At 60.3% G+C, this 57671-nt stretch carries 49 protein-coding genes, 1 tRNA gene and 2 pseudogenes (2 of these 52 running past the window's edge); 21 read left to right on the top strand and 31 right to left on the bottom strand.

Annotated elements, in window-relative coordinates; translation table 11 throughout:
• Together QRN10_RS09625 and QRN10_RS09620 are read left to right on the top strand one after the other, a co-directional pair.
• Positions 1 to 611: the 3' portion of a FecR domain-containing protein gene (locus QRN10_RS09625; RefSeq protein WP_285428284.1), read on the top strand. Its footprint begins 316 nt before the window's first position; only the last 611 of its 927 coding nucleotides appear in the window; the start codon falls outside the window, past its left edge; it ends in the stop codon at positions 609 to 611.
• 139 nt (positions 612 to 750) lie between these two features.
• On the top strand, positions 751 to 966 hold the full coding sequence (locus tag QRN10_RS09620; protein ID WP_003173733.1) for a TOBE domain-containing protein: 216 nt from the start codon (positions 751 to 753) through the stop codon (positions 964 to 966).
• A gap of 40 nt (positions 967 to 1006) precedes the next feature.
• On the opposite strand, the gene QRN10_RS09615 is transcribed toward QRN10_RS09620, so the two are convergent.
• Positions 1007 to 2152 (bottom strand): MalY/PatB family protein, encoded by a 1146-nt coding sequence (locus QRN10_RS09615; protein WP_285428283.1) that lies wholly within the window; start codon positions 2150 to 2152, stop codon positions 1007 to 1009.
• A 205-nt stretch (positions 2153 to 2357) separates the two neighbouring features.
• Between QRN10_RS09615 and ggt the strand changes: the two genes are divergently transcribed.
• Positions 2358 to 4082 (top strand): gamma-glutamyltransferase, encoded by a 1725-nt coding sequence (gene ggt, locus QRN10_RS09610; RefSeq protein WP_285428282.1) that lies wholly within the window; start codon positions 2358 to 2360, stop codon positions 4080 to 4082.
• Positions 4083 to 4114: 32 nt separating this feature from the next.
• On the opposite strand, the gene QRN10_RS09605 is transcribed toward ggt, so the two are convergent.
• The 4 genes and pseudogenes from QRN10_RS09605 to QRN10_RS25280 form a co-directional block, all read right to left on the bottom strand.
• Positions 4115 to 4645 (bottom strand): AAA family ATPase, encoded by a 531-nt coding sequence (locus tag QRN10_RS09605; RefSeq protein ID WP_285428281.1) that lies wholly within the window; start codon positions 4643 to 4645, stop codon positions 4115 to 4117.
• Positions 4642 to 5205, bottom strand: a complete 564-nt coding sequence (gene pnuC / locus QRN10_RS09600; RefSeq protein ID WP_253507179.1) for a nicotinamide riboside transporter PnuC — start codon at positions 5203 to 5205, stop codon at positions 4642 to 4644. Before pnuC ends, QRN10_RS09605 begins: the two co-directional genes overlap by 4 nt.
• Before the next feature lie 112 nt (positions 5206 to 5317).
• Positions 5318 to 5905: pseudogene (locus QRN10_RS25285) on the bottom strand (methyl-accepting chemotaxis protein); the annotation flags it as partial.
• A gap of 267 nt (positions 5906 to 6172) precedes the next feature.
• Positions 6173 to 6862, bottom strand: a pseudogene (locus QRN10_RS25280) (cache domain-containing protein); the annotation flags it as partial.
• A gap of 319 nt (positions 6863 to 7181) precedes the next feature.
• Here QRN10_RS25280 and QRN10_RS09590 point away from each other — a divergent pair.
• Positions 7182 to 8012, top strand: a complete 831-nt coding sequence (locus QRN10_RS09590; protein ID WP_181079685.1) for an undecaprenyl-diphosphate phosphatase — start codon at positions 7182 to 7184, stop codon at positions 8010 to 8012.
• Positions 8009 to 8392, top strand: a complete 384-nt coding sequence (locus QRN10_RS09585; RefSeq protein ID WP_253507185.1) for a DUF1294 domain-containing protein — start codon at positions 8009 to 8011, stop codon at positions 8390 to 8392. The genes QRN10_RS09590 and QRN10_RS09585 overlap by 4 nt, the downstream gene beginning before the upstream one ends.
• Here the strand turns inward: QRN10_RS09585 and QRN10_RS09580 are convergent.
• Both QRN10_RS09580 and QRN10_RS09575 read right to left on the bottom strand, forming a co-directional pair.
• Positions 8381 to 8737, bottom strand: a complete 357-nt coding sequence (locus tag QRN10_RS09580; RefSeq protein ID WP_181079687.1) for an MmcQ/YjbR family DNA-binding protein — start codon at positions 8735 to 8737, stop codon at positions 8381 to 8383. The genes QRN10_RS09585 and QRN10_RS09580 overlap by 12 nt on opposite strands.
• A complete protein-coding gene (locus tag QRN10_RS09575; protein WP_253507188.1) occupies positions 8734 to 9642 on the bottom strand; it encodes a LysR substrate-binding domain-containing protein in 909 nt (302 codons plus the stop codon). The genes QRN10_RS09580 and QRN10_RS09575 overlap by 4 nt, the downstream gene beginning before the upstream one ends.
• Positions 9643 to 9766: 124 nt before the next feature.
• Here QRN10_RS09575 and QRN10_RS09570 point away from each other — a divergent pair, with 124 nt between their 5' ends.
• Positions 9767 to 10378 (top strand): FMN-dependent NADH-azoreductase, encoded by a 612-nt coding sequence (locus tag QRN10_RS09570; RefSeq protein WP_266249110.1) that lies wholly within the window; start codon positions 9767 to 9769, stop codon positions 10376 to 10378.
• Positions 10379 to 10586: 208 nt separating this feature from the next.
• The gene (locus QRN10_RS09565; RefSeq protein WP_181079690.1) at positions 10587 to 11624 is read left to right on the top strand and encodes an alpha/beta hydrolase family protein; all 1038 of its coding nucleotides are present in this window, start codon (positions 10587 to 10589) and stop codon (positions 11622 to 11624) included.
• Here QRN10_RS09565 and QRN10_RS09560 read toward each other — a convergent pair.
• The 4 genes from QRN10_RS09560 to QRN10_RS09545 all read right to left on the bottom strand — a co-directional run bounded on the left by QRN10_RS09560 (position 11618) and on the right by QRN10_RS09545 (position 16401).
• Entirely contained in the window at positions 11618 to 12793 is a 1176-nt protein-coding gene (locus QRN10_RS09560) for an MFS transporter (protein ID WP_285428280.1), read from the bottom strand. The two genes, QRN10_RS09565 and QRN10_RS09560, sit on opposite strands and share 7 nt — an antisense overlap.
• A 163-nt stretch (positions 12794 to 12956) precedes the next feature.
• Complete coding sequence (locus QRN10_RS09555; protein WP_285428278.1) at positions 12957 to 14543, bottom strand: ABC-F family ATPase; 1587 nt, start codon at positions 14541 to 14543, stop codon at positions 12957 to 12959.
• Positions 14544 to 14685: 142 nt separating this feature from the next.
• Positions 14686 to 15924: an MFS transporter gene (locus tag QRN10_RS09550; protein WP_181079693.1), complete on the bottom strand. Its 1239-nt coding sequence runs from the start codon at positions 15922 to 15924 to the stop codon at positions 14686 to 14688.
• Between the two features lie 90 nt (positions 15925 to 16014).
• Positions 16015 to 16401, bottom strand: coding sequence for a TIGR03067 domain-containing protein (locus QRN10_RS09545; protein WP_285428277.1), 387 nt, complete (start codon positions 16399 to 16401; stop codon positions 16015 to 16017).
• 381 nt (positions 16402 to 16782) lie between these two features.
• Here QRN10_RS09545 and QRN10_RS09540 point away from each other — a divergent pair, with 381 nt between their 5' ends.
• Complete coding sequence (locus tag QRN10_RS09540) at positions 16783 to 18126, top strand: Wzz/FepE/Etk N-terminal domain-containing protein (protein WP_285428276.1); 1344 nt, start codon at positions 16783 to 16785, stop codon at positions 18124 to 18126.
• 253 nt (positions 18127 to 18379) lie between these two features.
• Entirely contained in the window at positions 18380 to 19279 is a 900-nt protein-coding gene (lpxO, locus tag QRN10_RS09535; RefSeq protein WP_181079696.1) for a lipid A hydroxylase LpxO, read from the top strand.
• Positions 19280 to 19297: 18 nt separating this feature from the next.
• On the opposite strand, the gene ligD is transcribed toward lpxO, so the two are convergent.
• Entirely contained in the window at positions 19298 to 21802 is a 2505-nt protein-coding gene (gene ligD / locus QRN10_RS09530; RefSeq protein ID WP_285428275.1) for a DNA ligase D, read from the bottom strand.
• Positions 21803 to 21826: 24 nt separating this feature from the next.
• Positions 21827 to 22666, bottom strand: a complete 840-nt coding sequence (ku, locus tag QRN10_RS09525; RefSeq protein WP_181079698.1) for a non-homologous end joining protein Ku — start codon at positions 22664 to 22666, stop codon at positions 21827 to 21829.
• Between the two features lie 184 nt (positions 22667 to 22850).
• Between ku and QRN10_RS09520 the strand changes: the two genes are divergently transcribed.
• Positions 22851 to 23165, top strand: coding sequence for a hypothetical protein (locus QRN10_RS09520; RefSeq protein ID WP_181079699.1), 315 nt, complete (start codon positions 22851 to 22853; stop codon positions 23163 to 23165).
• Positions 23166 to 23176: 11 nt separating this feature from the next.
• Positions 23177 to 24334, top strand: a complete 1158-nt coding sequence (locus QRN10_RS09515) for a PQQ-dependent sugar dehydrogenase (protein ID WP_181079700.1) — start codon at positions 23177 to 23179, stop codon at positions 24332 to 24334.
• A gap of 66 nt (positions 24335 to 24400) precedes the next feature.
• Here QRN10_RS09515 and QRN10_RS09510 read toward each other — a convergent pair whose 3' ends face one another.
• Together QRN10_RS09510 and QRN10_RS09505 are read right to left on the bottom strand one after the other, a co-directional pair.
• Positions 24401 to 24880 carry a nuclear transport factor 2 family protein gene (locus QRN10_RS09510; protein WP_181079701.1) on the bottom strand — a complete coding sequence of 160 codons (480 nt, stop codon included), beginning with the start codon at positions 24878 to 24880 and terminating at the stop codon, positions 24401 to 24403.
• A 51-nt stretch (positions 24881 to 24931) separates the two neighbouring features.
• Entirely contained in the window at positions 24932 to 25495 is a 564-nt protein-coding gene (locus tag QRN10_RS09505) for a TetR/AcrR family transcriptional regulator (protein ID WP_181079778.1), read from the bottom strand.
• Positions 25496 to 25618: 123 nt separating this feature from the next.
• On the opposite strand from QRN10_RS09505, the gene pssA reads away from it, so the two are divergent.
• Together pssA and QRN10_RS09495 are read left to right on the top strand one after the other, a co-directional pair.
• On the top strand, positions 25619 to 26962 hold the full coding sequence (gene pssA, locus QRN10_RS09500) for a CDP-diacylglycerol--serine O-phosphatidyltransferase (protein ID WP_285428274.1): 1344 nt from the start codon (positions 25619 to 25621) through the stop codon (positions 26960 to 26962).
• Between the two features lie 147 nt (positions 26963 to 27109).
• Positions 27110 to 30274 (top strand): hypothetical protein, encoded by a 3165-nt coding sequence (locus QRN10_RS09495; protein ID WP_285428273.1) that lies wholly within the window; start codon positions 27110 to 27112, stop codon positions 30272 to 30274.
• A gap of 5 nt (positions 30275 to 30279) precedes the next feature.
• Here QRN10_RS09495 and efeO (QRN10_RS09490) read toward each other — a convergent pair whose 3' ends face one another.
• From efeO (QRN10_RS09490) to efeU, 4 genes are read right to left on the bottom strand one after another with little or no spacing between them, the layout of a single operon-like run.
• Entirely contained in the window at positions 30280 to 31098 is an 819-nt protein-coding gene (gene efeO / locus QRN10_RS09490) for an iron uptake system protein EfeO (RefSeq protein WP_266249123.1), read from the bottom strand.
• A 24-nt stretch (positions 31099 to 31122) separates the two neighbouring features.
• Positions 31123 to 32427, bottom strand: a complete 1305-nt coding sequence (gene efeB, locus QRN10_RS09485) for an iron uptake transporter deferrochelatase/peroxidase subunit (protein ID WP_285428272.1) — start codon at positions 32425 to 32427, stop codon at positions 31123 to 31125.
• A gap of 14 nt (positions 32428 to 32441) precedes the next feature.
• Complete coding sequence (gene efeO, locus QRN10_RS09480) at positions 32442 to 33644, bottom strand: iron uptake system protein EfeO (protein ID WP_285428271.1); 1203 nt, start codon at positions 33642 to 33644, stop codon at positions 32442 to 32444.
• Positions 33645 to 33654: 10 nt separating this feature from the next.
• On the bottom strand, positions 33655 to 34500 hold the full coding sequence (efeU, locus tag QRN10_RS09475) for an iron uptake transporter permease EfeU (protein WP_253507217.1): 846 nt from the start codon (positions 34498 to 34500) through the stop codon (positions 33655 to 33657).
• Positions 34501 to 34667: 167 nt separating this feature from the next.
• Here efeU and QRN10_RS09470 point away from each other — a divergent pair, with 167 nt between their 5' ends.
• Together QRN10_RS09470 and QRN10_RS09465 are read left to right on the top strand one after the other, a co-directional pair.
• Complete coding sequence (locus QRN10_RS09470) at positions 34668 to 35684, top strand: AraC family transcriptional regulator (protein ID WP_266249129.1); 1017 nt, start codon at positions 34668 to 34670, stop codon at positions 35682 to 35684.
• Between the two features lie 26 nt (positions 35685 to 35710).
• On the top strand, positions 35711 to 36235 hold the full coding sequence (locus tag QRN10_RS09465) for a hypothetical protein (RefSeq protein ID WP_034138185.1): 525 nt from the start codon (positions 35711 to 35713) through the stop codon (positions 36233 to 36235).
• A gap of 114 nt (positions 36236 to 36349) precedes the next feature.
• On the opposite strand, the gene QRN10_RS09460 is transcribed toward QRN10_RS09465, so the two are convergent.
• The 6 genes from QRN10_RS09460 to QRN10_RS09435 all read right to left on the bottom strand — a co-directional run bounded on the left by QRN10_RS09460 (position 36350) and on the right by QRN10_RS09435 (position 46181).
• Positions 36350 to 37558, bottom strand: a complete 1209-nt coding sequence (locus QRN10_RS09460; RefSeq protein WP_285428270.1) for an MFS transporter — start codon at positions 37556 to 37558, stop codon at positions 36350 to 36352.
• Between the two features lie 940 nt (positions 37559 to 38498).
• Positions 38499 to 39023, bottom strand: a complete 525-nt coding sequence (locus tag QRN10_RS09455) for a hypothetical protein (protein ID WP_253507224.1) — start codon at positions 39021 to 39023, stop codon at positions 38499 to 38501.
• Between the two features lie 212 nt (positions 39024 to 39235).
• On the bottom strand, positions 39236 to 40651 hold the full coding sequence (locus QRN10_RS09450; protein WP_181079710.1) for an efflux transporter outer membrane subunit: 1416 nt from the start codon (positions 40649 to 40651) through the stop codon (positions 39236 to 39238).
• Positions 40648 to 43827, bottom strand: a complete 3180-nt coding sequence (locus tag QRN10_RS09445) for an efflux RND transporter permease subunit (RefSeq protein WP_253507232.1) — start codon at positions 43825 to 43827, stop codon at positions 40648 to 40650. Before QRN10_RS09445 ends, QRN10_RS09450 begins: the two co-directional genes overlap by 4 nt.
• Before the next feature lie 15 nt (positions 43828 to 43842).
• Positions 43843 to 45084: a multidrug efflux RND transporter periplasmic adaptor subunit MexE gene (gene mexE, locus QRN10_RS09440; RefSeq protein ID WP_285428269.1), complete on the bottom strand. Its 1242-nt coding sequence runs from the start codon at positions 45082 to 45084 to the stop codon at positions 43843 to 43845.
• A gap of 200 nt (positions 45085 to 45284) precedes the next feature.
• A complete protein-coding gene (locus tag QRN10_RS09435; RefSeq protein WP_181079713.1) occupies positions 45285 to 46181 on the bottom strand; it encodes a LysR family transcriptional regulator in 897 nt (298 codons plus the stop codon).
• Between the two features lie 101 nt (positions 46182 to 46282).
• On the opposite strand from QRN10_RS09435, the gene QRN10_RS09430 reads away from it, so the two are divergent.
• Both QRN10_RS09430 and QRN10_RS09425 read left to right on the top strand, forming a co-directional pair.
• On the top strand, positions 46283 to 47293 hold the full coding sequence (locus QRN10_RS09430) for a polysaccharide deacetylase family protein (RefSeq protein WP_285428267.1): 1011 nt from the start codon (positions 46283 to 46285) through the stop codon (positions 47291 to 47293).
• Positions 47294 to 47326: 33 nt separating this feature from the next.
• Entirely contained in the window at positions 47327 to 47863 is a 537-nt protein-coding gene (locus QRN10_RS09425) for an ester cyclase (RefSeq protein WP_181079715.1), read from the top strand.
• Here the strand turns inward: QRN10_RS09425 and QRN10_RS09420 are convergent.
• Complete coding sequence (locus QRN10_RS09420) at positions 47860 to 48381, bottom strand: sterol desaturase family protein (RefSeq protein ID WP_285428265.1); 522 nt, start codon at positions 48379 to 48381, stop codon at positions 47860 to 47862. The genes QRN10_RS09425 and QRN10_RS09420 overlap by 4 nt on opposite strands.
• Positions 48382 to 48737: 356 nt before the next feature.
• Between QRN10_RS09420 and QRN10_RS09415 the strand changes: the two genes are divergently transcribed.
• Positions 48738 to 48824 (top strand) — tRNA-Leu (locus QRN10_RS09415).
• A 231-nt stretch (positions 48825 to 49055) separates the two neighbouring features.
• Here the strand turns inward: QRN10_RS09415 and QRN10_RS09410 are convergent.
• Positions 49056 to 49949 (bottom strand): NAD(P)/FAD-dependent oxidoreductase, encoded by an 894-nt coding sequence (locus QRN10_RS09410; RefSeq protein WP_253507451.1) that lies wholly within the window; start codon positions 49947 to 49949, stop codon positions 49056 to 49058.
• 106 nt (positions 49950 to 50055) lie between these two features.
• On the opposite strand from QRN10_RS09410, the gene QRN10_RS09405 reads away from it, so the two are divergent.
• Positions 50056 to 50685, top strand: a complete 630-nt coding sequence (locus QRN10_RS09405) for a TetR/AcrR family transcriptional regulator (RefSeq protein ID WP_181079536.1) — start codon at positions 50056 to 50058, stop codon at positions 50683 to 50685.
• A 901-nt stretch (positions 50686 to 51586) separates the two neighbouring features.
• Positions 51587 to 51859 (top strand): hypothetical protein, encoded by a 273-nt coding sequence (locus tag QRN10_RS09400; RefSeq protein ID WP_266249272.1) that lies wholly within the window; start codon positions 51587 to 51589, stop codon positions 51857 to 51859.
• Positions 51860 to 51907: 48 nt separating this feature from the next.
• Here QRN10_RS09400 and QRN10_RS09395 read toward each other — a convergent pair whose 3' ends face one another.
• From QRN10_RS09395 to QRN10_RS09380, 4 genes are all read right to left on the bottom strand, one after another.
• Positions 51908 to 54508, bottom strand: coding sequence for a GAF domain-containing protein (locus QRN10_RS09395; RefSeq protein ID WP_285428263.1), 2601 nt, complete (start codon positions 54506 to 54508; stop codon positions 51908 to 51910).
• Positions 54509 to 54697: 189 nt separating this feature from the next.
• Complete coding sequence (locus tag QRN10_RS09390; RefSeq protein WP_285428262.1) at positions 54698 to 54958, bottom strand: DUF6555 family protein; 261 nt, start codon at positions 54956 to 54958, stop codon at positions 54698 to 54700.
• 278 nt (positions 54959 to 55236) lie between these two features.
• Entirely contained in the window at positions 55237 to 55929 is a 693-nt protein-coding gene (locus QRN10_RS09385) for a DUF421 domain-containing protein (RefSeq protein ID WP_285428261.1), read from the bottom strand.
• Positions 55930 to 56041: 112 nt separating this feature from the next.
• On the bottom strand, positions 56042 to 56293 hold the full coding sequence (locus QRN10_RS09380; protein WP_181079532.1) for a hypothetical protein: 252 nt from the start codon (positions 56291 to 56293) through the stop codon (positions 56042 to 56044).
• 296 nt (positions 56294 to 56589) lie between these two features.
• Here QRN10_RS09380 and gabP point away from each other — a divergent pair, with 296 nt between their 5' ends.
• Positions 56590 to 57671 carry the 5' portion of a GABA permease gene (gabP, locus tag QRN10_RS09375; protein WP_285428259.1) on the top strand. The gene runs 328 nt beyond the window's last position, so 1082 of the gene's 1410 nt are visible here — the first part of the coding sequence; it begins with the start codon at positions 56590 to 56592; its stop codon lies off the right edge, out of view.

Raw genomic sequence — 57671 nt, 5'->3', positions numbered from 1 at the left:
GCACCGCCACCGGCGAACGCCAACGCCTGCCATTGGCTGATGGCGCCAGCCTGCAACTCAATACCGCCACGGCAGTGGATGTGGACCTGGCACAGCGACACGTCACCCTGGTTGACGGCGAGCTGGCGCTGAACGTGCCTGGTGCGGCTGCAATGACGGTTTACACCCGTTACGGGCAACTGCGGGTCAGCCAGGCCGACGTCTGCGTGCGGCAACTGGCCGCCGGCTGCCGCGTCTCGGTGCTCAAAGGCGCGGTGCAGGTGCGTGATGCGAACGGGCAGGTATCCACGCTGCGGGGTGGCCAGCAAGGGCCATTGAATGCCACCGGTCTGGGCGCATCGCTGCCGTTCGACGTATTGCAACTGGGCTGGCGCGACGGCGTGCTGACTGCGCAGAACCAAGCCCTGGGAGATTTTTTGCGCGAGCTTGAACGCTACCGTCCCGGCGTGCTGCGCTGGGACCCCAGCCTTGAAACGCTGCGCGTTACCGGGAGTTTTCGGTTGGACGACACTGACAGCGTCCTGGGTTTGCTGGCCTCGACCTTGGGTTTTGAGGTGCACGCGCGCACGCGCTATTGGGTAACGCTGACAGCTGCCGGGGCAAACGCGTAAGCCTTGATGCCTGGAAGGCGTATATTTCCTAAAGGAATAAATAAATAGTTATTTATTCCTTTTCATATATCAAGGCGTGGCGCATGTTGGGACCCTGCGCATTCGTGCGGATTACCCAACAGCCATCAGGAAAGCCGACATGACCATCAAAGCGATCAACGTGCGCAACCAGTTCAAGGGTGTGATCAAGGAAATCCTGCTAGGGGAGGTCGTATCGGAAATCGACGTGCAGACCGCGTCCGGTATTGTCACCTCGGTCATCACCACCCGCTCGGTGCGCGACCTAGAATTGAAAGTGGGCAGTGAAGTGATTGCCTTTGTGAAGTCCACCGAAGTGTCCATCGCCAAACTCTAGTCGGCCCGACTGTGGGAGCGGCGCTCCCACGGTTCGTTTCTCAGCGTTCGCGCAGCGCCCGCTCCATGCGTTGCAGGCCTTCTTCCAGTATCGCCCGTGGGCAGCCGAAATTCAGGCGCACGAATTGTTGGCTGTCATCACCAAACTCAATGCCTGCGCTCAAACCGACCTTAGCCTGTTCCAGGAAGAATTGCTGCGGATCTTCCAGGCCCAGAGCGCTGCAATCCAGCCAGGCCAGGAAGGTACCTTGCGGCGCATGCATCACCACGCCGGGTAAGCGGCTGCGCACCGCCGTCATCAGATAGTCGCGGTTGGCCTGCAGGTACGCGAGCAGCGCGTCGAGCCACTCGCCGCATTGGCTGTAAGCGGCGCGGGTCGCTTCCAGGCCCAAGGGGCTGACGCTGTCGACCATGCCGCAGCGCGCGTTGTTGAAACGCTCGCGGATCTCGGCGTTCTGGATCACCGCAAAGCAGGTTTTCAGGCCCGCGACGTTATAGGCCTTGCTCGCCGACATCAGCGTAATCGTGCGCTGTGCGATGGCCGGGCTCAAGCTGGCGGTAGGGATGTGGCGGCGGCCATCGAAGCACAGTTCGGCGTGGATTTCGTCGCTGATGATCAATGCACCGTTGTCCAGGCAGGCGTTCGCCACGGCCAGCAGTTCTTCGCGTGGGAATACTTTGCCGATGGGGTTGTGCGGGTTGCTCAGCAGCAGCGCTCCTGCGCCATTCAGTGCCTGACGCATCGCGGGCAACGGGGTCAGGTATTCACCGTTTTCGAATGCAAACGGCACTTCGACGCGTGGCAGGTTCCAGTGGCCCGGCGCCAGACGAATCGGCCGGTAGTTGGGGGTTTGCAACACCACCGGTTGGCCGGGCTGCACAAAGGCGTGCAGCGCCATATTGAAGCCAGGTTCGACGCCGGGCAGGAACAGCAGTTCTTCGGGCAGCACGCGCCAGGCGTACTTGGCCCACAAGTCGTCGACGATGGCCTGGCGCACCTGCGGGCCGGCCACGCTGTAGCCGAGGATCTGCTGGTCGAGACGTTCGCGCAGGGCTTGCAGCACCGCCGGCGGCGCGGCGATGTCCATGTCGGCGATCCACATCGGCAACACGTCTTCCGGGTAACGGCTCCACTTGGTGCTGCCGGTGCCGAGGCGGGAGTGGATCGTGTCGAAATCAAAGCTCATGGGCGGCTCGTCTCAAAGGGCAGGGGAGCTGATTCTAACGGGATAACCGCCAGATGCCAGCAGCGGGGCAGCGCTTTGCAAGATGCAGGCATATTGATGGCTTCGTCCCGTGACCGACAAGTTCTGTAATAAAAACGCCATTGCGCTGGGGCTGGGATCTGAGTCGGGCTATTTTGGTGCATCTCAATCACCCGAGTAGCCATGGATGAAATACCAACCCTTCAGCCGCACATTGATTGCCACTGCCCTGGTGTTGACGGTCAGCGGCGTGCACGCCGCGTCCCAGGCCCCGGTGGCCGGTGAAAACGGCATGGTGGTCACGGCCCAGCATCTGGCCACCCACGTGGGCGTGGATGTGCTTAAAGCTGGCGGTAACGCAGTGGATGCGGCGGTGGCCGTGGGCTATGCGCTGGCGGTGGTGTACCCGGCCGCCGGCAACCTGGGCGGCGGCGGTTTCATGACCGTGCAACTGGCCGACGGCCGCAAGACCTTCCTCGATTTCCGCGAAAAAGCGCCCTTGGCGGCCACCGCCGACATGTACCTGGACAAGGACGGCAATGTCGTGGAGGGCCTGAGCGCCAAAGGCCATCTGGCGGTCGGCGTGCCTGGTACGGTCTCCGGCATGGAGTTGGCCTTGAGCAAATACGGCACCCTCAAGCGTGCCCAGGTCATTGCCCCGGCGATCAAACTGGCGGAAAACGGCTTCGCCCTGGAGCAAGGCGATATTGACCTGCTGCACACCGCCACCGGCGAGTTCGCAAAAGACAAAGACCTGCGCGGGATCTTCCTGCATAACGGCCAGCCGCTGCAGGTCGGTCAGAAACTGGTGCAGAAAGACCTGGCCAGGACCCTCAAGGAAATCTCCGCCAAAGGCAACGACGGTTTCTATAAAGGCTGGGTCGCCAAGGCATTGGTGGATTCCAGCCAGGCCGGCAAGGGCATCATCACCCAGGCCGACCTGGACAAGTACAAGACCCGCGAACTGGCGCCCATCGAATGCGACTATCGCGGCTACCACGTGGTCTCGGCGCCGCCACCCAGCTCCGGTGGGGTGGTGATCTGCCAGATCATGAACATCCTCGAAGGCTACCCGATGGCCGACCTGGGCTACCACTCGGCCCAGGGCCTGCACTACCAGATCGAAGCGATGCGTCACGCCTACGTGGACCGCAACAGCTACCTGGGCGATCCGGATTTCGTACAAAACCCCATCTACCATCTGCTGGACAAGGACTACGCCGCCAAGCTGCGCGCCGCCATCGAGCCGCAAAAGGCTGGCGACTCCCAGGCGATCAAGCCCGGTGTGGCGCCCCATGAAGGCAATAACACCACCCACTATTCCATCGTCGACAAGTGGGGCAATGCGGTTTCGGTCACTTACACCCTTAACGACTGGTTCGGTGCCGGCGTGATGGCAAGCAAGACCGGTGTCATTCTCAATGACGAAATGGACGATTTCACCGTCAAGGTCGGCGTGCCGAACATGTACGGCCTGGTGCAGGGCGAAGCCAATGCGATCGCACCGGGCAAGGCGCCGCTGTCATCCATGAGCCCGACCATCGTGACCAAGGATGGCAAGGCCGTGATGGTGGTGGGCACGCCGGGCGGCAGCCGCATCATCACCGCGACGTTGCTGACGATCCTCAACGTGATCGACTACAAAATGAATATCCAGGAAGCGGTGGACGCGCCGCGCTTCCACCAACAGTGGATGCCCGAGACGACCAACCTGGAGACGTTTGCGGTGAGCCCGGATACCCAGAAAATCCTCGAGAGCTGGGGCCATAAGTTCGCAGGTCCGCAGGACGCCAACCACTTGGCGGCGATCCTGGTGGGCGCGCCTTCGCTGGGCGGCAAGCCGGTGGGCAACAACCGGTTTTATGGGGCCAATGACCCGCGTCGTAATACCGGTTTGTCCTTGGGCTACTGATCCACGCCCAGCCTCTGTCGGCGTGTTCGCTGTTATAGAGGCTGGTTGAGCAGTTTTCCCACCGCCGCGAACGCCGCTTGCCGGCGTTCCTCCCAATCGCCTCCGATCACCACGGTGGGCTGTTGATGCCGGTGCAGCCAGTCCAGGCCCGCCTGGAAAAACGCCTGGCGGTCCGCCAGGCAAGGCTGGCAGCGCTGGCCGTCGGCGGTCCATTCCACATCGTCGGGCGACAGCAACAGATGCAGGTCGTAGTGACGGGCCAGCAGCTCATCTTCAAGCCAGGCGGGACAGTCGCCGAACAAGGTCTGGCTCCATAGCCGGTTGGTCAGCAGGTGGGTGTCGAGGATCAGCAGGTCCGGGCGCTCGGCGCGGGCGGCGTCTTCCCAGGCCAATTGGCCGCGGGCAATGGCCGGGATGTCTGCCAGGCAGGTATCGCGTTGGTGATGGTCGATGAAATACCGCACGTACTCGCCGACCATCAACCCGCCGAACTGCGCCTGCAATTGCGCCGCCAGCCAGCTTTTGCCGCTGGATTCCGGGCCGGCCAATACCACCACCTTCATGTGCGCAACGCCGGATCGGCGCGCCACTCGCGCCAGCCTTGCACGGCGATCACGGTGAACAGCGCATACAGCGCGGCAATGAGGTGCATGCCTTTGTAGAGGAACAGCCCGACAAAGATCACATCCACGCAAATCCACAACGGCCAGCATTGCACGCGTTTCTGCGCCATCCATACCTGCGCCACCAGGCTAAAACCGGTGAGCGCGGCGTCGAGCCAGGGTTGCGCGGCGTCGGTCCAGTGCGCCATTGCCGCGCCGAGCAACAGGCTGCCAACCGCGCCCAGCGCCAGGCTGGCCAGGACGGCCGGCACGCCCAGGCGAGTCACCTGCCGGCCTTGCTTGACTTCGCCGGCGCGGGTCCATTGCCACCAGCCATACACTTGCAGCGCGGCGTAGACCACCTGCAGCAGCATGTCGGAATACAGCTTCACCTCGTAGAACAGCCAGGTGGAGAGCAGCACCATCACCAGCCCGATGGGCCAGCACCAGGGGTTCTGCTTGACCGTCAGCCAGACGGCGATCACCCCCAGCGCAAAGGCGAATAGTTCAAGCCCGGACATGGCGGTTCCTTGGGAGAGTAAAAGAGGCGGGGATTGTAACCAGAGGGAGGGAATCTACAAAACACTCAGAGGCCGCCGGGGAGGGCGCGCGTCCCTCCCGCAGCGGGTAGCGCTAGACCTTGAACTGACGCAGCAGCCCGTCGAGTTGTTCACTCAGACCGCGCAATTGGGCACTGGCCACACTCGACTGTTCCGCCGCCAGGGCGGTGCTATGGGACAGACTGGCCGCCTGGGTGACGTTCTGGTTGATGTCCTCCACGACATGGGATTGTTGCAAGGTCGCACTGGCGATAGATGCATTAAGACCGTTGAGGTTGCGCAGCGCCTGGCCGATCGCGTTCAGGCTTTCACCCGCCAGACCGGCCTGTTCGATGGTCAGTTGCGAGGCGCTGTGGCTGTCGCTGATGACCTTCACCGCCGCTTCGGAATGACCTTGCAGGCGTTCGATCATCACCTGGATCTCGGCGGTGGATTTTTGTGTGCGCTGGGCCAGCAGGCGCACTTCATCGGCCACCACGGCGAAGCCACGGCCTTGCTCGCCGGCGCGCGCGGCTTCAATCGCGGCGTTGAGCGCCAGCAGGTTGGTCTGGTCGGCAATGGAGCGGATCACTTCCAATACGCCGCCGATCTGCGTGCTTTCACTGGACAAGGTGCGGATCACGTCCACGGCCTGGCTGATGGTGGTGGAGAGCTGATCGATGCGTTGCAGGCTGCCATCGATATTGACCTGGCCCTGCTGCGCCTGGGCCTGGGCGTCGCGCATTTCGCTGGCGGCGTGTTCGGCATTCTTGGCCACGTCCTGCACGCCATAGGTGACTTCATTGATGGCGGTGGCCACCAGTTCCATCTGCTGGGACTGCTGCTGGCTGCGGTCATGGGCCTGGCTGGCGTTATTGCCCAACTCCTGGGAGGACTGGCCCAAGGCATTGGCGCACGCCTGCAACTGGCTGACCACCTGGCGCAGCTTGGCGGTAAAGCTGTTGAAGTGCTGGGACAGTTGAGTGACTTCGTCGCGCCCGTGGGTGTCGAGGCTGCGGGTCAGGTCGCTTTCGCCGCTGGCGATATTGCCCATGGCGTTCACCGCAGCCTGCAGCGGCTGCACGATGCTGCGGGCGATCAGTGTCACCAGCAGGGCCATGACCAGCGCGATCACCAGGCCGATCATCGAGGCTTTCCATACCTGCCCGTTGAACTCGGCCTGCACGTCGTCCACATACACACCGGAGCCGATAATCCAGCCCCAGGGTTCGAACAATTGGATATACGAAGTCTTGGCCACCGGCGCTTCGGCCCCAGGCTTGGGCCAACGATAGTTGACGATACCGGCGCCCTTGGCCTTGGCCAGGGCCACGAATTCGTTGAACACGGCAAAACCGTCGGGGTCGCGGATGGCCGAGAGGTTCTGGCCGTCGAGCTTGGGGTTGGCCGGGTGCATCACCATCACGGGCGTGAGGTCGTTGATCCAGAAATAGTCGTCGTGGTCGTAGCGCAGCCCCCGTACGGCGCTGAGGGCCTGTTTCTGCGCGGCTTCGCGGGTCATCGCGCCGGTGGTTTCCAGGCCGTGATAAAACGCCAGGATCCCACTGGCGGTCTGTACCACGTGCTGGGTCTGCAGGCGCTTGGCCTGGTAAAGGTCGTCATGAATCTGCTTGAGCATCAGCAAACCCAAAGCCAACAGCATCAGCACGGCGACTATCAGGATCAGCCAGAGCCGCCGGCTGATCGACATATTGCGCAAACTGTTCATCGTCCTGTCACTCCGGCTTTTTTATAATTGTGGCGTTTCATCGACTTTTACGCCTTGTCTGATAGGCTTTCGGCCTGAAATCGAAAAACCTGAGTACTGCCTGATTTTTCACAGAATTTTTGCAGACCGGCATTGACCATGGTCAACGCCGGGCCTTCAGCGCGCTCGTCGTCAGTGAACCATTAAAAGACTAACCGGGCATGCGCCAAGCATGACCTTTGGGGGAAGCATGGATTTTTGGACCGCCATACAGGCACTTATTCTGGGCGTCGTCGAGGGGCTCACCGAGTTCCTGCCGATCTCCAGCACCGGCCACCAGATCATCGTGGCCGATTTGCTGGATTTCACCGGCGACCGTTTCAACGCTTTCAATATCATCATCCAGCTGGGCGCCATTCTCGCGGTGGTGTGGGAGTTTCGCGGCAAGATTTTCGATGTGGTTACCGGCCTTCCAACCCAACCCAAGGCCCGGCGTTTCACCGCCAACCTGCTGATCGCGTTTTTGCCGGCGGTGGTGCTGGGGGTGATTTTCGCCGATGCCATTCACCATTACCTGTTCAACCCGATCACTGTCGCCGCCGCGTTGGTAGTGGGTGGTTTGATCATGCTGTGGGCCGAGCGCCGCCAGCATGAAGTGCACGCCGAAACAGTGGATGACATCACCTGGAAGGATGCACTGAAGGTGGGATTTGCCCAATGCCTGGCGATGATTCCCGGCACCTCGCGCTCCGGCGCAACCATTATCGGCGGCCTGTTGTTCGGCCTGTCGCGCAAGACCGCCACCGAGTTTTCGTTCTTCCTGGCCATGCCGACCATGGTGGGCGCGGCGGTGTACTCGGGCTACAAGTACCGCGACCTGTTCCAGCCGGCTGACCTGCCGGTATTCGCCATCGGCTTCGTCACCTCATTCATTTTCGCGATGATCGCGGTCAAGGGCCTGCTCAAGTTCATTGCCAGCCATAGCTACGCGGTGTTCGCCTGGTACCGGATCGCGTTCGGCCTGCTGATCCTGGCGACCTGGCAGTTCGGCTGGATCGACTGGGCGGCCGCCAAGGCATGACGATCCAGCATCCCCGCCTCAAGGCGCTGGTCTTTGTACTGCTGTGCGCGGCGCCGCTGCTGGGCGCGGGCCTGCTGTGGTATCGCGGCGAGACCGTGTTGCCGCTGGTGGCGTATGGCGTGGTCAGCGTGGTGGCGTTTTTCTTGTACTGGAGCGATAAACGCAAAGCCCGCACCGACAGCTGGCGCACCCCCGAAAACGTCCTGCACGCCGTCGAGCTGGCGGGCGGCTGGCCTGGCGCGTTAATCGCTCAGCAAGTGTTCCGGCACAAGACGCGTAAGGTGTCTTACCAGGTGCTGTTCTGGGTGATTGTGCTGCTGCACCAGGTGTTCTGGCTCGATCAGCTGTTCCTGGGCGGTACCCTGGGCTCAATCCTCTAGCTTCAACCCGATCTGCGTGCGCTTGGGCAACCTGCTGACCACCAGTTGGTGAGAGCGTTGCAACAGGCCGCGCAGTTCATCGTCGCCCAGCGGGTAGGGCGTATTCATGATGATCCAGTGGGCGCGCGCCAGGTACGGCGCGGGATGAATACCCGGACGGTCGACATGGCCGAGAAACAGGTCCTGGTCCACCTTGAATGCCAGCGAGTCGCCGCGCAGGTTCTGCAGGGCGAACATCTTGTTGCCGGCAATCGAAAACACCCGCACGCCACCCCATTTGTAATCTTCCCGCGCGCCGGGCAGGCCCAGGCAGAAATGTGCGACTTGTGTTTCAGTCAGGCTCATAACAGGCGATCTCCACAGCTTTTGAAACCTTCTTCCAGGTAGTCGATCCACGCGCGAATCGCCGGCAGCACGCCACGTCGGTGCGGGTACACAGCCTGCAGCCAGCCCCCCGGCAGTGACCACTCCGGCAGCAATTGCACCAGCCGGCCACTGGCAAGCTCCTCTTCGCAGTACATCATGGGCAACACAGTAAAGCCCACGCCCATAATCGCGCTGGCCTTGCGCACGACAAAATCATCAATGCCCAGGCGCGCCTCCATCACCAGGTCGTGAGCGTTGCCCTGGGGGTCAAGCAGGCGTTGATGCACCATGCGGTCGGCCTCCAGCGCGCCGAGGATCGGCAGTTGCTTGAGGTCGTCAAGGGTGGTGATCGACCGACCGTGCAGGAAGCTCGGGCTGGCCACCAGCGCTGTCTGTGCGGCGCGCAGGCGCTTGGTCACCAGCAGTGGGTCTTCATCGCCCAGTTCGCGCACACGCAGGGCCACATCGATGCCTTCGGCGACCAGGTCGACGCGACGGTTGACCAGGGTCATCTCCAGTTGCACCTGGGGGTGAGCGGCGAGAAAGCCCGCCACCAGGTCCGGCAGGATGTTCTGCGCCAACCCCACCGGGCAACTGACGCGCAGGCGCCCCCGAGGCTGGCTGGACATGCTGGCCACGGCCTCGTCGGCCGCCTCCGCTTCCAGCAGCATCGCCTGGCAGTGGCGCAGGTAACGTTCGCCGACGGCGGTGAGGGTCAGTTGCCGCGTGGTGCGTTGCAGCAGGCGTGCGCCGAGGCGCTCTTCCAGCTCGGCGATGCGCCGCGACAGGCGCGACTTGGGAATGCCCAGCAACCGCCCGGCTGCGGCAAAGCCGCCGGCTTCGACGACTTTGGCAAAGTAGTAAAGATCGTTCAGGTCTTGCATGCGTGGTCTATTGTCCTGTCAGTGGGACAAACTATCGCATTTCAGGCGTCTTATCGGCTATTGGTTTGATGCGTAGCCTTAGCACCATCTGATCGACATTCCTGATCTCATTTGGAGCATGGCCATGAAACTGTTGCATATCGATTCCAGCATTCTGGGTGACAACTCGGCTTCCCGTGCGCTCAGCGCCGCCGTGGTGCGTGCGTGGCAAGCCGCCGAGCCAGGCGTGCAGGTGACTTACCGCGACCTGGCCAGCGAGGGCATCAACCATTTCTCCGGCGCCACCCTGGGTGCCTTGGGCACCGCCGAGGAACTGCGCGACGCCGCGCAAAAGCACGAGGCCGAGCTGAGCGCTTCGTCGCTGGCTGAATTCCTCGCCGCCGACGCGCTGGTGATCGGCGCGCCGATGTACAACTTCACCATCCCGAGCCAGCTCAAGGCCTGGATCGACCGCATCGCGGTGGCCGGTCAGACCTTCCGCTACACCGAAGCCGGCCCTGAAGGCCTGTGCGGCGACAAGAAAGTCATCATCGTCTCCACGGCCGGTGGCCTGCACGCCGGACAAACCTCTGGCGCGGCCCATGAAGGCTACCTGCGGCTGGTACTGGGCTTCCTTGGCATCACCGACATCGAGTTCGTACGCGCCGAAGGCCTGGCCTACGGTGACGAAGTGCGCAGCAAAGCCCTGAGCGACGCCAACGTACTCATCAATGAACATTTGTTCGCCGCCGCGTAAGGCTTGTGTAAATTTCGCCTCGCCTCGGTTTCAATCCGAAAACGGGCGCCTAAACTCTGTATTCTGCTCGCCTGAACGCGACCGGAGTACGGAGTTTTTTCGTTTGCCCGCTGTCATTAAAATGTGGCCCGGCTTGTGCAAGCGTGGGTTCAATGCCTGGACTTTTATTCGACATGTCGGTTCTCACGCAGCAAAGGTGGACATCCCCATGATGCGTCTTTGTGCTGTTATGGTTCTTTCCCTGCTCGGCGGCCTGGTTTCAGTGCAGGCCGCGCCCGCACCGCACCCCCATTGGAGCGTGGGTTTTCATCGCATGAGTTTTCTCGACCCGCTCGACCTGCAGCCGATGAAGGCTATCGCGTTCTACCCCTCCACCGGTCTGGAGCACAGTACCCAGGTCGGTGCGTACCATGTCGCCGCTACCGAAGACTCCAAAATCGCCATCGGACGTTTCCCGATGCTGATGCTGTCCCACGGCAATACCGGTACGCCGCTGGCCCTGCATGACCTGGCCACGTCCCTGGCACGCAAAGGCTTTGTGGTGGTGGCGGTTTTGCACCCCGGCGACAACTATAAGGATCACAGCCGCCTGGGCACCGTGAGCAACCTGTATGGGCGTCCGATTCAGATTTCCGAAGCGATCACCGCCACATTGAGCGACCCGATGCTGTCACCGTTCGTGGATGTCGACCAGGTCGGTGTGATCGGTTACTCGGCCGGCGGCGAGACCGCATTGATCCTGGCCGGGGCCAAGCCGGATTTCGACCGCCTGCGCCGCTATTGCCAGGAGCGCCCCGAAGACCGCGACGCCTGCACCACCAAGGGCGAGCTGGTGGTGGACCGCGACGATCTGCAGCCCCAGGCCGACCCTCGCATCCACGCATTAATGCTGATGGCGCCCCTGAGCCTGATGTTCGGTCGTCATACCCTGGCGGACGTGCATGTGCCGGTGCTGCTCTACAGTGGCGACGGCGACAAACTGGTGGCGGTGGACAAGAATGCCGCGGCGCTGGCACGCAAGCTGCCGGAACCGCCGGATTTCAAATTGCTGGCCGGGGCCGGGCACTTCGTCTTCATGGCCCCGTGCGACAGCGATCAGTTGGCGGCCATGCCGGCGGTGTGCACCGATGCCGACGGGGTTGACCGTGAAGGCATTCATCGCGACCTGATTTCCGAGGCCGGGCGGTTTTTCAGTCATACCCTCAGCGAGCCCAGCCGTGCGGGCTTGCAGACCGCGGATCAGTAAGCGCGTCGCTTGAGCAGCACGCTCAGGCCCAGCGCCGCCACCGACAGCAGCGCCGCGCAGAAGAAGATCCAGCCGTAGCTCAGGTTCAGCGCGACAAAGCCCATCAGTGGCCCGGCAATCGCCAGGGCCAGGTCGAAGAACACCGCATAGGCACTCAAGCCGGCGCCGCGACTGCTGTTGGGCACTTGTTTGATCGCCTCCACACCCAGCGCCGGGTACACCAGCGACAAGCCCAGCCCGGTCAGCCCGGCGCCGATCAGCGCCACGCCGGTGCTGGGCGCCAACCACAGCAGGGTCAGCCCGAGGGTCTCGATGCTCATGCACGCAATCGCCGCGCGAAAGCCGCCGAAACGGCTGATGGCTGAGATAAACAGCAGCCGCGCGAGAATAAAGCACACCCCGAACACCGTCAGGCAATACGCCGCGCCGACCCAGCCGCGATTGAGGTAGTACAAGGTGATAAAGGTGGTGAGGGTGCCGTAGCCGATGGAGGCCAGGCACAAGCTGGTGCCGAACGGGGCGATACGCCCGAACACCGCCCAGAACGGCAGACGTTCGCCGCGTACCACCGGCACCGATGGCTTGTTGCGGATCAGCACCAGGCCCAACGCCGCCAGCACCGTGAGTGCCAACCCCAAGCTGTTGTAGCTGTACTCGGCGACCATCACCACGCCCAGCGGTGCGCCAATGGCGATGGCGCCATATGAGGCGATGCCGTTCCAGGAGATCGAACGCGCCGTATGCTCGACGCCAACCTGGCCCATGCACCAACTGATGGTGCCCACGCCGATCAGCCCCTGGGCCACGCCCAGCAACAGCCGTGCGATGATCAGAATGCCCAGGCTCCAGCTGGGCAGGCTTTCCAGCAGCGTCGCGAAAAATGTCAGCACGCCACTGACCAGAATGCCGGACAGCCCCATCACAATCGCGCGCTTGGTGCCGACGTTGTCCGACATGCGCCCGGCCATGGGACGGCTGAGCAAGGTCGCCAAGTACTGCGAGCCGATGGTCAACCCGGCGACCACTGCGCTGAAACCCAGTTGCTCGTGCACATAGCCCGGGATGACTGCGATCGGCAGGCCGATGCAGATAAAGGCGATAAAGGTGTAGAACACGATGGAGACGATCTGCAAGGTGATCGACAGGGAAGAGGGGGCGGCGTTGGGCATGGGCACTCGTTCGCTGGCGGGCGGTGAGGGCATCATGGCAAGGGCCTGGGGGAAAAGGAAGCAGCCTAACGATTAATGATAGTGCTCAATCAGATGCAAAAAGCCCCGTCACAGTGGACAGGGCTCTATCTTGCCGCTTGTCGCTAACCGCTGATCGCTGCCCTTAAAACACCACACCCTGGCTGCGCAGGTAGTCGTCATAGGTGCCGCTGAAGTCGATCACACCGTTGGCGCTCAACTCGATGATGCGAGTGGCCAGGGACGATACGAACTCACGGTCGTGGCTGACGAAAATCAGCGTGCCCGGGTAGTTCTCCAGCGCCAGGTTCAGCGCTTCGATGGATTCCATGTCCAAGTGGTTGGTCGGTTCGTCCATGATCAGCACGTTCGGCTTTTGCAGGATCAGCTTGCCGAACAGCATGCGGCCTTGCTCGCCACCGGAGATCACCTTCACGGACTTTTGGATTTCATCGTTGGAGAACAGCATGCGACCCAGAGTGCCACGGATCATCTGCTCGCCTTGGGTCCATTGGCCCATCCAATCGAACAGCGTGACATCGTCTTCGAAGTCGTGAGCGTGGTCCTGGGCGTAGTAGCCCAGCTCTGCGGCGTCGGTCCACTTGATGCTGCCCGCGTCCGGCGTCAGTTCATTGACCAGGGTGCGCAGCAGGGTCGTCTTGCCGATACCGTTCGGGCCGATGATCGCCACACGCTCGCCGGCTTCGATCTGGAAGCTGAAGTCCTTGAACAGCGGCTTGCCGTCGAAGCCCTTGGCCATGCGCTCGACGATGACCGCCTGGCGATGCAGCTTCTTGTTCTGTTCGAAACGAATGAACGGGCTCACACGGCTCGACGGCTTGACCTCGGCCAGCTGGATCTTGTCGATCGCCTTGGCACGGGAGGTGGCCTGCTTGGCTTTCGAGGCGTTGGCCGAAAAGCGGCTGACGAACGATTGCAGTTCGGAGATCTGCGCTTTCTTCTTGGCGTTGTCCGACAGCAGTTGCTCGCGGGACTGGGTCGCCACGGTCATGTATTCGTCGTAGTTGCCCGGGAACAGGCGCAGCTCGCCGTAGTCCAGGTCAGCCATGTGGGTGCATACGCTGTTCAGGAAGTGACGGTCGTGAGAGATGATGATCATCAGGCTGGAGCGCTGGGTCAGGATGTTTTCCAGCCAGCGGATGGTGTTGATGTCCAGGTGGTTGGTCGGTTCGTCGAGCAACAGCACTTCAGGATCGGAGAACAATGCCTGGGCCAGCAGCACGCGCAGCTTCCAGCCAGGGGACACTTCGCTCATCGGGCCGAAGTGCTGCTCCAAGGGAATACCCAGGCCCAGCAGCAGTTCACCGGCGCGGGATTCGGCGGTGTAGCCGTCCATCTCGGCGAATTCGGTTTCCAGCTCGGCCACGGCCATGCCGTTTTCTTCGCTCATTTCCGGCAGCGAGTAGATGCGGTCGCGTTCGGCCTTGACCTTCCACAGCTCCTCGTGGCCCATGATCACGGTGTCCAGCACGGTGAATTCTTCGTAGGCGAACTGGTCCTGGCGCAATTTACCCAGGCGCACGTTCGGCTCGAGCATGACCTGGCCACCGGACGGATCGAGATCGCCACCGAGGATTTTCATGAAGGTCGACTTGCCGCAACCGTTGGCACCGATCAGACCATAACGGTTGCCGGCGCCGAACTTGACCGAGACGTTCTCGAAAAGCGGCTTGGCGCCGAACTGCATGGTGATGTTAGCTGTGGAGATCAATTACTTTACCTATCAATGGGTTGCGCGCGTGGCAGCGGGTGCCGCCAGGCATGCGTCAACAGCGACATCAAGGCGCGAAACCCGGTCGCTGAGCAGAAAATGGGGGATGTGTGTTGGAATTTGGCGCGCATTGTCGCATATGTCAGGCGACAGTTGTATGGCGCGCTACAGATGGTTTCTCCAGCGTCTCGGGCATTGCCAGCCATAGCAGCGCCAACGCCGCGGCCGCTACCCCGGCCAGGGTCAGGAACGCGGCGTTGTAGCCGGCTTGCTGTACGACGAAGCCCGCCAGGCTGTTGCTCAATGCCGCGCCCAGGCCGAATACCGTGGACAATGCGCCAAGGCTCACGTTAAAGCGCCCGGTCCCCTGGGTGAGGTCCTTGACGATCACCGGGAACAACGCGCCGAAGATTCCCGCGCCGACGCCGTCGAGCATCTGCACCGCCACCAGCCAATAAGGGTCGTTGGACAACGTGTACAACACACCGCGCAGCGGCAGGATCAGGAAACCCATCAGCAATAACGGTTTACGCCCCCATACATCGGCTTTGCTGCCCACCAGCCAGGCCATCGGCACCATGACCAACTGCGCGGCCACGATGCATGCCGACGTCAACGGTGTAGCCATGTGCAGGTTGATCTGCGACAGCTTCTGGCTGACCAGCGGCAGCATCGCCGCATTGGCCAGATGGAAGAGGGCGCAGCACACGGCGAACAGCAGCAGCGGCCGGTTCGCCAGCAACACGCTGATGCCGGACGGCTGTTCGTGGTCACTGTGATGGGCCGGATCAAAGCCACGGGCGACTTCGTGATCGATGGCGGTAGCCGAGACGCAGCTGACCGCGACGATGCTGGCCACCGCCATGAACGCCATCAGGTAGAACACCACCACGGGCCCGAACAGGTAGGCCAGGCCACCGGCCAGCAGCGCGGCCACGGCATTGCCGGCGTGATTGAAGGTTTCATTGCGCCCCGTGCGCCGGGTAAATGCGCGCGGCCCCGTGATCCCCAGGGAAATCGCCGAGATCGCCGGCGCAAACACCGAGGCCGCGACTGCGCTGGCGGCCTGGGTCAGGGCCACCAGGCTGAACGAACTGACGAAGGGCAGCATCAGGCAACTGCCGGTCACCAGCAGCGCTGCCACCGCGATCACCGCCCGCTTGCTGCGGGTGCGATCGATCAGCGCGCCTGCCGGGCCCTGGGTGAGCAGGGCGGCGATCCCGGCGAGGGTCATGACTACGCCAATACTGGCCGGGTCCCACTTGTGCACCGCCAGCAGGTAGATCGCCAGGTACGGGCCCAGGCCGTCGCGTACGTCCGCCAGAAAGAAATTCAGGCTGTCCAGGCTCAGGGTATTGCGCAAGTCGGAAGGGTTGGCCACGGCAAGGTCTGCGGGAGGAGGCGTTCAACGGTTGAGCGCGCATTGCGTTAATGACCCGCGGCCCCTGCCTTTAGTTTCGTGGCTGCCGCGTCAGTGTCGCCGTACGAAGGTGCGCATGGTCTGGCCTGGGCCGGTCTTGAACACGGTCGGGCGGGGCATGTTTTCGTCGGCGGCTATAAATACGAATTCATCGCCCTCCAAGCGGTAGCTGGCCGGTAACGCCTTACCGGCGTCGTCGCCGATGGCGTCAACCCAGGTAATGCTCTTGGGCTGGGTGAGGCTGTTCAGGCTGAACCGGCCGGCCAGCAAAACATCGCCGGCGAGGGTTTTCACTTCGAAGCAATCCCCGCTGATGGTCGTGATCGCACCGGGCGCAGTGTGGGCATCCGCAGGGTTGAGTACGCCATTGTCCTCAAGGGAGGTTTGCTCCCACGCGCCTTGCAGCGCAAGAAAGTCCGGGTCTGGATCAGGATGCATATCAAGTCCTTTTTGGTGCAGTGAGTGTCATCAACAGGGGTTTTTTAATAAATGCCTGGCAAGTGTAGTGGTGAGAGTCTGTAGGATGATTCTCGACGCAAGCCACGCCGAAAGAAATTTCCTTGCAGTAGCAGCTATTTAACGATCTTTTGACTATTCTTGTGACAACAATAAGGCAGTCGTCTGTTTATTCTGAAAGATGGCTCGCTTAACTGAAACAGAAATGAAATCAAACTGCGTGGGATTTTTCCTCGGACTGAGTGGTCAGATCGCCATTGGTGGGCCCGTTCGGCGGGATTCAGGGCGTTGTCCCTGTGTTTCGGCGAGTTGGCCGAGTCTTCGAGATGGCTTTTTAGTGTCAATTTTAAGGTGGCTTGCATTTTGAATCGAACTTCCCCGCTTAACACGTCTTCCTCGTCAGACGAAATTGACCTGTTTGAACTGTTTCACTCGATTTGGCGGCAAAAAAAGCTGGTAGTAGGTTGTACGATTCTTGCGGGCGTACTGGCAGCGGGCTATGCGTTCCTGGCGCCGAAGACCTATGAAGTCAGCAGTGTGTTGCGCCCGGCGGCGATCAACGAACTGGACGCACTGAACCGTTCCGAAGTCTACAAGCTGCCCCCAGCCGATGCGCTGTCGAAGGTTGGCGCTCAGCTGGATTCCTATGACGCACGGCTGGGGTTTTTCAAATCCCATGAACAATTGTTTGCCGCGTTCCAGAAACCGGGCCAGAGCCTTGAGCAGAGTTTCGAAGACTTCAACCGTAACTCAGTCAACCTGATCCTGCCGGACCCGAAAAAGTCCGATTCGCTGAGCACCTATATCCGTCTGGAGCTTCAGTACCCGGCGGATATCGACGGCGTGGCGATCCTCAATGGTTTCGTCGACTATGCCATCGCCGCCGAGCGCGAGCAGGTGGGCGCTGACCTCAAGGTGATCGTCAACAACCGTCTCAATGAGCTCAAGGGCAAGATCGACGCCGCGCGCGCCAATTACGATACCGATAAAGAGTCCAAGATCGCCAAGCTGCTGGAGGCCGATCGACTCAAGCGCGCGCAGTTGCAGGATGAACTCAGCGCCTTGCGTCTGCAGATGAAAATGGAGCGCACCAACCGCCTGGCCGAACTGGCGGAAGCGATCGCGATCGCCAAGTCCATGGGTATCCGGACGCCGACCACGCCTTCTTCCATGGCTGATGCCGGTCGAAGTGGTTCCGGCCAGGTCATGCGCACCGAAGTCAACAACCAGAAGATTCCGCTGTATTTCCTTGGCACCGAAGCCCTTGAGGCAGAGCGTGTGGCCTTGCAGCAACGCACCAGCGATGACTTCACCAACCCCCGCATCGCCGAGATCGGCAAAGAACTTCAGATGCTGGAGACAAACCGTGAGGTCGAGGTGCTGCGCAAGCGTGGGAATGAGGACATCTTTCTGCAGGACGTCGAACCGCTGCGCGCCGAGGTTGCCCGCTTGCGCAACCTGAACATCGACATGAGCAATCTCAAGCTGGTGACCGTCGACCGCCGTGCCCAGGAGCCTCTGTCTCCGATCAAGCCTAAGAAGGGCCTGGTCATTGCGTTGAGTTTGGTCGGCGGCTTGGTACTGGGCTTGCTGATCGCACTGATTCGCCACTTCATGCAGTCTCATCGGTCAGCCGTGCCGTATGCGCAAGTTGATGACGGCCGGTTCGCCCGCCGTGAGCGCAAGGACGACGAGCTGCCGCTGTAACGCCCCTCCCGCAAGGGCTTGTCCTATGGCAAGCCCGCACTTGCAACACCGCCAGTTGACAGCTTTTCACAATTCTTAGTTAACCTTTGGTTACAAAATGTGGCTAAATAACGGCCAATGGTCACGAACCGGTTGCTCAGCCATCCGCTCGTGCCGACTATGTGAATTGTGATTTCAGGTGCTGCTATTTAATCCTCGGCCGTCGTGGGCACGCAGGAGCAGCCTGTTCTCTTCTGACGTGTGACGAAATCCCTTGAAACTCATCATTGTTGCTCTTTACGTTGCCTCCATCGCGTATGTACACCTGCGTGGCCGTGTGCGACACAAGCTGGGTCGCCAGCTCAGCGATCACTCGACCTTCCTGGCGCCAATCAACTGTTTTCTTTATCTGTTCTCCAAATTACCCAGTCGGCCTTATCTCGCGCCCGGCGATTTTCCCGACCTGAGCCCCTTGCAGGAACACTGGCGGGAAATCCGCGAGGAGGCCCAGAACCTGCTGCGCGCCGGTGAGATCAAGCGCTCCGAGCAGCACGATGACGTGGGTTTCAACTCGTTCTTCAAGTCCGGCTGGAAGCGTTTCTACCTCAAGTGGTACGGCGACAGCCACCCTTCGGCCATGAAGTTGTGCCCGCGCACCACCGAGCTGGTGCAAGGCATCGGCTCGATCAAGGCGGCGATGTTCGCCGAGCTGCCGCCGGGCGCCAAGCTGGTGCGTCATCGTGATCCGTATGCCGGTTCCTACCGCTATCACCTGGGTCTGGACACCCCCAACGACCCAGGTTGCTACATCAATGTGGACGGCGAAACCTACTATTGGCGCGATGGCGAGCCGGTCATGTTCGACGAGACTTACATCCACTACGCCGAAAACACCACGGCGCACAATCGCATCATCCTGTTCTGCGATATCGAGCGGCCGATGAAGTATCGCTGGGCGGCCGCGTTCAACCGCTGGTTCAGCCGCACCGTCATGTCCGCCGCCGGCTCGCCCAATGACGCGGGCGACAAGACCGGCGGGTTGAACCGCGCCTTTGCGCGGCTGTACAAGATTCGACTGCGCGGCAAAGAACTGAAGAAGCGCAACCGCACGCGTTATTACCTGGAAAAATGGGCCATCTTCGCCGCGCTCGCGCTGATTTTCATATGGATCTGACCCGCCCGGCGGCGCCCCTCACTGCGGTGGGCGGGCGCCTAGCTTGTCCCACATCTTGCGGGTGATCTTTTGTCGGTTGGCATAGCCTTGCCATGGATCGGCCTTCAATCCCTGCAGGCGTTGCAACAGATTGGCGACGGTCCATTGCTGTGCCCCGCGCAGATTTTTCAGCTCCTGGCGACTGACGGGCACCGACACCGGCAGCCCTGGCCGCGCACGCACGGAGTAGGCCGCCACGGTGCTGGCCCCGCGGGCGTTGCGCAGATAATCGATAAATATCTTGCCCACACGGTTCTTCGGCCCGGAAGTGGCAGTGAATCGCTCGGGCAATTGCTGGGTCATGAACTGCGCCACGGCCTTGGCGAACGCCTTGACCGTATCCCAACCGTCGCGTCGCGCCAGCGGCACCACCAGGTGCAGGCCCTTGCCGCCGCTGGTCTTGACGAAGGCCTCGAGCCCCAGCTCATCCAGCACCGATAACGTCAGTTGAGCCGCTTCCAGCATGGCTTTCCATGGCAACGCCGGGTCCGGGTCGAGGTCAAGCACGAACAGGTCCGGGGTTTCGATTTTGTCCCACGTCGCGCCCCACGTATGCAGTTCGATGGTGCCCATCTGTACGGCACCGATCAGGGCCTGAACCGTGTCGATTTCCATCAGCCGCGCGTGACCGGGGTCCAGCGCCGGGTCCAGCTGTTTGATATGTGGAATCGCCAGGCGCTCGGAATGCTTTTGAAAGAACTGCTCGCCTTCGATACCTTCCGGGGCGCGCAGCAGTGACACCGGGCGCTGATGCAGGAACGGCATCAGCCACTGGCTGATGCTGCTGTAGAACTGCGCCAGTTGCTGTTTCTGCGTGCCGCTTTGCGGGTCTATCACGCGGTCGGGGTGACTGATCTTCACCCCGTGGTCGGCGCTCGGCGCAGTCGAAGACTGGGCCTTGCGCGGCACTTCGTGCACGATCTGAGCGGCCGGTTTGTCGGTGCGCATTCCAACAAACGCTGCCTGGCGTACCACACCCTCACGGGTCCATTCGGCAAACTGCACTTCACCGACGAGGCTCGGTTCCACCCAGTGCACCCCACGGGCCTGGGCGCTGGTCAAAGGCTTGCGCAGCGGTGAACTGTCGCGCTCCAGTGTTTTTAACTGCGCGTAGATGTTTTTCAATGCGGCCTGGTCGAAGCCGGTGCCGACACGCCCGGCATACACCAGCCCGGTATCGTCATTGACCGCCAGCAACAGCGCACCGAAGCCGCTGCGCGAACCTTGGGGCCGGGTATAACCGACAATCACAAACTCCTGGCGCAAACGGCATTTGAGCTTGACCCAGTCGTTGCTGCGTCGCGACACGTAGGGGCTGCCCAGGCGTTTGCCGATGACCCCCTCCAGCGACAGGTCGCAGGCGCTTTCGAAAATATCCCGGTGGTTGGCGGCGAAGGCGTCGGAAAAACGCAGCAATTTGCTTCGGCTACCGGCCAGCGCAGCCTTGAGCGCGGCGCGCCTTTGTTCTACCGGGGCCTCGCGTTGATCCTGGCCGTCCAGGAATGGCGCATCGAACAGGTAATAGATGATGTCCAGGCTTCGGCCGATATCAAAGGCGTTCTGCAGGGCCTGGAAATCCGGCAGCCCGTCGCTGTTGAGGCTGACGACTTCACCGTCGAGCCAGCTGTCCTTGAGCTTGAGCGCCTGAAGCGCCTTGGCCTGGCGTGGTAACCGTTTGGTCCAGTCATGCCCGTTGCGTGTAAACAGGCGTACCTCGCCATCGCGGATACGCGCCAGGATACGATAGCCATCGAACTTGATTTCGTACTGCCAATCGCCTTCGGGCGCGCGCTCAACCAGGGTGGCCAACTGAGGTGTGAATTGATCGGGGATGGCATGGGTGGCGGTCGTTTTTTTCGCCCCAGCCTTGGGTTTGGCGGGCGATTTGGATTTGGGTTTCGCGCTCGCCGGCGGTTTGATCGAGGCGGTGCTGAGTACGCTGTCAGGTTCGGCCTGCACAATGTCGTACTCCGTGGCCGGGCGCGCCTGGGGGTCTTTTTCCTTGATCAGCAACCATTGTTCCTTGTCGCCGCTGCCCTTGAGACGAGTACGCACCAGCGTCCAATCGCCGCTGAGTTTTTCCCCGACCAGGGTGAATTTGAGCTTGCCGCCCGCGTACGCCTGTTGCGGGTCGTCGTGGGGTTGCCAGACACCGCGGTCCCACACGATGACGTCCCCGGCGCCGTACTGGCCGGCGGGGATGCTGCCTTCGAAGTCGCCATAGCTCAGAGGATGATCTTCGACGTGCACCGCCAGGCGCTTCTGGCTCGGATCCAGGCTGGGACCCTTGGGGACGGCCCAGCTCTTGAGAACGCCGTCCAGCTCCAGGCGAAAATCATAGTGGAGGTGGCGGGCGTCATGTTTCTGGATCACAAACGACAGCGCTGACGCCTTGCGTTTCTTGGCGGCTGACTCGGTGCCCGACGGTTCGGCAGTGATCTGGAAGTCGCGTTTGCGGTTGTACTCACTCAACGGCTTTGCCATATGGATCTCCTGGCGATGGCAGGTTCAAGAGGCTTTTTTCGAGGATTTCTTCGCCGCCGGTTTCTTCGCCGACGGCTTGCCGGCCAGGCTGCGCTTGAGCAGTTCGGTCAGATCGATCACATCGGCCGACTTGCGCTCCTCTTCGCCTTCCTGGGACTCCACGTCTTCGATCTTGCCGGCCTTGGCTTTCTTCTCCACCAGCGCCATGATTTTTTCCTGGAAGCTGTCGCGGTACTCCTCGGGTTGCCACTCGGCCGTCATGTCTTCCACCAAGCGTTTGGCCATGTCCAGTTCACCTTTGGCCAGGCTGGGCTTGGTGACGTCGCTGCCCAACTCCAGCTCATCCAACCCGCGCACTTCGGCGGGCCAGCGCAGCAGTACCAGCACCAGCGCCGACTCCAGGGGCATCAGCGCCGCCAAGTGCTGCTTGGTGTGCAGCACCACATTGGCCAGGGCCACCTTGCCGGTTTTTTTCAGGGTTTCGCGCAACAGTGCGTACACCTTGCCGCCGCGTTTGTCGGGGGCCAGAAAGTACGGTGTGTCGATGTTCTGCAAGGGGATCTGGTCACTGGCGACAAATGCGATGATCTCGATGGTCTGCGTCGACTTGGGGTGGGCCGAGCGGATTTCATCCTCGCTGAGCACCACGTAACGACCCTTTTCGTAAGCCACGCCCTTGACGATGTTCTCCTTGGTCACTTCTTTGCCGGTGGTCTTGTTGATGCGCTTGTAACCCACCGGGTCCATGCTGCGCTTGTCCAGCCAGTCGAAGTCGACGCCTTGGTGGGAGGTAGCCGAGACCAGTGAGACGGGGATATGAACCAGGCCGAAACTGATGGCGCCTTTCCAGATTGCCCTTGGCATGTGTGCGATTCCTTGAGAAGAAACTGTGTTCGGGTGACTCGATGGCGGCGCGAAAAGTTTCGCCGGGCGGATATGCGGACAGATCGTGTTACACCTCTGCGGAAACAATTTAATTACCAAAGGCGAACCCAGGGCGTAGCGTGCTATCGAAAGCACGAACGACTCGTCTCAAAGAGGTTTGCTCATGAACAGGTGCATGCGTCACGTTGCAACGCTGGTTTTGGGCCTGGCGCTGATGCCATTGGCCCACGCCCAAAACCTGCCTGGCCGCAGCGATGCCAACACCGGGCCGATTCACCGTGCCAACCCCAACAGCATGCAGGGCACCCAGCCCAATGCGCCGGTTACCCGCGGTATCCAGACCGTGCCGACGCAACGCACACCGACCCTGGAAAACGGCGGCATCGGCAACCGCTACCCCCAGCGCCAGGCCGCGCCCACTCGCCCGGCCACCGAACCCAAAGCCCCCACTTATGATGCCAACGGCAATCGCCGGTAAGGACTCGTCTTATGTTGCTACGCAAAACCCTGCTGGCCGCGTTGTGCGCCACATCCCTGATGCCGTTGGCGGCGGTGCAGGCCGCCGATCCGCAACAGTTCCCCAGCGAGCAAGGCAGCATCACCGCCACGCCGATCGCCAGAGGCCTGGATCATCCGTGGGCAGTGGCGTTCCTGCCCGACAGCCAAGGCTTTCTGGTCACCGAGCGCCCAGGCCACCTGCGCGTCGTTAGTGCCGATGGCAAGCTGTCGGCGCCCTTGAGCGGCGTGCCGCAAGTGTGGGCCAAAGGGCAGGGCGGGTTGTTGGATGTGGTGTTGTCACCGGACTTCAAACACGACCGCCTGGTGTATCTGTCTTACGCCGAGGGCGGCGGCAAGGGCGGCAAGGCGGGCACCGCAGTGGGGCGCGGGCGCCTGGCGGCCGATCTCAGTGGCCTGACCGATTTCACCGTGATCCTGCGCCAGGAGCCCAAGCTTTCCACCGGCAATCATTTCGGCTCGCGCCTGGCGTTCGATCGTGACGGTTACCTGTTCGTGACCCTCGGCGAGAATAATGACAGGCCTACCGCCCAGGACCTGGACAAACTGCAGGGCAAAATCGTGCGTATCTACCCCGACGGACGCGTGCCGGATGACAATCCCTTCGTGGGTCAGGAAGGCGTACGCCCCGAGATCTGGTCCTATGGTCAGCGCAACCCGCAAGGTCTGGCATTGAACCCATGGAGCGGTACGTTGTGGGAAAACGAACATGGTCCACGGGGCGGCGATGAAATCAATATCATCGAGCGCGGCAAGAACTATGGCTGGCCGCTGGCGACCCACGGTATCAACTATTCGCTGACGCCGATTCCTGAGGCCAAGGGCAAGACCGTGGAGGGCACAGTGGCGCCGCACCATGTGTGGGAACAATCACCGGGTATCAGCGGCATGGCGTTTTATGACGCTGATCGCTTCAAGCCTTGGCAACACAACGTATTTATCGGCGCCCTGGCGAGCCAGGCGTTGATTCGCTTGCAGTTCGAGGGCGATAAGGTGGTACACGAGGAGCGCCTGCTCGGCGGCCTGAAGGCGCGAATCCGTGATGTGCGACAAGGGCCGGATGGCTACCTGTATGTACTGACCGATGAGGATGACGGCGTGTTGTACCGGGTGGGTTTGAATCAGGACTGACAAGGATGAGCCACCCACACGTGGGAGCGGGCCAGGCCCACTCCCACCTGTTTGCGCGGGGCGGGCTTACAGGCCCAGCGCCGACAAGCCCGGATGATCGTCCGGCCGACGGCCCAGCGGCCAGTGGAACTTGCGGTCACTTTCCTTGATCGGCATGTCGTTGATGCACGCAAATCGATTGGCCATCAGGCCGTGCTCGTCGAACTCCCAGTTCTCGTTGCCGTAGGAGCGGAACCAGTTGCCGGAGTCGTCATGCCATTCATAGGCATAACGCACGGCGATGCGATTATCGGTAAACGCCCACAATTCCTTGATCAGGCGATACTCCAGTTCCTTGGCCCATTTGCGCGTCAGAAAGCCCTTGGCTTCTTCGCGGTTGTGGGCAAATTCGGCGCGGTTGCGCCACTGGGTATCGAGGGTGTAGGCCAGGGATACGCGCTGCGGATCCCGTGAGTTCCAGCCGTCTTCGGCCAGGCGCACTTTTTCGATCGCCGACTCGCGGGTAAACGGCGGCAGGGGCGGACGCGGTTGTTCAATGGATGACATGCTGCGACTCCTTCTACATTAGTTTTAACGAAAGTTGCTCAGCCTGCGGGTTCACAGTCCCAATAACGTTCGCGCCATGCATTGCGCATTATCGGCCGCTGTTGAATCGCCCATCACCAGGGCAACGGTAATGGCGCCATCGATCAGGATCAGCAGGTGCGCGGCCTGCCGCTCGGGGTCGGGGGTGCCATGTGCTTTACACAGTTCAAGCAAGTACTCGAACAGTTTCTGTTTGTGGGCCTTGGCCAGCAGGCGGACCGGGTTTTGCGGGTCGCCGGTTTCGCCGCTGGTATTAATAAAGGCGCAGCCGCGAAAGTCGGCCGAGCCGAACCAGGCCTTGAGCGCGCTGAACACGGCGAGCAGGCGCTCGCCACTGTCGGGCCGGCGTTCCACTTCCGTGCGCAGCCACTGCAGCCACCGCGCGTCGCGGCGTTGCAGCGCGGCCATCACCAGTTCGTCCTTGTTGGCAAAGTAGCGATAGATACTTTTTCGCGAGACACCGGCGGTTTTCACCAGGAAATCCATACCGGTGGCGGCGATGCCGTGGCGATAGATCAACTTCTCGGTGACGTCGAGAATAATGTCGCGGGTTTCACTGCTATTGATTTCATTCATGCCGCGAACAGTAGAACGATCGTTCTTCTTGGTCAATTGTTTTTTCCATCTGGGACAGCGAGACCTGAGCATCGTCATGGTGTAAGCTCGGGGCCTCTTCGGATTCGACCCTTTGCGAGCCTTATGCCGTCGTTCTTCAAACGCTCCCTGTTGCCCAAACTGCGCGGTTTCCCACTCACGCCCGACGCGATTGACGTGCTGTCCGGCGCTGCCGAATTTCGCCGATGCCTGCTGGAGAACATTGCCCAGGCGACGCGGCGTATTTACATCGTTGCGTTGTACTTGCAGCACGACGAAGCGGGGCAGGAGATCTACGACGCCTTGCATGCCGCCAAAGCCGCACGGCCGGAGCTGGAGGTCGTGGTGGTGGTCGATTGGCTGCGCGCCCAGCGCGGGTTGATCGGCGCCGGCAAGCAGCCGGGCAACAGTGCCTGGTACCAGGCCATGACGCAGGCCCACGGCAGTGAAGTGCCGGTATATGGCGTGCCGGTGCAAACCCGTGAGCTATTCGGCGTGCTGCACCTCAAGGGCTTTGTGATCGATGACACGGTGCTGTACAGCGGTGCCAGCCTGAACAACGTCTACCTGCACAAATTCGATAAGTACCGGTTTGACCGTTACCACCTGATCCACAGCAAGCCGCTGGCCGACTCCATGCAGCACCTGGTGGAACACGGGCTGGTGGCGTCCAAGGCGGTGCATCGCCTCGACCTGCCGAACCCGCCGACGACCCGCAGCCTGCGCAACGACATCGGCGACCTGCGCAGTCGCCTCAAACACGCAGCCTATGACACCACGGCGGGGCAGCTATCCAATGGGCAGTTGTCGGTCAGCCCGCTGCTGGGCGTGGGCAAGAACAACCCGTTGAGCCGGGTGATCCTGGAACTGATCGCCGGCGCCCAACGGCAACTGACCATCTGCACGCCCTATTTCAATCTGCCGCTGCCGGTGACCCGCGAAATCAACCGCGCCCTGGCCCGTGGCGTGAAGATCGACATCATTGTCGGCGACAAGACCGCCAACGACTTCTACATCCCGCCCAGCGAGCCGTTCAAGGTGATCGCTGCGTTGCCTTATCTGTACGAAATCAGCCTGCGCCGCTTCGCCAAGCGTCATCAGCCGATGATCGACAGCGGCCAACTGAACCTGCACTTGTGGCGCGATGGCGACAACACTTACCACCTCAAGGGCATGTGGGTCGATGAGCGCTACACCTTGCTCACCGGCAACAACCTCAACCCCCGCGCATTCCGCCTCGACCTGGAGAACGCGTTGCTGATCGACGATCCTCAAGGCCAGTGGCTGGCGCCGCGTGCGTCCGAGCTGGCGCAGATCTTCGAGCACACCACGCGGATCGAGGGTTACCAGCAGTTGCAGACACTGCCGGACTACCCCGAGGCGGTCGGCAAATTTCTGCGCCGAGTCAGCCGGGTGCGGATCGAGCGGTTGCTGTACCGGATTCTCTAAATCCCGGCTGCTTCGCTGTCGAAATCAGCGGGTGTTTAAGACCCGCCTTACAGTCGCTCTGTCTGTCGTCTCTCTACAGTGCCTCCCGACCGTTCAAGGAGGCACGGCTTTTCCCTTCATGGAATCAGCCAGAAAGAGGACGACTGCGTGCTACCGATATCCAACCACTCCCGCCTGACAGACATTCCTTTTATTCCCGCTTCACCTGTGCCGGTGCCGACGGCACCCGTACATTTTCGTTCGCGGCGCTCGACCGCCGCCGAACCGCCGGCGATTCCCGGGCCTGCCTGGACCCTGCCGGTATCGTCAGGCGAACACACCGATACCCGCGCCGGTGATGCCGACCTGGCGGCGCGGCTGGCGACGGCCCTGAGCAGCGGCCAGACCAGCCTGACCATTCCCGAAAGCAGCAGCGTGGCGGGCCTGTTGACGATCTATCGCCGGTTGCTCGACCAGCCGCAGACTCAGCAATGGTTCTTGAACAAAGGGCTGCCAACCGAGACGCTGACGTTGCGCAGGCATGGCGTTGAGGGCTTTACCACCCATGAGGGCGCACGCACGCGGGCAACGTTCAGCACCACCGACGACAGCGGTTGGTGGCAGGCCTCCCGCCATCTGCGGGCGATGCGTGATCTTCTCGACCCGGCAGACCAGGGCCTGCCCCATCTCGCGTCCGGTGAACTGCGCGTACCGCTGCACGTGGTTTTACAGGCCTACGGGCTCAATCCCGCCGAGAATGCGCAGGCGCTCACGGCACGCGTGCTCAAGGACGGCCTGACGTTATCGCCGCACGTGCCCGCAGCGGTCCTGGCGGTCAAACAGCTGGTCAGTGACCTGGATGAACGCGCCTACCTGGCAACCCTGCTGGAGCAACAGGTGCAGGGCTTGTCGGAGAACAGCCGCTGCGACTGGTCAACGCTGGCGATCCAGGTATCGCCGGCGTCAGCCCAAGGCATAGGGGAGCATCCGAGACACAACGTCGCCCAATTGTTGCAACTCAAGGGGCTCGGCACTCCAGGCACAGTCGCGCAGACGCGCCATGCCATTCAATGGTTGCGCACGGCATTGCCGCCGGCGCCGGCCCTGGGAGACTACGCGGCCCTGATCCCAGGCGCGCCCGGCGAGCTCGCAGGCCAACCTCTCACGACGCTGGCCACGCACACGCCCGAGACGCTGCGTCACAACACCGAGCTCCATCTGGACAACCTCGCTAAAAGTCCTGACGCCATGGCGTTCGGCGCGCAACTGGCGGCCGCGCTGCAGGGGCCTGCTGGCACAGTCGCCGGTTACGCGCTCTACCAGCCCGCCAACGCCGGGCGCACCCTGAATGAAGTGCGCAGCGATCTGGAAGCGTACCTGCGCGACATCAAACATCTTGATCCCAAGGTTGCGGTGCTGGTGGCTCACGTGGGGCTGGCGCGTAGCGCCCCCGAATTCCTGGTGCGTGAGGTGCCTGACGCGATCAGAATCGGCACACCTGCCTGGATGGAATTGCGCTTGGGTTGCGCCATGGCCGAAGCGGTGGCGCCGGGCACATCCAGGGCGATGGATGAACAGCAGGTCAGCGCGCTGACAACGCTCACACCGCTGTCCGATGAGCAACGCACGCTGATGCAGGGGCGGGGCCTCAGCGTGCTGCTGGACTGGGCGGTACTCAATGGGGTGATCCCCGAAAGGCCCCAGGGCGAACACTCGGAGCAGGAGATTAAAAAGGCGTCGGAGCTGTTCGGTCGGCAACGTCGGCACGCGGCACGCTCGTTCAGGATCGCCAGTACACCGTTGCCGACGCGTCGGGCGCTCGCCGTGCGGGAACTGCTGAAGGTCTTCCCCGACACCAGCACCAGTCAGTTGGAGGCGATGACGGTCTTTATTGCCGATGCCGGCGAGCGCAGAAACATGCGTCTGTCCGAACCGCGCACACGCTCGCTGATCGAGGCCTATATGACCGGTGACCTGGTGCCTGGCAAGTGGATCCTGACGCGCGATATCCCCACGCAAGAGATGCGCAAGCCTTCCACTACACCCTTTCAATTCCAGAACGAGGCTACGCTTCCCGTTGCGGCGCGCGAGAGGCTTGACAGCCTGATCCGGCGCTTGCCGGTAATGGATGACATGCTGAAAAAAGACATCGACACCTATCACAACTTTCAGCAGCGTGGCTTTGTCACCAAGCTCAAACTGATGTTCGCCGGGCTGCCGCTGGCCGACCGCCAGCGGCTGGAGCTGGGCGAAGTGGACCTGTTCACGTTGCGCAAAAAAACCGGAAAACCGCAGGTAAATGAAGAGCGCGAAGACCGGGCGGCCGTCACTGGACATCAGGGCGCACTGATGCGTGTGCTGCATGACGCAGCGGTGACGTACTACGAGGTGTTGTACAGCGGCAGCATCGTCAAGCATGACGACCCGCAAGTAACCTTGGCCCTGGACCGCGTGATTCTGGATAAAAGCCATATCGCGCAATATAAATTGCAGGCCCAGAACTACATCCGTCGCGGGCATGAGGTGCCGCTGGATTTCAACGCGTATGCCAGTGGCGCCGCGCTGGACCCGCAGACCACCTCCGCCGACATCATTATTGATCGACTCGGAAGGCGGCTGCCCGCAGCTGCGCTGCCGGACGATGTGACGCCGCCCACCTTCGTCCCCGACAGTTACCAGTCCGAGCGGGTTGAGTTCATTGCCTGTGAGATCGCTGAGCACAACTTCTATGAAACCGCCGACGATATGCTCACGCGCGCCAAAGGCCAACTAAGCCTGGAAAAAAATCGCCAGGCCCACGCGCGGGACGTCAACCTGCTGGTATCCCTGGTACCGTTCGTGGGCGCGTACCAAGAGTTCAGCGACGGTAATTTTGCCAAAGGCATGCAGAGCCTGGCATTGGACGTGGCAGGCGTGGCGATTGGCGCCGGTGGCCAGGCACGCGCGCTGATACGCTCGGCGCGGGTGCTGGCGAAAAATACGGCGCGCCCCACCCTGGGCAGGCTGGGCGCGCGCGTTGCACCGATGACGCCGAAGGTGGCCTGGTCCTGGACCGAGCCGAAGGTGCGATTCAGCGATGCCGCGTTTGATTTTTCCAAGCAATCGACGGGGTTTTTCAACGCGGTGTTCAATCCGCTGGATGGCTATCCGCGCCTGCTCACTGCCGCATCCAGAGGGCTGGCGAAACTGCCGACCGCGCTGGCTACAACCAGTACCGCCTTGGGGAAGGCGATGCCCCACCTGATAGCAGTGGAGCAGAAAATGTGCTGCTATCTGTTGGTGGCCACTGGCGCTGTTCCTAGCCAGGTTCCTGGACCGAACGCTGCCGAGTGAGGCTGTCAGTTCAAGCCCAGCTTGCCCCGCAGCATGGACAGGTCTTCGGCCAGGGTGTTGACCGGCCCCACCAGCGCTTTTCGGTCGTTTTCCTTGACCTTGTCGTAGGTCTGGAAACCGCCATTGGGGGTCTTGTACTTGGCCAGGATCTTATCGACGCTGGCAAAGTTTTTGTCGACCTTGGCCAGGAACGCCTTGTCCTGTTTTTCGATCTGGCTGCGGAACAGGTCGACGATTTTCTTCGCACCGTCAATGTTGCCCTGGAAGTCATACAGGTCGGTGTGGCTGTAGCGATCTTCTTCGCCGGAGATCTTGGTGGCAGCAACTTCTTCGAGCAGCGCTGCAGCACCGCCTACGACTTTTTCCGGCGGGAAGGTCAGGCCGTCGACGCGGGTCTTGAGGTCGTTGACGTCGGTGTTGAGCTTGGCGGTCAGTGCCTCCAGGCCTTGGGTCGAGTTCTGCGAAAAAAGCGCGTATTCGATGCGGTGGAAACCGGTGAAATCTTCGGCGGTCACGCCTTTTTCGTGGTCGTCGACGCGCGAGTCGATGGAGGCGTCGAGGTCGCTGAACAGCTCGGCGATCGGCTCGATGGACTCGTAGTGCACGCGGGTCGGCGCGTAAAGTTTCCTGGCGGTGGCCAGGTCGCCCTTGTTGATTGCCGCCGTGAAGGCTTGGGTCTGGGTCACCAGCTCACCGATTTCTTCGGTGACGTAGATCTTGTAGTCCGACACCGGGCCCACCAGGTCCAGCGGCGCGGTAGCGGCAAAGGCTGCCAGCGGTGAAAGGGTCATTAACAACGACAACGCGATAGTCGACTTTTTCATGGGACGTTTCCGCTCGGGTTTATTTTAGGTGTTGGCAGTGGTTTGAGGGTGCGTGGCAGCGAGCAGCGTGCGCCCGATGAAATCCTGGGGGCCCGTGACTCCCGGCAAGGTAAAGAAGTACCCGCCGCCGACCGGCTTGAGGTATTCCTCCAGGGGCTCGCCGTTGAGCCGGGTCTGCACGGTGATGAAGCCTTTCTCCAGGTCAGCCTGGTAGCAGATGAACAACAGCCCCATGTCCAACTGACCGTTTTTGTTGACGCCGTTGGAGTAGTTGAACGGCCGACGCAGGATCAGGTTGGCCTGGGTCTGCGGGGTGCGTGGGTTGGCCAGGCGGATGTGGGCATCGAGCTTGGTCAACTTGCCTTCGGGGTCCTTGCTGTAGTCGGGCACCTGGCTTTCTTTTTCGCCGTCCATAGGCGCGCCGGTGGTTTTGACGCGGCCGATGATGCTTTCCTGTTCCTGCAGGGGCGTGCGGTCCCAGCGCTCGACGAAGTTGCGGATGATACGCACCGCCTGATAACTGCCATGAGCCGCCCAGCTGGGTTCGTCGCTGCCTGGTTGTACCCACACCACCTGGTTCATTGCTTTGTCGTCGTTGGAGTTCGGGTTGGCCGAGCCGTCGCGGAACCCCAGGAAGTTACGTGCGCTCTGTGCCGGTTCGCCGGGGCGGGCAGGGGCCTGGGGCGGCACGCTGCCTTCCTGTTTCCAGCGCACCAGCAGCAGGTCAGGCAGGTTTTTCACGATGTCGCGCAGCGCGTGGATGTTGGTGTCCGGGGTGTTCGAGCTGAACTGCAGGCTCAGATCGCCATGGCACTGCGCCGGCTCCAGCGCATCGTTGGGGAACCCGACCATACGCATCAGGCGCTTGGGCTTGGCGGCGGCGAGGCCGAAGCGTTCGTCGAACAGCGACTCGCCCACTGACACCGTGATGGTCAGGTTATCCGGGGTGACCACCGGGCCCAGAATCCCGGAATCGGTGGGCGGCAACTTCGGATCGACCTGGGGCACCGGCCCGCCGGTCATCAGGAAATGGATGCGTTCGTTCAGGGTGCGGAACAGGCGCTCCAGGTCCTGGCGGTCGCTGGCCAATACGTCGAAGGCCACCAGCATGCCGCAGGCCGGACGAGGGGTGACGATGCCGGTCTGGTGCTGGCCATAGAAGTCGTGGTGGTCCTGAGTCTTGTCGCTGCGCGGCGCGGTGGTGACTTGTTCCGCGGCGGCTGCCATGGCCGGGCAGGCCAGGCTGCTGCCGGCAATCGCTGCGCCGGTGGCGGCCATGCCCAGCAGGACGCGGCGGCGCTGGAGGTCAAACTGTTCTGAATCACTCATGTGTGCGGTCGTCTTCACTGCAGGCCGGAAAGGCCAAGGGCGGGATCGATTCCATCGAGTACGGCGGCCAGAGCCTTGGCCTTGTCAGCGAGCTGTTTGCGCTGACCGTCGGTGACGCTGTCGTAGCGACGGTACTGGCCGTCGACTTTCAATGCGTCGAGTTCGCTGCCAAATGCGGCGAGGGCGCTGTCGACCTTGGGCAGCAGTTCGGCGGCGGACTTTTCCAGCAGCGGGCGTATCAGTTCGACCACTTTGTGGGCGGCGGCCAGGTTGGCGGCAAACCCGTTCAGGTCGAGGTGGCTGTAGCGCTCCTCCTCACCGCTGAGGGCGCGTACGTCGGCCAGGCTGTTGAGGTTGCGCACCACGATGCTGACCAGTTGCTCGGGCGGCAGCGATTGAGCCAGCAGTTGCTGTTTGAGGGTGGTGACGTCGCTGACCAGGCGTTGAGCTACCGGAGCCAGGCCCTCGATGCTGTGCTGCTGGAACAGGCTGTACTCGATGCGGTGGAAACCGCTGAAAGCCGGGTCCTGCTCGCGTTTTTCGAAGTAATCGGCCCGCGCGTTGATCGCGTTGTCCAACTCCGCCAGACGCTGCGCCGCCGGCGCCAAACGCTGGTAGGCCTCGCGCGCGGGGGCATACAACGCCTGGGCCTGTGCCAGGTCGCCGGCATCGATGGCCTGTTGCAGTGCGGTCACAGCCTTGATCAGGGCGCTGCCCTGGCTGCTCAGGTACACCCGGAACTCCGACAATGGGCCGATGAACGCCACCATCGACGGCTTGGCTTTGGCCTGGGCCTCGGATTCAGCGGTCGGCGTCACATGCAGGGTGCCGCGCGGGTTGCTCAGCAGTCCGCAGGTAATCGCATAGTCGCCGGGCTGCAGGTTGGCATTGATCACCTGGCTTAGACCGGGGGCAATGTTTTCGCGCTCTTCCACCACCAGCACGCCGTCAAGGATTTCCCACTCCACCGCACGGTCGGAGCGGTTGATGATGCGAAAACTCGCCGGCCCGGCGGGCACGGTCAGCGCGTTGGGTTCGCAGGCGTGGGCGTGAATGGTCACCGCGATTTCATTGCTGTGGGTCTGGCGCTTGGCGGCGGCCAGTTGGGAGGCGTAGTAAAACAGGCCGCCGGCGGCGATCATCACGACCACCGAGCCGGCCACCGCCCAGCGCAGGGCGCGGGGGGGCGAGGCGGGTTGAGGCGTTGGGTTGGACAAAGGGCAGTCCTTACTGGCTGGAAACGGAAGAGGGTGTAGTGACGGGCTGAGTGGAAGGTGAGGGCAGGAAGAACATCACCAGCGCGACCACCAGATAAATCACATAGGCTCCCAAGGTGCTGACCGTCGGCGCTTCCTGGTAGCCGAACATGCCGGCGAGTACCGAACCCAGCGGGCTGTCCATCGGCAAGGCAGTGCTGAAATCGAACAATACGGTTTGCAGGTGATTCCACACTCCGGCCTCGTGCAGGGCCTGCACCGAGTTGGCGAGGATGCCGGCGGCGACCACCAGGATAAACAGCCCGGTCCAACGGAAAAACGCCGCCAGGTTCAGGCGCATACTGCCGGTGTAAATCAGGAAGCCGACGATAATTGCCAGCACCAGCCCGAGCAGCGCACCGATCGGTGCGCCCGGGCCTTCGCTCTGCTGGAACACCGCCAGCAGGAAGAACACCGTCTCCAGGCCTTCGCGGGCCACCGCGAAAAACACCATGAGGATCAACGCGGTGACCTGGTGCTTCGAACCGGTCAATGCCTGGTCGAGGGAGGCGTGCAGTGAATGCTTGATCGAGCGCGCGACCTTGCGCATCCAGAACACCATGGAACTGAGGATGCCCACGGCAACCAGGCCGACAATCCCTTCAAACAGCTCCTGTTGCTTCTGCGGAAACTCAGCGCTCATCAGCTCCAGGCCACCGCCCACCAGCAGTGCCAGGGCGGCCGCGAGGAACACCCCGATCCACACCGCCGGCATCCATTGGCCGCGACCTGTCTGCTGCAGGTAACTGGCGATGATGCCGACGATCAAGGCCGCTTCGATGCCTTCGCGCAGCATGATGAGAAAGGGAACGAGCATCGGGCACCACAACGTCACTAGATAGGAAGCTAAGTTGTAACATAATGATACTCATTGCTAAACAGCAAATATTGACGTTTGCTGAACACTCGCTGAACGGTGGTGACGAATCGCCATGGCCCTTATGATGCAGGCCACCTGAATAGCTGTCGGATCGCCTGAAGTTCATGTTGGAAAAAGACACCATCTCCCTGCACCTCGTGCGCGAGGCTTTGTTGCAGAGCTGCGCGCCCGGCGCGGCCAGCGCGCAGGTGCTGGCCAAGGCCGGTATCGATCCGGCGCTGCTCGCGCAGCCCGACGCCCGGGTGTCGGCCACGAGCTACGCACGGCTATGGCGGCTGCTGGCCAGGCGTACGGACGACGAGTTTTTCGGCATGGACCCGCGCAAGCTCAAATCGGGCAGCCTGGCGTTCCTGTGCCACGCCTGCATGGCGCAACCGACTCTGGCTGATGGCCTGCAGACCGGGTTGGGGTTTCTGTCGCTGATGCTGGACCACTTGCCCGCCCAACTGGTGCGCCAGCAAAGCCTGGCGGAAATCGTCCTGCTGGAACCGGAGACGGCGCCTCGCCGGGCGTTCACCTATTTCACCTATTGGATGATCGTGCACGGTGTGGCCTGTTGGCTCGCCGGGCGCCGCATTCCGATCCTGGCCATCGAACTGCGTTGCCCATCGCCGGATTTCTGCGACGACTACCGCGTGATGTTCTCCGACAACCTGCGCTTCAACCGGCCACGCACGCGCATGATCTTCTCCGCCGACTGCCTGGACCTGCCGATCAAACGCAGCCCTCAGGAGCTTCAGCGCTTCCTCGCCCACGCTCCCGCGAACATCCTGGTCAAATACCGCGACCCCGACAGCCTGGCCACCCGCATCAAACACGACCTGCGCCAACTGCCCCCCGACACCTGGCCGGAAACCGAAGGCCTGGCCGCGAGTCTGTGCATCTCCGCGTCCACCTTGCGTCGTCGCCTGGCCGAGGAGGGGCAGACGTACCAGGGGCTCAAAGACAGCGTGCGCAAGGAGTTAGCGATTGTCTGGCTGGCCGAACCGCAGATCAGCTTTGCTGAAATTGCCGTGCGGCTGGGCTTTGCGGATGTAAGTTCATTCTATAAGGCGTTCCGTAAATGGTCGGGGTCGAATCCGGGGCATTATCGGAGTTTGATACTTAACGATATTGGCTGAAGTTCAGCCGTACAAGGAGATAGGTAATGCGCACGTCATGGTTATGGTTGATTTGCTGCGCGCTTTTCCCGCTGAGCAGTTGGGCGCAGTTGGGGATCGGTGATTTCACGCTGGGCATGCCGCGCCAGCAGGTCATGGACATCCTGCATCGCCACTTCCCTTCGGTGGAGTTGGAACACAACCTCTCCTATCCCGTGCCTATGCCTTACTACCGCGCGCGCGAACCGTCCCGTCCGTATCTTTTAAAGGATGTACCTATCCATACCGTAGCGGCCTATTTCGACGAGGCTGACCGGCTCAAGCAACTGAGCATCAATTTCGATATCACCGACCCCGAACGAATCAAGCCGTTGATACCGCTTATGCACGAGGCACGGCTGGCGCCCGACACCCAAGGACGTCATGAACTCTTCAACAGTGATGGCGAGTTGACCTATTACGTGTCGCAACCCTATGGGTGGACAGTCGTGGAGATCGCCGACAGAGCCGCGTCGAAGGTTAACATTCCGATGCGTGCGCACGTAGACCAACAGATCAGGGCATTCAAGTAGCAAAGATGGGGGCGGGGGTAGAGAAACGTTTAAAACTACATGTCCCCGCTTGCCTGCATCACTGTTAGATATTATCTGGTAAGTTTCTGGAATATAAAGCTCAAGCTTCTTGCTTTATTGGCGGCTTTTTTGTGCGCCTAACAGTAGCGTCGTGATAACACCCAATAAGCCAATAAGGCAGAAAACTGCAACAATAACCAAAGTCGACGAAAAGCCATATCTATCAACTAATCCTCCGAAGGTAGTGTAGGAGGCGCCGATAACAACCGAATTGACTAGGTTTGCAGCGGACAGGCATGAGGCTCGGATGCGGGAATCGACATTATCGTGAATATATGTTTCATATGACGTCTCATAGATGGCGGGGAGCGACATTATCAGGAGGAAACTTGCTGCTGAGGCATTGATGCCGAGGTCCATTGATAAGATTAAAAGGAGTAGGGTGATAATAAATGTCGTGGTGAATGCAACAATGCCGAGAGAAAATTTTGAGCAAACATAACCCGCAACCATAAACACTACAGCCGATATGGCTTCTACTGCAGCATATATTCCAGCAATCAAAGTGACATCTAAGCCTTGCAGCTTGAAAAAAGGTTGGCCGTAGATAAATAAAGGTACGGTTGAAAGCTCAAATAACGCGAATCCAATGAACAAGGGTATAAGGAAAGCGCCGTTTTTTGAGCGGAAAAAGCATACCAGTGAATTGAAAACGCCTTCTGCTTCTCTATTGTGCACGCTACTTTTTGCACTGGAATTGAGTGAGGTGGAAAGAGATTTTCTTTCGGTCATGAATGAAACCACGATGGCTCCAATAAATTTGGATATCGCAAAAAATATATAAACGCTGTTCCACGACATAGCCTCTTGCAAGGCGCCGCCAAGAAGCATGGATAAGCCTAATGAAACCGCATCGATAGCACGGGCGCGGGATATTATCCTTGGGTATTCCTCTGTTCTATTTTCGGCCAGTAGATTGTCATATAACAACGCTCTGTCCGCACCGGAGCCCATAGCAATACTGGCGCCGAAGAGGCAAAAGATAAACGCGAAAGGAATAAAGTCGGAGAACAATAAAAATCCAATACCGCTTATAAATAACCCCAAAAAACTTAGTATTAGAGAGTGTTTACGTCCGTAGCGATCTGCAAGTAGACCGGATGGTATTTCCAAGGCTACACAAGAAAAGAATAAAAAAGACTGAAGAATGCCTATTTCTCCTTGGGTTATACCGAGTTGCAAAAGATAGAGTACAAATAAGCTTCTCTGGACATCCAGATTCATAAATATTGACAGGGTGTAATATGGGTTGTTGTTTTTCAAGGCGTTCCATGCTCTTTTTTATTTTAATGCTGATGTTTCGTAATTTAAAAAAACAGGCGGCTTTGGCTGTCCGGATCGAATGATGAGCGTTGACGAGGTCTTCCTGCGGCAGGAGTTTACCGATGCGATCTCTTCCCAGCAGCAGTTTAGTAAGTAGTCAGCATCAAAATCTTGAGGAAAGCGAGTCACGATTTTTTATGAAATAGTGCATGGAATGTAGTAATGGCCAGGGACTAGGAATTAACTCACAACATCTTTCTCCTGAGTATTACAGAACCTTCCTTAATGTTTTTAGGACGCGGCTGGCATACGCGCAGTGAAAAATCGTGCATGGTTTTAACCGTGATCCTACTTGGGCGTCGGGTTAAGCAAGCCACACGCTGGATCTGTAAAGGATCGCTCACTTAACTGCGAAGGTTTGCTGCGGAGGATTGAAAGCGTGGCGTGATTGCCTTCATACGTTAAGTCTCCAATCAATACTCTGACGGTGAACTTATGAAAAATTTCATTGCGTTACCTTTTGCGGCGTTGATGCTGGTGTCGGTTCAGGCGTCTGCACTGTGCCTGAATATTTCCGAGAGTTTTAGCGGCATAGTAGGGCCGGATGTTGAGGCGACCGTACACGGGCCGTTCACTATAACGGGCAGTAATGGGTGCTCCGCTGCGAATATTGAAGCAATGATTTCAGCTGGCGGTGTGGGTAGACCCCCCCAGATTTCTATTGAGCGGGAAGTGGGTTCAACTTGGACGAAAGTTGCGGCGAACCCTCTTTCATCCCGTGTATCTTGGCTGGGCCCTTTCGGTACTTATAGGATCAGGGTGCACAATTCTGATGCCGTCACGAAGGTCTTTTCAGGAACTGTAAGGTACGGCCGTTAGGCAACAATTATTGCGGTGTGTCAGGGCCCTGGCACACCGCAATATTGCTGCTTGGCCTTAGTCAGGCGTGTTCTTCCACCGATAAATCATTTTTTGGCGAGTTTGCGAAATACGCGAGAGCATTAATCGCGCGATTCGCGTCGATCATACCTTGTATATACTCCGGGATTCCCTGAGAGCGCCCTACGTCTGGGTTGCTTTTCACAAAAGCGAGGTAATCCTCCAATTTTTCGTCAAACAGGGCAATTGCATTGAACTTTACATGTGTATTCGTTTGTCTGCCGTTGGCATCTGACGCACCATCTCCTGATATGAAGATAAAGAAAGCCTGCTCATCGATTATGTTGCTCTCGAACAATCGTCTGCCAACCTTCTTAAGCTCATCCGTACTGATGGACGTCATATCATACTTCTTCAAAAATTCCTTTAAATCCGCTAACTCGTCTTGCCGCCACATTCTCAGTTCATCAACGGCTTTCGATTCATCAGTGATAGTGAACGCGTTCGTCACCTTGTCCGGGTTCTTGATTACGATCGCATTCGTCTGCATGGAACGTACATTAGGTATCGTCACTCTCATGTCCATATCCGTCTCCTTATTGGATAAAGGTTACGTCCCGTTATCGACTTCGCATAAACGATATTTAGGCTGTTGGAAAATTTGGGAAGTGTCTGACAGATGCGATTACCAATAGGAAAGTGTTATTCATGACTATCAGCGCAAAAAAAACCCCATGACCGAATGGACCATGGGGCTAAAAATTGGCTGGATGCGACCAACCAAAGGAGCTCTTTACATCACTTGGCGGTAGCGACCACCGTATCCGGCTGCCAGCCACCCCCCAGCGCTTTGTAGATCGCCACTATCCCGCGATACAGATCCACTTCGGCCTGGGCCTGGGCGTCTTCGGCCGCCAAACGCTCACGCTGGGCATCGAGCAGCACCAGGAAGTCCACCGTGCCTTCGCGGTAGCGGATGGCGGCGAGGTCGGCGGCGGCGCGGCTGGATTCGCTTTGGCGGATCAGCGAGACCAGGCGTTGCTGACGCTTGCCGTAGTCGCTGAAGGCGTTTTCGGACTCTTCCAATGCCAGCAATACTTGCTGTTCATAAGTGGCCAGGGCGCCGTCGGCTTCGGCGTCGGCACCGCGCAGGCGCGCGCGCACGCTGCCCAGGTCGAACGCGGCCCAGGTGATGCTCGGGCCCAGGGCCCAGGCGTTGGCGGCGGACGAACCGATCTGCGAGCCGCGCCCGGCGGTAAAGCCAAGGAAGCCACTTAAGCTGACCCGTGGGAACAGGTCTGCCTTGGCCACGCCGATGCGCGCGGTGGCGGCGGCCAGTTTGCGTTCGGCGCTGAGGATGTCCGGGCGGCGCTGCAGCAGTTGGCCGGGATCTCCGATCGGCAAGGCTTTGGCAATCGCCGGCAGGTCTTTCGGGCTCAGATCCACGGTCAGCTTGTCCGGGCGCTGGCCGAGGAGGGTGGCGATGCGATTACGCTCGCGCACCTGTTCGGCCTGCAGTTGCGGCACGCTGGCTTCCACCGAAGCCAGGCGTGCGTCGGCTCGTTCCACGTCGAGCTGATCCCCCACACCGGCATCCCGCAGGCTGACGGTGATGGTGCGCGATTCCTGCTGGTTCTTCAGGTTGTCCAGGGCGATGCGCTCACGCAGTTGCGCGCCACGCAGTTGGCCGTAGGCGTCCACCAGCTCGGCAATCATGCTGACTTGCAGTTGGTACAGGTCCGCCTCGGCCGCCTGTTGGTCGGCCTCGCTGGCTTCCAGGTTGCGCTGGATACGCCCGAACAGGTCCAGTTCCCAGGCCATGTCCAGGCCCAGATCGTAACGTTCGCTGTTGACGCGCCGGGTGGTCTGGCCGGGAATCTGCCCCTTGCCCAAGTCACTGCTGGCGCGGCTGGTAATGGTCGGCATCGCGTCATTGCTGGCATCGTCGCGAATCGCCCGGGCTGCCCGCAGACGGGCGAAGGCGACACGCAGGTCACGGTTGCCCTGCAACGATTGAGTCACCAACTGGTTGAGGGTCGGGTCGTCGAACTGTTGCCACCAGATGCCTTCGAACCTGGCGTGGTCATATTGCTTGGCGTCCGCGGCGGCGGCGATGTTCGCCGCCTCCGGGGTCTGGGTTTTATAGTCCGGGCCTACGGCGCAGGCGGCGAGCGCCAGTACCAGCAGGCTCGGCAGGAATACTTTCACACTCATTGCTGTGTCTCCAGCTTCAAGGCCTTGGCTGCTTTGCGCGCTTCGCTGCGCTCCACATAGCGACGGATCAGGACGTAGAACACCGGGGTCAGCAACAGCCCGAAGAAGGTCACACCGATCATCCCCGAGAACACCGCCACGCCCATGGCATGACGCATCTCGGCACCGGCACCGCTGGACAGTACCAAAGGCACCACACCCATGATGAACGCGAACGAGGTCATCAGGATCGGCCGCAGACGCAGGCGGCAGGCTTCCAATACCGCGGCCAATGGGTCGAGGCCTTCCTGCTGTTTGTCCTTGGCGAACTCCACGATCAGAATCGCGTTCTTGCACGCCAGGCCCACCAGTACGATCAGGCCGATCTGGGTAAAGATGTTGTTGTCGCTGCCCGAGATGATCACCCCGGTGATAGCCGACAGCAGCGTCATCGGTACGATCAGGATCACCGCCAGCGGCAGGCTCCAGCTCTCGTATTGGGCGGCCAGTACCAGGAACGCCAGCAGCACGCAGAGCGGGAACACGAACAGCGCGGTATTGCCAGAGAGGATCTGCTGGTAGGTCAGGTCGGTCCACTCGTAGGTCATGCCGTTGGGCAGTTCATCCTTCAACAGTTTTTCAATCGCGGCCTGGGCCTGGCCCGAGCTGTAGCCCGGTGCGGCGTTGCCGTTGATTTCTGCGGTGATAAAGCCGTTGTAGTGCATCACGCGGTCCGGGCCCGAGGTGTCGCTGACCTTGATAAAGGTCGCCAGCGGGATCATCTCGCCTTTGTTGTTGCGCACTTTCAGCTGGCCGATCTGGTCGGCGTCCTGGCGGAACTGTTGTTCGGCCTGCACGTTGACCTGGTAGGTGCGCCCGAAGCGGTTGAAGTCGTTGGCGTACAACGAACCCAGGTAGACCTGCAGAGTGTCGAAGATGTCGCTGATCGCCACGCCGTGGGTCTTGGCCTTTTCGCGGTCGATGGCCGCATCGACCTGGGGCACATTGACCGTGTAGCTGGTGAACAGGCCGAACAACTCCGGCACGCCGCGGCTCTTGGCGATAACGTTCTGCACTTCTTTGTACAGCTCGTCATAGCCCAGGTTGCCACGGTCTTCGATCTGCAGGCGGAACCCGCCGATAGTGCCCAGCCCCTGTACCGGCGGCGGCGGGAAGATGGCCATGTAGGCTTCTTCAATGTTGCTGTACTGGCCATTCAGTGCCCCGGCAATCGCGCCGGCGGACATGCTCGGGTCTTTGCGCTCATCGAAGGGCTTCAAGGTCACGAACACGATGCCGCTGTTCGGGCTGTTGGTGAAGCCGTTGATAGACAGGCCCGGGAAGGCGATCGCGGCTTCCACGCCGGGCTGTTTCAGGGCGATCTCCGACATGCGCTTCATCACGCTTTCGGTACGGTCCAGGCTCGCGGCGTCCGGCAGTTGCGCGAAGGCTACCAGGTATTGCTTGTCCTGGGCCGGGACGAAACCGGTCGGGGTATGGGCGAAGCCGAAGAAGGTCAGCACCATCAGGCCGGCGTACACGAACAGGGCAATGCCACTGCCGCGAATCACTCGGCGCACAGTGCCGACGTAGCCATGGCTGGCTCTTTCAAAAAAGCGGTTGAACGGGCGGAACAACCAACCGCCGAACAGCTTGTCGAGGAACTTCGAGAAGCGGTCCTTGGGTGCATCGTGAGCGCGCAGCAACACGGCGGCCAGGGCAGGGGACAGGGTCAGCGAGTTGAAGGCCGAGATCACCGTCGAGATCGCAATGGTCAAGGCGAACTGCTTGTAGAACTGCCCGGTCAAGCCGCTGATAAAGGCGGCCGGAATGAACACCGCACACAGCACCAGCGCCGTGGCGATGATCGGACCGGTCACCTCGCTCATGGCTTTCTCAGTGGCCGGGAACGGTTCCAGGCCCAGCTCGATATTACGTTCGACGTTCTCCACCACCACGATGGCGTCGTCCACCACGATGCCGATGGCCAAGACCAGCCCGAACAGCGACAGCGCATTGAGCGAGAAGCCGAACAGGTGCATCACCGCAAACGTACCGATCAACGATACCGGTACCGCTACCAACGGAATGATCGAGGCGCGCCAGGTCTGCAGGAACAGAATCACCACCAGCACCACGAGAATCAGGGCTTCGAACAGCGTGTGCACCACCGCTTCGATGGAGCCGCGAACGAAGATCGTCGGGTCATACGCGATGCGGTAATCCATGCCCGCCGGGAAGCTCTTTTTCAGCTCGGCCATCTTGCTGCGCACATCGTTGGAGATGTCGATGGCGTTGGAGCCGGGACGCTGGAAGATCGGAATCGCCACCGCCGGCTGGTTATCGATCAGCGAGCGCAGCGCGTATTGGCTGGACCCCAGTTCGACCCGGGCGATGTCCTTGAGACGTGTGATCTCACCGTTGGCGCCGGCGCGAATCACGATGTTCTCGAACTCCTCTTCGCTGACCAGACGCCCTTGGGTATTGACCGACAACTGGAAGCTGGTGTCAGACGGCGCGGGCTGGGCGCCCAGGGCACCGGCGGCTACCTGGCGGTTCTGCTCGCGGATCGCGGTGACCACATCGGTAGCGGTCAGGTTGCGTGAGGCGGTCTTGTTCGGATCGAGCCACACGCGCAGGGAGTAGTCGCCCATGCCGAACAACTGCACGTCGCCTACACCCCCCAGGCGCGCCAACTCGTCCTTGATATTGAGGATCGCGTAGTTGGACAGGTACAGCATGTCGTAGCGCTGATCCGGGGAGGTCAAGTGCACCACCATGGTCAGGTCAGGGGAGGCCTTGTCCACGGTGATACCGATGCGTGTCACTTCTTCCGGCAGCTTGGGCTGGGTCCGCGTCACTCGGTTCTGCACCTGCACCTGCGCGTTGTCCAGGTCGGTGCCCAGGGCGAAGGTGATGGTCAGGGTCAGCTTGCCGTCGGCGGTCGACTGCGAGGACATGTACAGCATGTTCTCGACGCCGGTGATCGCCTGCTCCAGCGGTGCGGCCACGGTTTCACCGATGACCTTGGGGTTGGCGCCGGGGAAGTTGGCGCGTACCACCACGGTAGGCGGCACCACTTCCGGGTATTCGCTGATCGGCAATTGGAACAGCGAGATCGCACCGGCGATCAGGATCAGCAGCGACAGCACCGCTGCGAAGATCGGCCGCGAAATGAAGAACTTGGAAAAATTCATCTTGAGTCGTATCCCTTAACCGCGTGGAGTCGCAACACTGGCGAGCTTGGGCGCGGTTTTTTCCGGCGCCACTTGCTCAAGGTTGCTGGCTTCCAGCGCTTGTCGTTGTTGGGCCAAGGCGGCGAGGGTTTCCTTGCTGGCCATCGGAATGGTTTCCGGGGTGACCGGTGCACCTGGGCGCACGCGTTGCAGGCCCTTGACGATAATGGTGTCGTCCTTACTCAGGCCGTTGCGCACGATGCGCAAACCTTCGATCTTCGGCCCCAGCTCAACCGCGCGATAAGCCGGCTTGTCGCCTTCCATCACCAGCACGAATTTTTTGCCCAGGTCGGTGCCGACCGCTTCGTCGTTGATCAGCACGGCGGAGTAGGTACCGCTGCCCACCAGCTTCAGGCGTGCATACAGGCCGGGGGTGTATTCGCCCTTGCTGTTGTCGAACACGGCGCGCCCACGGATGGTGCCGGTGGCGGGGTTGACCTGGTTGTCGATGAAATTCATCTGGCCCAGGTGCGGGTTGCCGGTTTCATTCGACAGGCCCAGGTAAACCGGGGTCGTGGCACCGCGACGGCCCTGGCGTGCCAGTTCGGTGTACTTGAGGTACACGCGTTCGTCGGCGTCGAAGTAGGCGTAGACCTTGTCGGTGGAAACCACGCTGGTCAGCGCAGTGACGTCGGCGGTGACCAGGTTGCCGGCGGTGATTTCGGCACGGCTGACGCGGCCGCTGATCGGCGAGGTCACACGGGTAAAACTCAGGTTCAGTTTGGCCAGGTCCAACTGCGCCTGGATCCCGGCGACGGCGGCGCGGGCTTCCTGGGCGGCGGTGGTACGCGAGTCGGCCAGTTCGGCGGAGATCGCATTGCTCTGGCGCAGACGCTCGCCGCGCTGGGCTTCGTTTTCGCTGCGGGTGGCCGCGGCCTTGGTTTGTTGCAGTTGCGCTTCAAGGCGGCGTACTTCGGCCTGGAATGGGCGTGGGTCGATCTGGAACAGCAGGTCGCCTTTCTTGACCAAAGCGCCTTCGGTGAAAGCGACTTGGTCAATCTGGCCGGAAACCCGTGGACGAATCTGTACGGTTTCCGGCGCTTCGAGGCGTCCGGTGAACTCGTCCCACTCGTTGACCGGTTGCTCCAGCACCTTGGCTACGCTGACTTTCGCCGCCGGCATGGCGGCCGCTTGTTCCGGGGTTTTACCGCACGCGTTCATCACCACCATGGCCAGAATCGCCAGGGGCAAGCGCAAAGGGTTGAGTGACTGTTCCATAGGGTGCATCCGCCAATGTATTTGAGATGGGCGGATCATGCGCGGGGACGCGGTATGTCACGAATCGAATGAAGCGAAGGTAACTATCATTCGGAATGATATAAGCGCGGATTCAGCCCTCTAGCATGGGGCTTTCGTTAGGGAGCTATCAATGGCCTTGATGGCAAGAGTGTTTTGCGTGGCGTGCAAGGAACAGTCCCTCACCTGGCGCGGTCGGCGGATAGCCGCGCCGCGATGCATTCCATCAAGAGGCTGACCCGGCGCGGCAGGGCACGATTGGTGGGGTAGACGATGTTCAGGGCCGTGCGCCCGAGGTCGTAGTCCGGGAACACTTCCACCAGCCGTCCGGCGTCCAGGTCGGCACGCACGTCCCACACGGATTTAAGGCACAGGCCGTGGCCGTCCAGGCACCACTGGCGCACCAGCGCACCGTCATTCGCGACGCGCCGGCCGCGCACCAGGATGCGCTGGGTGTGCCCGTGCCGGGTAAAGGTCCACTCGTGCGCCAGGTTGATGCCAAAGCGCATCACCAGGCATTCGTGCCCAGCCAGATCTGCCGGCTCCAACGGCGTGCCATGGCGCTCCAGGTAAGCGGGTGCGGCGCACACAACGCGGCGGTTCTCGCCCAGGGGTTTGGCATGCAGGCTGCTGTCGGCCAGGGCGCCGTAGCGCACGGCAAAGTCGATGCCCTGGCCGACGGGGTCGACGTAGCCGTCACTGAGGTGCAGGTCGATGCTGACCTGCGGATGCGCCTGCATGAAGTCTGTGAGGACCGGTTCAAGGTGCTGGCGCCCCAGGTCCTGCGGCGCACTGAGGCGGATCAACCCGGAAACGGTCCGAGTGCCCAGGCGAATACTGCTGTGCAACGCCTCGGCCTGATCCAGCAGGCGCCGTGCGCCTTCGGCCAGCACGCGGCCTTCGTCGGTCAGGTGAATGGCGCGGGTAGTGCGGTTGAGCAGGCTGGCGCCGTAGAAACGCTCCAATTGCACCAGCCGCTCGGACACCGAGGCCGGTGACAACCCCAGTTCGCGCCCGGCCGCCGACAGCCCACCTTTCTCGATAATCAGCAAAAACAGCTCAAGATTTTTCAACGGCATTGTTCGGGGTTTCCGAAAAAGGTTTTTGAAAGCGGCTCAATTATCAAAATAATCCAAACATCTTACGGTTGCATCCGTGCTTATCCAACGGAGTCAACGCGATGACATTGATCAACACGCAACGGCGTACCTTTCTCGCCCAGGCCGGCGCAGGCGCAGCGGTGCTGGCGGCGGGGTCGCTACTCAATCCGGCGGGCGCTGCCACGGTGCCGAAGGGCCGGGCCAATAGCGCTGCGGCGATGTCCAGCCAGCGCAACGGACGGTTCTGGCCCGGCGACACGCGGCTGGTGGTGTCGATTTCCATGCAGTTCGAAGCAGGCGGGCAGCCCCCCAAAGGCACTGACAGCCCGTTCCCCAAGGTGGATTTTCCCGACAGCGTGCCGGCCGACGTGGCCACCAATACCTGGTTCGCCTACGGCTATCGCGAGGGCATCCCGCGCATGCTCGACCTGTGGGACCGGCACGGCGTGAAAGTCACCAGCCACATGATCGGCGACGCGGTGCAGCGGCACCCCGAGTTGGCCCGCGAGATCGTCGCCCGTGGCCACGAGGCGGCGGGGCACGGCCCGCGCTGGAGTTCGCAGTTCGCCATGAACCGCGATGAGGAGCGCACCTTTCTGCGCCAGGCCGCGAGCATGGTGCAGGCGGTCACCGGGCAGCCGGTCGTCGGTTACAACTGCAACTGGCTAAGGCGCGGGCCGAACACCCTGTCGCTGCTGCAAGAGCTGGGCTACGTCTATCACATCGATGACGTGAGCCGCGATGAACCCTTTATCGAGCAGGTCAACGGCAAGGATTTCGTGGTGGTGCCCTACACCTTGCGCAACAACGACATCGTGTTGATCGAGGGCCGCAACTATTCACCGTCCCAGTTCCTGGAGCAGGTGAAGCTGGAGTTCGATCAACTCTACGAAGAGGCCGGCACCCGGCGCCGCATGATGTCGATCAGCGCCCATGACCGCATCAGCGGCACGCCGCAAATGGTCAAGGTGTGGGATGAATTCCTGCGCTACGCCAACAGCCATCCCGGCGTCGCTTTCATGCGCAAGGACGCGATTGCTCAATACACCCTCGACAGCCCGCTGAGTCTTCGGGAAACCGAGACGATTTGAGGCGCTGCCCCCCTGCATTCAAGGACATTACCAATGAAACCTTTTGCCCGTTCGCACTGCGCCATTGCGGTTGCCGCCTTGCTACTGTCGGGAGCGGCTTCGGCTGCCACGACCGAATTGATCAAACCCACTGTGGTGGTGATGGATAAGAGCCTTACGGCGAATCAACAAGCGCTGATGGAAACCGTCGCGCGCCGTTATGACACCTTCTGGCACACCGGCGAAGAGCGCTTGGCTCGCGAAGCGCTGGCGGATGATTTTGTCGACAAGACACCTCCCGAAGGCCGCAAACAGGGCCCGCAAGGCCCGTTGCTGGCCTCGCGCGCCTTCCGTGCGGCGGTGCCGGATTTGAGTTGCGAGATCGAACAGTTGATCATCGCCGGCGACCGCGCGGTGGCGCACCTGCATTTTCGCGGGCACTTCACCGGCACCTTTGGTCAGCGCAAGGGCAGTGGCCAGGTCGTGGATTTTATTGCCACCGATATCTACCGGATCGACAACGGCAGGATCGCCGCCAACTGGCATATCGAAGATAACCTGACCCTGATGAAGCAGTTGGGCGTGCTCTAGCGCTGGGCGGGATCGACGCGGATATAAGTGCGGAACACGTGATCCCACAACGGCGAGGACACCCCGAAGTTTTTCTCGATGCCCTGGCGGTGGTGCAGGTCGTGATTGGCCACCAGCCCTGGCACTAAGCCGTAGGCCCAATGCTGCGGGCGATGCATCACGTAATGCACCGAGATGTAGAAGAAGTAGCCGGTCACCGCACCGATAAACACCGAGACCAGGCCGGTGTACCAGGCCAACAGCAACAGCGTGGCGAAGGTCGAGCTGGTTTTCCAGCTCGACACACCGATATAGGCCAGCACATCCACGTGGTGGGTCCAGTGCTCACGGCGGTACAACGAGTGGAACAGGAAGCGGTGCGCCGAGTATTCCACCAGCGTCCAGGCCAGCAGGCCCACGAGAGCCAGCCCAGGCACGAACGGCGCCAGGCAGAGCGCGAGGATCACGAAAGCCGGGACGGTGAAAAAATCGAGGTAATACGCAAGCGAAGACATCAACCATTTATTCGAAACGGCCATGTGCGGAATATCCCTGTAGTACGCGATGGAGAGGCAAGCGATAGGCGCGTGGGGCCGCCACGCGCGCCATCATGCAGGCACCTCGGCGCGAAGTCACTCTGGTCGCGGTGGATATCGGCGCCATTTGTGGCCTGTGACACATCCACCGGCGACGGCGACCAGCTGGCGTTGCGCCGGCCAATAGCACCTCGTAACGCTGGACGTCCGGAAACGCCACGCACAAAGGCCCGTGGCGAAGTGTAGATCACTGATCTGCCAAGCTTTTTTATCCTGCTTTTATGCTTCAAAGCGGGCGCCTGACCTTGCGTCGACGCGCTTGGGTCTATATATTCCGAACCCTATTGCACCGCGCTACCGCCCGAATGGCGAAACTGGTAGACGCATGGGACTTAAAATCCCCCGCTCGTAAGGGCGTGCCGGTTCGATTCCGGCTTCGGGCACCATCTTACATTCCACTGAGCGCTTTCGAGTTCCGTGGAAGCCTTGAAAAACCTGCCTTCTGGCGGGTTTTTTAGTTTTTGCATTCTGTCGGTTGCTGGTCCGGTTTGCTGAGATCAAGTCGTTTTAGGGGTGATTTCAGGGGTAGTAATTGGTTCGATTAAGGACAGTACCCTTATGTCGCGCACAACTGCTCCGCTTACTGATTCTGCCTGGCTCATCTCTAATCTGTGCCCTCAAACCAGCATCGACTGCTGGGCGAAGATGCCCGCCATCACGCCTTGCCATGAAGCCGTGCTGACAGATGCCATGAGAGGGTTGGCAAGGTCGCCGGCAGCGTAGACGCCGGGCACAGTGGTTTCGCGGCGCTCGTCGACCTTGAGCGCGATACCCAGGGGCGTATCGACCGTGGCGAGGCCCAGTGATTCATGCAGACGTGCGGAGGGCTTGTTGCGCGGATGCGCGAATAGGATGTCGACCGCAACAGAGGGGCCGGCGTCGAGCCTGACGGTGGTGTTGTGGCTCTCGTTATGCTCGATTTCGGTGATTCGGCCATCAACGACAGGGTTGCCGCGGCGCGCCAGATCGGCGCGGATGTCGGGTGGAATGTCGTGACCATTGGCAAAGACCGTCAATGTGTCGGTCCAGTCGTGGTATAGCTTGACGTAGTTGTGCGACGGCGGACCTGACCAGACGAGGCCCCAATGCCGGCCCGCAACTTCAAAGCCGTCGCAATAGGGGCAGGGTACGATGGAGGTTCCCCAGCCTTTGGCAAAGCCGTGAAGTTCAGGCATCTGGTCGACGACGCCATAACTCAGGATCAGCCGGCGTGCCCTGTGGCTTTCGCCATCGCCAGTGAGGATGGAGAAATCGTCAATGGTTCCAGAGATATTCTCGGCCCGGGCAGTGACAAGACTGACCGTAGGGTAGCGCGCAAGCTGTTGCCGCGCTTCGGCCAGAATCTCTTGCGGTGGCTTGTGATCGTGGCCAAGCAAACCATGCGAGTGCTTGGCGAAGCGATTACGCGGAAGGCCCGTATCGAATACGGTGACTTTTCGGCGGGCACGACCAAGCTGTAGAGCGGCGGCAAGACCCGCAAAACTGCCGCCGATAATGATGACGTCATTCATGGTGATAGGCTCCACGTTGTGGCTGAAGGGACTTGAATTTTACTTTTCTGGTACTTGCGAGTACCATAATTCCATAGTTAAGATACTGTCAAGTACTGGAATTCTTATGACCGAAATTTGCCAGACCCGGCGCGGCCGGCCAGCCAACGAGGCGCTCAGCCAAACGATTGTCGACGCCGCCGGCGAACTTTTTATGGAGTTGGGATTTCAAGCGACAACGATGGACAAGGTCGCCCAGCGGGCAAAAATATCCAAGCTAAGCATCTACCGGCACTTCGAGAACAAGGAGGCGCTGTTCAGTGCGGCCATCGCGGCCCACTGCCATCAGTTTGCACCGCAGGCCATTGCCGAAGGCGTCGACGGCTCGGCTGCAGATCAGCTCATGGCGGTGGGGACATTCCTGCTGCGCACATTGTTGAGTCCGCAAGTGCGCAGTGTTGAGGCCATGATCATGGTCGACAAGACGAAGCAAAAGTCGTTGAGCAAGCTTCATTATGAAGCCGGTCCCGCCTATGTCGTTGCCCAGATCGAGGCCCTGTTGCGCCAGTTGCACGCGGAGGCGATGCTAAATGTTCCCGACCCGTTGGAGTCTGCCCGTTTGTTTGCCGCGCTTATCAAAGGGTCCGATCTTCTGATGATCGCCCGCTTCGATGAGGCGAAGGCAAAGGACGACAATGAAGTCGAATCCTATTGCCGGTCGGCCGTCGCCATGTTCATCGCAGCGCACGGTGTTTAGTGGTTGATTTGAACGCTTGATGTCGGTCGTTAACTGGACATTACTGGTCTCTGTTCCATGAAGCGCCGGGGGCACTTATCGGCTTTTCTGGCCCAGCATTTAATTGCTGGGCCAATTCGCGGGATCTTAAGCTTAAGTCTGCGCACTCTGTCCGGCGAATGGTTTTATCGTTTGGTCCTGTCGCCAAGGCCATCTGCCCTGACTGATCACCCGGAACCAGTCATCAAAGCGGCTGCCCGCTGGTCAACTCGATCGCCTGCGTCCAGACGCTGCTTACCAGCCCCTTGGAAACCACTGCCGGGCAAGTCTCACCGTCACACGCAGGGCGTGCTGACCTTGGTCGCACTCCAACTGCTGATTTTCGCGGGTTGCTGGTTTGCGCCACCTGAGATTTTGCCGCTAAGCCTTTGGCGTAAGTTCGCTCAACTCGGGGCTGGCTTCTTTGGTAAGGCGCATGGGTTATCTTGTACAAAACTGAATTTTTTGTACAAATAAATGTCAACGGCTCATGTTTCGCACGGGTGCCCGGAGCCATGGACAACACTGAAGACTTTCGATTCGAAGCGCACAAATACCTGCTAGAAATGGATGCAGCCGTCACTGAGCTCATGATGCTCGTGGTGTCGGGAAAAACCTGCGGGGCGCAGTGGGATAAGGCGAATGCACGCTATGACAACGCCCACACGGAATGGGCCAGGTTTTTGAGACCCAGGGGGGCGGTTCCTATGTCTACGAAAATGCACCAGGCAACGTAGGCATCAGGCGGATTGCAAGGGCCTGCCGTACTTCGAGCACCGCTTATCGGATATCAATCCGGTGGTCGGCCGTGTAGTGGCAATTCATCATCATCTGCGCTAGAAATATCCCGCAGGCAGGATGTCACTACGACGGGGAGGTGTGTATGAAATGGATGCTTCGACTCATTAATTCGCAAGGCGAGATGTTCTACAGCGAAGCTGCAGACATTCAAGGCAACAGGCGCCTATGCCGTCATCCGCAGTTTGCAGAGCAGTTTGACAGCTTGCCGGATGCCGAACGCGGCTTGAGCTACTTCCAGCTCCTTTGGGAGTTTCGCGCGTACGTTATGGACATCACCGAAATGCGCGCTGGCGAATGCTTCGGTGCTCAGGGGCGCTCTATTCATGGCGCGACGGAAGGCACCGCCATTTGCTGAGCGATTCAAATCGCTCTGCATGAACAAATCATCTTTCAGAATGGGCTGTCAGTGCTCATCCCGCGACTCGCCACGCAGTCGCGAGAGGCTTGCCGCGAGTTCATTCTTGCGAAAGGGTTTGGTAAGCCGTGGCAGATCCGGGTCAAGCCCCTCGCGCTCGGCGTAGCCGGAGACGAGCAGGATCGCGGTTCCAGGCCTGGAGGTGCGGACCACCCTGGCCAGATCGGTGCCATTGATGCCCGGCATGAGATGATCTGTGACGAGCAGGTCAAAGGGCTCCCCGGTGGCCATCAGTTGCATAGCTTCCTCTCCCGACGCGGCCTCGATCACGCGATAGCCCAGCTCTGCCAGCATGTACGCGGTGCTGGCGCGTACCAATTCTTCATCATCGACCAGCAGCGCGATTGCGTGCGTCAATTGCGGCTCCGGCGCTTCGGCAATGCGCAGAGTCGCTGCCGGCTCACTCATGCTGCGCGGCAACCACAGCTCCACATTCGTTCCCAGGCCCGGCGAGCTCTGAATCGTGAGTGCGCCGTTCAACTGTGATGCCAGGCCATGCACCATTGAAAGACCAAGGCCCGTTCCTTTGCCCACGCCCTTGGTGGAGAAGAACGGCTCCACCGCCCGGGCGAGTGTCGCGGCGTCCATGCCCGTGCCGGTGTCCGCGACGGACAAACACAGGTATTCGCCTGGCGCCAGCTTCGACCGGTGCCCCTCGCCGACTGAGGCGGTGCTGGCGGATATGCGCATCGTCCCGCCGGCGAGCATCGCATCGCGCGCGTTCACGGACAGGTTGAGCAGGGCCATCTCGAGTTGGTTCTGATCGGCGATGGCCGCAGGCAGGTTTGCCGGAGCATCGACGACCACCTTGATCTGCGGCCCGGTCGTGCTGGCCACCAGATCAGCCATGTCGCTTATCAACTTCGCCACGTCGACCGGAGCCGTCTGAAGCGGTTGCCGGCGAGCAAAGGCAAGCAGGCGCTGCACGAGCGTCCTGGCGCGTTCCGCCGACTGCATTGCACCGCCGATAAGCCGCTGCTCTCGCTCGCCGCCCACGCCTCGTCGCTGGAGCATGTCGAGTGTGCCGACAATCGGCGTAAGCAGGTTATTGAAGTCATGGGCGACACCGCCGGTAAGCTGCCCCATGGCTTCCATCTTCTGGCTTTGGCGCAGCGCCTTTTGGGCTTCTTCCCGTTCGGCGATGGCTTGTGCGATGCGTTCTTCAAGGGAGGCGTTAAGCTCGCGTAGCTTTTCCTCGGCCGCCTTGCGGGCGGTGATTTCAACCACCGTGCCGGTAACGCGCAAACACAGGCCGGCTGCATCGAACACGCCCCGACCCTTGGCCGCGACCCAGCGAACGATGCCGTCCTCCCGGCCAATGGTACGGTAATCGACCTCGTAGAGCGCCCGACGCTCAGGGTCAACGGCGGCCGTGAAGGCTTCAATCGTTGCTTCACGATCCTCGGGGTGCAGCCCGTCATAGAAGTCCTGCAGCGTGACCGGCACGTCGGGCGAGATGCCGAACATGGCCTTGGTCTGTGACGGCCACACCAGCGTGTTCTGAACGAAATCCACATCCCAGAAACCCACATCGGCGTGATCGACCGCCAGGCGCAATCTCGCCTCGCTGATACGGATCGCCGAATCCGCGCGGGCGCGATGCACCACCAGCCCTACCGTCTGAACCACGAAGTCGATGATCTCGATATCCGCGGCTAACGGCTTGCGCAGCTCATGGTGGTACAACACAAAAGCGCCCAGCAGGACGCCTTGCGCCGAGCGGATCGGGGTTGACCAGCAAACGTGAAGGCGCTGCTGGAGGGCCAAATCGCGAAACGCAGCCCAGTGCGCATCGTTCGTGATGTCGGCCATGGCGGTCTCAGCGTCCTGGTGGCGCACTTGCGCGGCGACGCCAAGGCCTGTAACGGCGGCTTTGAATGCGTCCGGCAGGGTCGGGCCTGCGCAGTATTCCAGGTGCTCGCTGGTTTCATCCAGGAGCAGGATGCTTCCGCGCAAACCCGAGGGGGACAGCATTTGTACCTCGTGGACGATCGCATCCAGCGTGAGGTCCAAGGGCGTTTGCGCTACCGCCAGTTCGAGAATTCGATTTTGTGTGGCCCCAAGTGCCTCGCCGCGATTACGCGCCTGGGTCAAACGCGCATTCTCGATCGCGATCGTTGCCAGTCGCGCCAGGCTTTCCAGCCGTTTGATCGTATCGGGGTCGTGGTCGCTGACGTCTGACCAGTAAGCGCCCAACGCCGCAATCGGAACCGGCCTGCCGATGGGCACCATCACCAGGCTGCGCACAAAGGTGGGCGCATAAGCGTCCTGCGGAATGCGTGGATCGAGCCGAACGTCACGGATCGCAACCGTCTCGCGGTGACGCATTGACCACCCTGAGATGCAGTGATCGGCTGGAAAGCTCTGACCCTGCCAAAGCGGAGACACCGCATCTTCAGCCACGTAAGCGCAGCGGCCTTCGTTCTCGATGATTACCGCCACGCCTTCGGCGCCAACCGTGGCACGGGCGGTGTCCCGCAGCACGCTGACGACTTCGTCTACCGAGGCTGCCCTGGCCAGCCGCTCGCTGGCATTGAGCACATGGGACAAGCGGTCATCATCGATAAGATCCACCGGAATATTCAGCAAATGGATCTCCCAATGGCCATGGAGTCGTCATCCACGGTCTGATTCAAATTGAAGGTGAAGAAAGCAGTATGGCAGCGCAGGTGTTTCTTTCGGCGCGGTCGGGTTTCAGTTTCTCAGAAAAGCATGTTTCAAGCACCACCGTGGTGCGAGCAGGCGACCGGTAGTCATCGGTTTGCTTCTGCTGCACACCTAAGACGGCACGTATGGCTTCGGTATAAAGGGCACATCGCCTGAGATACGCCACTTTACGTTTTCGATGCCATAGCGCTCAGCCAGTGGTTTGCTTATTCGTTTTATCTTGTCGTTACGAGACTTGGGGATTACCCCTATTCCCGCATCGCAGCAGGCCCAATGCCACGCCTCAGCGTTGTTCATGACATCCGCTCGGATGATGAAAGATTTAGGCGAGCGTTGGAGATCATATTCGATGATGTATAACAAGTTCGGCATTTTAGCTCCTTCTAAAACACCTTTGTTCTTGATTCAAAATCGAAGGTTCAGAATATTTTCTTATACTTATATGGATGATTTGTACAACTTTGTCGCTTCGCTTTAACGGTGCCGCTCGTCGGCACTCTTGGAGAAAAATGGATCTGATGAACACTCTTTATTTTCTAAGACTGTATGCCTGTTGGTACGGGCAGACTCTAAGTCCAACTCCTGTTTCGCCCGCACATTGTGCGGGCTTTTTTTCGCGGGTGTGGCTGTCAGTTGGCGACCAGAGTCACTTATCGACAACGTCGCGTGGTCAAGGCCGTTGACCACACTTCTTTATCGCATCGCACGCAACGAGCGTGTTGCCCCTTCTGGAGATCGCGCGGCAGACCACAATTTACGCAGCAATACAGCGCTGACGCGGGAGCGATGTGGTATTCGGTGCGGTGTTCAAGGGGCAGTACAGATAATCCTGGTTGTATATCCTGCGGTTCATAAAAATACAGACTGATGTCCCCATCCGTTTCGACAAGCCCCAGCCTGACTTGCCCCAAGTGCTCTACACCCTGCTGCCGTAACTCCATCAATAACTCACTCGATGATATGTTCACCTGCTCCAAGGACTTTAATTCATAAAGGCCGTTTTTAATGACCGTTACGGGCACGCCGTCAATCCATGACTCGAATCGCTTGCTCTTTGTCATGATCAGGACGGTCATGCGATATAGAACCAGAAGGGTGAGAAATACCACTGCAACGGGTAACAGCGGCACGTCGTGATAAAAAGATACATCGCCGGCGGCCGAGCCCAGCGTCAAGATAACCACGAGTTCAAAAAGCGATAACTGCCGGATTCCTCGACGGCCGCTGGACTTCAAAAATAGAAAAACAGCCAGGAAGGCAAACGCTGCTCGAAGTACAACCTCCAGCAAAAACGACAGCGGGAACTCATCCAATAACATTCGCTGAATATCGAAGGGCGACATGTTTACCTCAGGGTTATAGATAGACCGCGAGCCGTTGTGCACGAGGCGGGGCTGATCGCCTCAGCTATGTCGAGCCAAGGCAATGGGGGTAGGCTGATACTCCGATCAATGCTCAATGCTGAGGCGCGGACCATACGGACAGTTCCTTGAGCTTCTTTTCGGTCGCCGCATCGAACGCCGACTGCAACGCTTGCGCCGTCTCATCGGTAATGCTGCCCGAACACAGCAAGCCGATAACTAAACCATTGGCCCGTGCTCCGGCCTTCACCGCCATGATCATTGATCCTGCCTTTTGAATTTCAGCCATGATTTTGTCCACCTGGCGGCTCACCGCGGCGGGCAGTTCTTTGTTGAAATCGACCATTTTTCATACTCCACACACAAGGTCTTGCTGGCTTTAAGCCTTCTCATGGAGCTTTGCGCTCTCTGCTCTAGAAGATTCCTGAAAGACGCCGGCGTTCCAATAATTTGGATCCAACTCGACCCGGTCAGGAAAGGTGCCGGTAGGATTTCGGTGTCGCTATCAGGCGATCGGATGACGCAATGAGGCTGTTTTAAGTGGCGACCGGCCGCGTACTGTGACCCGTCATTGAGAAATGATGATCGCCTGACCTTCTGGTCAGCACGTCTGAATGTCGATCACAGAGAATAAAAAAAACGATGAATAGCCTGAGTTCCAAGGATTCGAACGGCCAGCTGGCGCAAGGCTTCAAGCCGCGGCATGTCACCATGCTCTCCATTGCAGGCATTATCGGCGCTGGGTTGTTCGTAGGGTCCGGGCATGCAATCGCGGCTGCGGGCCCGGCGGTGATGCTGGCGTATTTCTTTTCCGGCCTGTTGGTAGTGCTGGTCATGCGCATGCTGGGGGAAATGGCGGTGGCCAACCCGGACACTGGCTCTTTCTCCACCTATGCCGACCAGGCCATCGGCCGCTGGGCCGGGTTTACGATCGGTTGGCTGTACTGGTGGTTCTGGGTGTTGGTAATCCCCATCGAAGCCCTGGCCGCCGGGCATATTTTGAACCAGTGGTTCCCGCAGATCGACGCTTGGCTGTTCGCCTTGTTGTCGATCTTTTTGTTGGTGGTCACCAATTTGTTCAGTGTCTCCAAGTACGGCGAATTCGAGTTCTGGTTTGCCATGGCCAAGGTCGTCGCAATCATCGGCTTTATCGGTCTCGGAGGCGCGGTATTGATGGGCTGGATTCCAGAGCACGAAGCCAGCGGTTTGGGTCGATTGATGCAAGAACATGGCGGTTTCGCGCCCAATGGCCTGTCAGCAGTGGTCGGCGCGTTCATTACCATCATGTTCAGCTTTATCGGGACGGAAGCCGTCACCATCGCGGCGGCGGAGTCCGATAATCCCGCGCAGAACATTGCCCGCGCCACCCGTTCGGTCATGTGGCGAATCGGCGTGTTCTATGTGCTGTCGATCTTCGTGGTGATTTCCGTTGTGCCGTGGAATGACCCGCTGCTGGCTTCGGTAGGTTCCTATCAACGGGCGCTGGAATTGATGAATATTCCCCACGCCAAATTGCTGGTGGATGGGGTGGTGCTGATCGCCGTGGCCAGTTGCATGAACTCTTCCATCTACATCGCTTCGCGCATGTTGTATTCCTTGGGCAAGCGCGGGGATGCGCCGACGCTGATGAAACGCACGTCCGCAGCCAGTGTGCCCAGGGCCGCAGTGATCGCCAGCACCGTGCTGGGGGCTGGCGTGACGTTGCTCAGCTATTTCATGCCGGC

The organism is Pseudomonas sp. lyk4-R2A-8 (assembly GCF_030209095.1).
In the GTDB taxonomy this organism is placed as follows: domain Bacteria; phylum Pseudomonadota; class Gammaproteobacteria; order Pseudomonadales; family Pseudomonadaceae; genus Aquipseudomonas; species Aquipseudomonas quebecensis.
Note: the sequence above shows the minus strand (reverse complement) of the source record. Positions and strands in the feature narration are given on the sequence as shown.

Excerpts from the sequence above, each read along its gene's own strand:
- QRN10_RS09505 (WP_181079778.1), bottom strand. The coding sequence starts at position 25,495 with ATGAATGAAATCAATAGCAGTGAAACCCGCGACATTATTCTCGACGTC.
- QRN10_RS09515 (WP_181079700.1), top strand. The coding sequence starts at position 23,177 with ATGTTGCTACGCAAAACCCTGCTGGCCGCGTTGTGCGCCACATCCCTG.
- QRN10_RS09425 (WP_181079715.1), top strand. The coding sequence starts at position 47,327 with ATGAAACCTTTTGCCCGTTCGCACTGCGCCATTGCGGTTGCCGCCTTG.
- QRN10_RS09605 (WP_285428281.1), bottom strand. The coding sequence starts at position 4,645 with ATGAAGGTGGTGGTATTGGCCGGCCCGGAATCCAGCGGCAAAAGCTGG.
- ku (WP_181079698.1), bottom strand. The coding sequence starts at position 22,666 with ATGCCAAGGGCAATCTGGAAAGGCGCCATCAGTTTCGGCCTGGTTCAT.
- QRN10_RS09380 (WP_181079532.1), bottom strand. The coding sequence starts at position 56,293 with ATGGTCGATTTCAACAAAGAACTGCCCGCCGCGGTGAGCCGCCAGGTG.
- ligD (WP_285428275.1), bottom strand. The coding sequence starts at position 21,802 with ATGGCAAAGCCGTTGAGTGAGTACAACCGCAAACGCGACTTCCAGATC.
- QRN10_RS09585 (WP_253507185.1), top strand. The coding sequence starts at position 8,009 with ATGACGATCCAGCATCCCCGCCTCAAGGCGCTGGTCTTTGTACTGCTG.
- QRN10_RS09385 (WP_285428261.1), bottom strand. The coding sequence starts at position 55,929 with ATGTCGCCCTTCGATATTCAGCGAATGTTATTGGATGAGTTCCCGCTG.
- efeB (WP_285428272.1), bottom strand. The coding sequence starts at position 32,427 with ATGAGTGATTCAGAACAGTTTGACCTCCAGCGCCGCCGCGTCCTGCTG.
- mexE (WP_285428269.1), bottom strand. The coding sequence starts at position 45,084 with ATGGAACAGTCACTCAACCCTTTGCGCTTGCCCCTGGCGATTCTGGCC.
- QRN10_RS09470 (WP_266249129.1), top strand. The coding sequence starts at position 34,668 with ATGTTGGAAAAAGACACCATCTCCCTGCACCTCGTGCGCGAGGCTTTG.
- efeU (WP_253507217.1), bottom strand. The coding sequence starts at position 34,500 with ATGCTCGTTCCCTTTCTCATCATGCTGCGCGAAGGCATCGAAGCGGCC.
- pnuC (WP_253507179.1), bottom strand. The coding sequence starts at position 5,205 with ATGTCCGGGCTTGAACTATTCGCCTTTGCGCTGGGGGTGATCGCCGTC.
- QRN10_RS09405 (WP_181079536.1), top strand. The coding sequence starts at position 50,056 with ATGACCGAAATTTGCCAGACCCGGCGCGGCCGGCCAGCCAACGAGGCG.
- QRN10_RS09520 (WP_181079699.1), top strand. The coding sequence starts at position 22,851 with ATGAACAGGTGCATGCGTCACGTTGCAACGCTGGTTTTGGGCCTGGCG.
- QRN10_RS09545 (WP_285428277.1), bottom strand. The coding sequence starts at position 16,401 with ATGCATCCTGATCCAGACCCGGACTTTCTTGCGCTGCAAGGCGCGTGG.
- QRN10_RS09615 (WP_285428283.1), bottom strand. The coding sequence starts at position 2,152 with ATGAGCTTTGATTTCGACACGATCCACTCCCGCCTCGGCACCGGCAGC.
- QRN10_RS09565 (WP_181079690.1), top strand. The coding sequence starts at position 10,587 with ATGATGCGTCTTTGTGCTGTTATGGTTCTTTCCCTGCTCGGCGGCCTG.
- QRN10_RS09410 (WP_253507451.1), bottom strand. The coding sequence starts at position 49,949 with ATGAATGACGTCATCATTATCGGCGGCAGTTTTGCGGGTCTTGCCGCC.
- QRN10_RS09455 (WP_253507224.1), bottom strand. The coding sequence starts at position 39,023 with ATGGACATGAGAGTGACGATACCTAATGTACGTTCCATGCAGACGAAT.
- QRN10_RS09510 (WP_181079701.1), bottom strand. The coding sequence starts at position 24,880 with ATGTCATCCATTGAACAACCGCGTCCGCCCCTGCCGCCGTTTACCCGC.
- QRN10_RS09435 (WP_181079713.1), bottom strand. The coding sequence starts at position 46,181 with ATGCCGTTGAAAAATCTTGAGCTGTTTTTGCTGATTATCGAGAAAGGT.
- QRN10_RS09450 (WP_181079710.1), bottom strand. The coding sequence starts at position 40,651 with ATGAGTGTGAAAGTATTCCTGCCGAGCCTGCTGGTACTGGCGCTCGCC.
- QRN10_RS09590 (WP_181079685.1), top strand. The coding sequence starts at position 7,182 with ATGGATTTTTGGACCGCCATACAGGCACTTATTCTGGGCGTCGTCGAG.
- QRN10_RS09620 (WP_003173733.1), top strand. The coding sequence starts at position 751 with ATGACCATCAAAGCGATCAACGTGCGCAACCAGTTCAAGGGTGTGATC.
- QRN10_RS09465 (WP_034138185.1), top strand. The coding sequence starts at position 35,711 with ATGCGCACGTCATGGTTATGGTTGATTTGCTGCGCGCTTTTCCCGCTG.
- pssA (WP_285428274.1), top strand. The coding sequence starts at position 25,619 with ATGCCGTCGTTCTTCAAACGCTCCCTGTTGCCCAAACTGCGCGGTTTC.
- QRN10_RS09390 (WP_285428262.1), bottom strand. The coding sequence starts at position 54,958 with ATGCCGAACTTGTTATACATCATCGAATATGATCTCCAACGCTCGCCT.
- QRN10_RS09580 (WP_181079687.1), bottom strand. The coding sequence starts at position 8,737 with ATGAGCCTGACTGAAACACAAGTCGCACATTTCTGCCTGGGCCTGCCC.
- efeO (WP_266249123.1), bottom strand. The coding sequence starts at position 31,098 with ATGAAAAAGTCGACTATCGCGTTGTCGTTGTTAATGACCCTTTCACCG.
- QRN10_RS09420 (WP_285428265.1), bottom strand. The coding sequence starts at position 48,381 with ATGGCCGTTTCGAATAAATGGTTGATGTCTTCGCTTGCGTATTACCTC.
- QRN10_RS09445 (WP_253507232.1), bottom strand. The coding sequence starts at position 43,827 with ATGAATTTTTCCAAGTTCTTCATTTCGCGGCCGATCTTCGCAGCGGTG.
- QRN10_RS09430 (WP_285428267.1), top strand. The coding sequence starts at position 46,283 with ATGACATTGATCAACACGCAACGGCGTACCTTTCTCGCCCAGGCCGGC.
- QRN10_RS09575 (WP_253507188.1), bottom strand. The coding sequence starts at position 9,642 with ATGCAAGACCTGAACGATCTTTACTACTTTGCCAAAGTCGTCGAAGCC.
- QRN10_RS09560 (WP_285428280.1), bottom strand. The coding sequence starts at position 12,793 with ATGCCCAACGCCGCCCCCTCTTCCCTGTCGATCACCTTGCAGATCGTC.
- QRN10_RS09570 (WP_266249110.1), top strand. The coding sequence starts at position 9,767 with ATGAAACTGTTGCATATCGATTCCAGCATTCTGGGTGACAACTCGGCT.
- QRN10_RS09400 (WP_266249272.1), top strand. The coding sequence starts at position 51,587 with ATGAAATGGATGCTTCGACTCATTAATTCGCAAGGCGAGATGTTCTAC.
- ggt (WP_285428282.1), top strand. The coding sequence starts at position 2,358 with ATGAAATACCAACCCTTCAGCCGCACATTGATTGCCACTGCCCTGGTG.